The organism is Phocaeicola sp. GP0067, assembly GCF_031119655.1.
In the GTDB taxonomy this organism is placed as follows: Bacteria; Bacteroidota; Bacteroidia; order Bacteroidales; family Bacteroidaceae; genus Phocaeicola; species Phocaeicola vulgatus.
The window spans coordinates 1-41,285 of sequence record NZ_JAVHZY010000036.1; the positions used below are offsets into that span (position 1 = coordinate 1).

At 40.4% G+C, this 41,285-nt stretch carries 36 protein-coding genes and 2 pseudogenes; 29 read left to right on the plus strand and 9 right to left on the minus strand.

The features are described 5' to 3' along the window. Window positions 1-1,332: acyl-CoA carboxylase subunit beta (locus RE317_RS18860; protein ID WP_303266277.1), on the plus strand; the 1,332-nt coding region annotated here is incomplete at its 5' end. 130 nt (window positions 1,333-1,462) lie between these two features. Here RE317_RS18860 and RE317_RS18865 read toward each other — a convergent pair. Then, window positions 1,463-2,773 (minus strand): S28 family serine protease, encoded by a 1,311-nt coding sequence (locus RE317_RS18865; RefSeq protein ID WP_117873994.1) that lies wholly within the window; start codon window positions 2,771-2,773, stop codon window positions 1,463-1,465. 104 nt (window positions 2,774-2,877) lie between these two features. Between RE317_RS18865 and RE317_RS18870 the strand changes: the two genes are divergently transcribed. The 7 genes from RE317_RS18870 to RE317_RS18900 all read left to right on the plus strand — a co-directional run bounded on the left by RE317_RS18870 (window position 2,878) and on the right by RE317_RS18900 (window position 8,900). Further along, window positions 2,878-3,501, plus strand: coding sequence for a hypothetical protein (locus tag RE317_RS18870; protein WP_005849531.1), 624 nt, complete (start codon window positions 2,878-2,880; stop codon window positions 3,499-3,501). 8 nt (window positions 3,502-3,509) lie between these two features. Further along, window positions 3,510-4,073 (plus strand): cob(I)yrinic acid a,c-diamide adenosyltransferase, encoded by a 564-nt coding sequence (locus tag RE317_RS18875; protein ID WP_005845453.1) that lies wholly within the window; start codon window positions 3,510-3,512, stop codon window positions 4,071-4,073. Between the two features lie 71 nt (window positions 4,074-4,144). Further along, entirely contained in the window at window positions 4,145-4,366 is a 222-nt protein-coding gene (locus RE317_RS18880) for a DUF2795 domain-containing protein (protein WP_002558131.1), read from the plus strand. Window positions 4,367-4,529: 163 nt separating this feature from the next. After that, entirely contained in the window at window positions 4,530-5,129 is a 600-nt protein-coding gene (locus tag RE317_RS18885; protein ID WP_008668329.1) for a porin family protein, read from the plus strand. 72 nt (window positions 5,130-5,201) lie between these two features. After that, the gene (gene priA / locus RE317_RS18890; RefSeq protein ID WP_117873990.1) at window positions 5,202-7,664 is read left to right on the plus strand and encodes a primosomal protein N'; all 2,463 of its coding nucleotides are present in this window, start codon (window positions 5,202-5,204) and stop codon (window positions 7,662-7,664) included. 47 nt (window positions 7,665-7,711) lie between these two features. Beyond that, window positions 7,712-8,422, plus strand: a complete 711-nt coding sequence (locus tag RE317_RS18895; RefSeq protein WP_005845460.1) for a phosphatase — start codon at window positions 7,712-7,714, stop codon at window positions 8,420-8,422. A 7-nt stretch (window positions 8,423-8,429) separates the two neighbouring features. After that, on the plus strand, window positions 8,430-8,900 hold the full coding sequence (locus RE317_RS18900; protein ID WP_005845462.1) for a low molecular weight protein-tyrosine-phosphatase: 471 nt from the start codon (window positions 8,430-8,432) through the stop codon (window positions 8,898-8,900). Here the strand turns inward: RE317_RS18900 and RE317_RS18905 are convergent. Then, window positions 8,875-10,932, minus strand: a complete 2,058-nt coding sequence (locus RE317_RS18905) for an HD family phosphohydrolase (protein ID WP_005845464.1) — start codon at window positions 10,930-10,932, stop codon at window positions 8,875-8,877. The two genes, RE317_RS18900 and RE317_RS18905, sit on opposite strands and share 26 nt — an antisense overlap. An 81-nt stretch (window positions 10,933-11,013) precedes the next feature. Between RE317_RS18905 and gltX the strand changes: the two genes are divergently transcribed. The 8 genes from gltX to RE317_RS18945 all read left to right on the plus strand — a co-directional run bounded on the left by gltX (window position 11,014) and on the right by RE317_RS18945 (window position 21,187). Continuing rightward, window positions 11,014-12,531, plus strand: coding sequence for a glutamate--tRNA ligase (gene gltX / locus RE317_RS18910; RefSeq protein ID WP_005845466.1), 1,518 nt, complete (start codon window positions 11,014-11,016; stop codon window positions 12,529-12,531). 12 nt (window positions 12,532-12,543) lie between these two features. Beyond that, window positions 12,544-13,764 (plus strand): 3-deoxy-D-manno-octulosonic acid transferase, encoded by a 1,221-nt coding sequence (locus RE317_RS18915; RefSeq protein ID WP_011965199.1) that lies wholly within the window; start codon window positions 12,544-12,546, stop codon window positions 13,762-13,764. Between the two features lie 1,202 nt (window positions 13,765-14,966). Then, on the plus strand, window positions 14,967-15,455 hold the full coding sequence (locus tag RE317_RS18920; protein ID WP_005845470.1) for an AraC family transcriptional regulator: 489 nt from the start codon (window positions 14,967-14,969) through the stop codon (window positions 15,453-15,455). 77 nt (window positions 15,456-15,532) lie between these two features. Continuing rightward, on the plus strand, window positions 15,533-18,340 hold the full coding sequence (locus tag RE317_RS18925; RefSeq protein ID WP_117889654.1) for a PL29 family lyase N-terminal domain-containing protein: 2,808 nt from the start codon (window positions 15,533-15,535) through the stop codon (window positions 18,338-18,340). A 138-nt stretch (window positions 18,341-18,478) separates the two neighbouring features. Beyond that, window positions 18,479-19,135 carry a hypothetical protein gene (locus tag RE317_RS18930; protein ID WP_057098919.1) on the plus strand — a complete coding sequence of 219 codons (657 nt, stop codon included), beginning with the start codon at window positions 18,479-18,481 and terminating at the stop codon, window positions 19,133-19,135. Continuing rightward, entirely contained in the window at window positions 19,086-19,976 is an 891-nt protein-coding gene (locus RE317_RS18935) for an NUDIX domain-containing protein (RefSeq protein ID WP_032939066.1), read from the plus strand. The genes RE317_RS18930 and RE317_RS18935 overlap by 50 nt, the downstream gene beginning before the upstream one ends. Before the next feature lie 7 nt (window positions 19,977-19,983). Next, window positions 19,984-20,826, plus strand: coding sequence for a polysaccharide biosynthesis protein (locus RE317_RS18940; RefSeq protein ID WP_005845478.1), 843 nt, complete (start codon window positions 19,984-19,986; stop codon window positions 20,824-20,826). Window positions 20,827-20,932: 106 nt separating this feature from the next. Next, a complete protein-coding gene (locus tag RE317_RS18945; protein WP_008668323.1) occupies window positions 20,933-21,187 on the plus strand; it encodes a hypothetical protein in 255 nt (84 codons plus the stop codon). 79 nt (window positions 21,188-21,266) lie between these two features. On the opposite strand, the gene RE317_RS18950 is transcribed toward RE317_RS18945, so the two are convergent. Beyond that, window positions 21,267-22,331 carry a M20 family metallo-hydrolase gene (locus tag RE317_RS18950; RefSeq protein ID WP_005849513.1) on the minus strand — a complete coding sequence of 355 codons (1,065 nt, stop codon included), beginning with the start codon at window positions 22,329-22,331 and terminating at the stop codon, window positions 21,267-21,269. A 213-nt stretch (window positions 22,332-22,544) separates the two neighbouring features. On the opposite strand from RE317_RS18950, the gene RE317_RS18955 reads away from it, so the two are divergent. The 6 genes from RE317_RS18955 (at window position 22,545) to RE317_RS18980 (ending at window position 29,524) form a co-directional block, all read left to right on the plus strand. After that, window positions 22,545-24,350 carry a long-chain fatty acid--CoA ligase gene (locus tag RE317_RS18955; protein WP_008668322.1) on the plus strand — a complete coding sequence of 602 codons (1,806 nt, stop codon included), beginning with the start codon at window positions 22,545-22,547 and terminating at the stop codon, window positions 24,348-24,350. A 57-nt stretch (window positions 24,351-24,407) separates the two neighbouring features. Then, on the plus strand, window positions 24,408-25,523 hold the full coding sequence (gene prfB, locus RE317_RS18960) for a peptide chain release factor 2 (protein ID WP_005845487.1): 1,116 nt from the start codon (window positions 24,408-24,410) through the stop codon (window positions 25,521-25,523). A 92-nt stretch (window positions 25,524-25,615) separates the two neighbouring features. Continuing rightward, window positions 25,616-25,747, plus strand: a complete 132-nt coding sequence (locus RE317_RS18965; RefSeq protein WP_005845490.1) for a hypothetical protein — start codon at window positions 25,616-25,618, stop codon at window positions 25,745-25,747. Between the two features lie 70 nt (window positions 25,748-25,817). Continuing rightward, window positions 25,818-26,288, plus strand: a complete 471-nt coding sequence (locus RE317_RS18970; protein WP_005845492.1) for a CYTH domain-containing protein — start codon at window positions 25,818-25,820, stop codon at window positions 26,286-26,288. Between the two features lie 89 nt (window positions 26,289-26,377). Then, on the plus strand, window positions 26,378-28,852 hold the full coding sequence (locus RE317_RS18975; protein WP_008668321.1) for a TonB-dependent receptor: 2,475 nt from the start codon (window positions 26,378-26,380) through the stop codon (window positions 28,850-28,852). 168 nt (window positions 28,853-29,020) lie between these two features. Continuing rightward, on the plus strand, window positions 29,021-29,524 hold the full coding sequence (locus RE317_RS18980) for an RNA polymerase sigma factor (RefSeq protein WP_005845496.1): 504 nt from the start codon (window positions 29,021-29,023) through the stop codon (window positions 29,522-29,524). An 80-nt stretch (window positions 29,525-29,604) separates the two neighbouring features. Here RE317_RS18980 and RE317_RS18985 read toward each other — a convergent pair whose 3' ends face one another. Then, window positions 29,605-29,991, minus strand: a complete 387-nt coding sequence (locus RE317_RS18985; protein ID WP_005849507.1) for a VanZ family protein — start codon at window positions 29,989-29,991, stop codon at window positions 29,605-29,607. Window positions 29,992-30,086: 95 nt separating this feature from the next. On the opposite strand from RE317_RS18985, the gene RE317_RS18990 reads away from it, so the two are divergent. Both RE317_RS18990 and RE317_RS18995 read left to right on the plus strand, forming a co-directional pair. Continuing rightward, window positions 30,087-31,451, plus strand: coding sequence for a sodium-dependent transporter (locus tag RE317_RS18990; protein WP_008668319.1), 1,365 nt, complete (start codon window positions 30,087-30,089; stop codon window positions 31,449-31,451). A gap of 7 nt (window positions 31,452-31,458) precedes the next feature. Next, the gene (locus RE317_RS18995) at window positions 31,459-32,361 is read left to right on the plus strand and encodes a helix-hairpin-helix domain-containing protein (RefSeq protein ID WP_005849503.1); all 903 of its coding nucleotides are present in this window, start codon (window positions 31,459-31,461) and stop codon (window positions 32,359-32,361) included. On the opposite strand, the gene RE317_RS19000 is transcribed toward RE317_RS18995, so the two are convergent. Continuing rightward, window positions 32,358-33,776, minus strand: coding sequence for an alkaline phosphatase (locus RE317_RS19000; protein WP_005845506.1), 1,419 nt, complete (start codon window positions 33,774-33,776; stop codon window positions 32,358-32,360). The two genes, RE317_RS18995 and RE317_RS19000, sit on opposite strands and share 4 nt — an antisense overlap. Window positions 33,777-34,079: 303 nt before the next feature. On the opposite strand from RE317_RS19000, the gene RE317_RS19005 reads away from it, so the two are divergent. Further along, window positions 34,080-34,580 (plus strand): hypothetical protein, encoded by a 501-nt coding sequence (locus tag RE317_RS19005; RefSeq protein WP_005845508.1) that lies wholly within the window; start codon window positions 34,080-34,082, stop codon window positions 34,578-34,580. Window positions 34,581-35,321: 741 nt separating this feature from the next. Here the strand turns inward: RE317_RS19005 and RE317_RS19010 are convergent. The 4 genes from RE317_RS19010 to RE317_RS19025 all read right to left on the minus strand — a co-directional run bounded on the left by RE317_RS19010 (window position 35,322) and on the right by RE317_RS19025 (window position 39,213). Further along, the gene (locus RE317_RS19010) at window positions 35,322-36,518 is read right to left on the minus strand and encodes a hypothetical protein (RefSeq protein ID WP_005845033.1); all 1,197 of its coding nucleotides are present in this window, start codon (window positions 36,516-36,518) and stop codon (window positions 35,322-35,324) included. Between the two features lie 12 nt (window positions 36,519-36,530). Further along, a complete protein-coding gene (locus RE317_RS19015) occupies window positions 36,531-36,878 on the minus strand; it encodes a helix-turn-helix domain-containing protein (protein WP_008668313.1) in 348 nt (115 codons plus the stop codon). Window positions 36,879-36,922: 44 nt separating this feature from the next. Beyond that, window positions 36,923-38,296 carry a helix-turn-helix domain-containing protein gene (locus RE317_RS19020; protein WP_008668311.1) on the minus strand — a complete coding sequence of 458 codons (1,374 nt, stop codon included), beginning with the start codon at window positions 38,294-38,296 and terminating at the stop codon, window positions 36,923-36,925. 77 nt (window positions 38,297-38,373) lie between these two features. Then, complete coding sequence (locus tag RE317_RS19025) at window positions 38,374-39,213, minus strand: AraC family transcriptional regulator (protein ID WP_008656803.1); 840 nt, start codon at window positions 39,211-39,213, stop codon at window positions 38,374-38,376. A 110-nt stretch (window positions 39,214-39,323) separates the two neighbouring features. Here RE317_RS19025 and RE317_RS19030 point away from each other — a divergent pair, with 110 nt between their 5' ends. The 4 genes and pseudogenes from RE317_RS19030 to RE317_RS19045 form a co-directional block, all read left to right on the plus strand. Then, on the plus strand, window positions 39,324-39,920 hold the full coding sequence (locus tag RE317_RS19030; protein ID WP_005845040.1) for a sugar O-acetyltransferase: 597 nt from the start codon (window positions 39,324-39,326) through the stop codon (window positions 39,918-39,920). Between the two features lie 4 nt (window positions 39,921-39,924). Beyond that, window positions 39,925-40,563: an HAD family hydrolase gene (locus RE317_RS19035; RefSeq protein WP_005845042.1), complete on the plus strand. Its 639-nt coding sequence runs from the start codon at window positions 39,925-39,927 to the stop codon at window positions 40,561-40,563. Window positions 40,564-40,607: 44 nt separating this feature from the next. Then, window positions 40,608-40,848 (plus strand): annotated as a pseudogene (locus RE317_RS19040) (hypothetical protein). After that, a pseudogene (locus RE317_RS19045) lies at window positions 40,802-41,071 on the plus strand (hypothetical protein); the annotation flags it as partial. The pseudogenes RE317_RS19040 and RE317_RS19045, both read left to right, overlap by 47 nt. Window positions 41,072-41,285: the final 214 nt, after the last annotated feature.

Here is a 41,285-nt window from a genome sequence, read left to right on the forward strand (position 1 = left end):
AAGAAGCAGATTGCCGGAGATGGTATGGTCACCGGTTACGGAAAGATAGACGGCCGTCCGGTGTTTGTCTATGCATACGATTTCACCGCGCACGGCGGTTCGCTGAGCGAGACCAATGCGGCCAAGATTGTAAAGGTTCAGCAACTGGCTTTGAAGACGGGAGCTCCCGTTATCGCTTTGAACGATTCGGGGGGTGCACGCATACAGGAAGGGGTGAACAGCTTGGCCGGATATGCCTCCATCTTTTATCAGAATACCATTGCATCAGGTGTTATTCCCCAGATTTCCGCCATTTTGGGGCCTTGTGCCGGAGGCGCCTGCTATTCCCCGGCACTGACCGACTTTATCTTTATGGTGAAGGAGCAGAGCCACATGTTTATCACGGGTCCGGATGTGGTGAAGACCGTGACTAACGAGGAGGTGGGCAAGGAGGAACTGGGCGGTGCCCAGACTCACAGCGGCAAAAGCGGTGTGACCCATTTTATGTGCGATAATGAGGAGGAAACGCTGATGAGTATCCGCGAATTGCTGAGTTTCCTGCCTTCCAACAATATGGAGGATGCGCCGCTGGTTCCCTGCAACGATGACATCCATCGTCAGGTGGAGGCGTTGCAGACTGTCATTCCCGAAGATCCGAACATGCCTTATGATATAAAGGATATCATCGAACCGGTGCTGGATAACCAGTATTTCTTCGAGGTGATGCCTCACTTTGCTAAAAATGTGGTGGTGGGGTTTGGTCGCCTGGGAGGTCGTTCCGTAGGTATTGTTGCCAATCAGCCCGCCTGGCTGGCCGGCGTCCTTGACATTGACGCCAGCGACAAGGCTGCCCGTTTTATCCGTTTCTGTGACTGCTTTAATATTCCTCTGATCACTTTCGAGGATGTTCCCGGCTTCCTGCCCGGAACGGTACAGGAACACAACGGCATCATCCGCCACGGTGCGAAGATAGTCTATGCATACGCTGAAGCTACAGTGCCCAAGGTTACTTTAATTACCCGTAAAGCTTATGGAGATGCCTACATTGTCATGTCCAGCAAGCCGACGGGAGCCGATGTGAACCTGGCTTACCCACAGGCGGAAATAGCCGTCATGGGTGCAGAAGGGGCAGTGAATATCCTTTACCGCAAGTCTGCTCCGGAAGAGAAAGCTGAGATCATCAAGGAATACGAAGATAAATTCTCCAATCCTTATCGTGCGGCAGAACGTGGTCTGATTGATGAGGTGATTATGCCCCGTGACACTCGTTACAAACTTATTCAAGCTTTGGAAATGTGTCACAATAAAAACCAAAGCAATCCGCCTAAGAAACATGGCAATATGCCTTTATGATAAAATCAAGATTTCGTCACAGATTGCTCAGATTGACATCGGTCCAATTTAAACAGTGGGTCCTCAATGGAAATAACCGGTGACAATCTGCGTAACCTGTGGCGGAAAAGCTTTTTATCTCGTTTCTTTGCTATTCTTTATTCAGCCATGCATTGATTTGTGTCTTGATTTCTTCTTGTGTGTCGGTGTCAAAGCTGCCGATACGGGTGGTATGGCTGCCGCCGGGTAACACATAAACTTTTATGTTTTTCTTGTTCTTCAGCCAAGTGACACCCGAAGCTGTCCAAGGATCATCGCCGCCATAAATATAGATCATTTCGGGATCATTCTCTTTCAGGAATTTTACCACCTTATTATATAGTGTCTTGTCAAATTTGAGATTTGACAGTTCGGGCGGTAACATTACCTTATGAAGATAGTTACGGCTGCTCTTTATCGTCAGATACTTTTTGAAAGGTTTGATGTCATATCCGTAATACCCCAGTTCTTTGGCCGCTTGCACATTAAAGGAAGGGTAGGGAGATTGTTCGGAGAAATAATCCGGTTCACAAATAGCCATGAAATGCTTGAATAGCGTGTGGTCATCGGCATTTGTTTCCGGAATCTTATTTACAGGAGTTCCCCATTGCCATAGGGCAAATGAGTATTCCAATACATTGAAGTCGTATACTTCGGCTATAGGAATGCGGAAGGTATATCCTTTATCCGAGCAATATTTTTCGAACATCGGCAGCAGCCGGCTCTTGCGTTTAAGTACTTCCAGTTGAAAGTTTTCAACTCGTTTACGGTTTTCGGGAGTCGAAACTTTATTGGCAATGAACGGTTCGTGACGGCCGTCCTCCAATGATTGGTTGAGGGGGGCTACGTAAGGTACGGAGATATCCACATCATCGGGAAAGTAAGTGCGGTAGAACATCGTAGTCTGTCCGCCTTTGCTGATTCCGGTAGCTATCCATTTCTCATCGTATAGTTGTTTCAAGGTCGTGGTTACATGATGCAAATCATACAGTGAATTTTCAACCGTGAGATAATCCCAGTTACAGGGCTTCGGCATGGACTCACCAAAATAACGGTATTCCACGAATACCAGATTGGCGTTGAATAAGTTGGATAACTCTTCTTGATAACGCGGATGGGTGGCATAATGGGCGGCATAACCTTCGGTAACCAGTACGGTAGGGCGGTCAAAACCTACATGCGAGAGAATAACCCTTTGCTTGAAATTCCCTGCTTCGGGGTGATGCGGATCCAATAGTTGATTAATGAAGAATACATATTTCTCCGGATAGGCATCACTTTGCATTGGTCTAATGTCACTGATGTCCGGAAGATTTTGAAGTCTTTTCTGTAATTCAGTGGGAGGAGCTGCGGCCTGGGCCATTTGTAAAGGCAATAAGACAGCCAGTATTGCCCATACCATAAAAGAGAGTGTGTGTTTCATCGTTTATAAATGGTTTAATAACTAATGGGCAACAAAAATAGTATTTTATTTCGATATTGTCGGGTAATCTTTTATCTTTGTGTTACTTAATAAAGCTGAGAAATATGTTTTTTCTTCATCGTATATGGAATTGGTGCAGTCGCTTCCGTCACCGTTGTGGTTACGGAGTACACTCTCCGTCTGATTTTTTTCTGATTACTTCTGTTGTTTATGAAAAATATCACTACTATGCTTATCGGGTATTGAAGGAAAGGGGATTTCCTGCTTATTTGCCACATTATCGAAGGAAAGTGAACCGTTTGCTATTCCGGTTGGTTAATTATTTCAGACCAAAGTCGTTGATTGAAGTGGGGATTGGTAATGGGGCATCCATAGGATATATGCGGGCTGCGTGTCATACTATGGACTCCGTCACCTTGAAAGGCAGGGATTGGGCAAAGACTTCCCGGCAACTGGAGGAGAAACTGGCGGAGGTGCATACATTAGATTGTCTGCATATAGGGCATACTCCTTTTTATAAAGAAGTTTTTGAACTGGTACTTCCTTATGCCGGACCTCGTAGTTGCTTTATTGTCGGAGGAATTCATGAATCGAAGGAAAAACGGAAATGGTGGGAGCAAATTGTAGCCAGTGAGTCGACGGGTATCACTTTTGATTTGTATGACATAGGGTTGGTCTTTTTTGATAAAGCGAGATATAAACAGCATTATATTGTAAATTTTTTATAACCGGAACCATGAAGAAAAGCATGATATACACCAAAACAGGTGATAAGGGAACCACATCATTGGTAGGTGGTACCCGGGTGCCGAAAACGCATATACGGCTTGAAGCCTATGGCACAGTGGATGAATTGAACTCCTATTTGGGATTGTTGCAAACGTATTTGACGGATGAGGAGGATAAACAAATCATTTTTCGTATACAAAATAAATTATTCTCTGTCGGTTCGTATCTGGCAACGGATCAGACACAGACCAAGTTGCGTATGGAAAGTCGTATAGAGGATGAAGACATCCGGATGTTGGAGCAGGCAATTGACGTAATTGACAATGAACTTCCTCCTTTGAATGCTTTTATTCTGCCGGGGGGTGACCGTGGAGCAGCCGTTGGGCACATTTGCCGGACGGTGTGTCGCCGTGCCGAGCGACGTATTCTTGCATTGGCTGAAGAATGTGACATAGATGCCCGTGTAACAGCATTTGTCAACCGTTTATCTGATTATTTATTCATTTTGACCCGAAAGTTAAATCATTTAACTAAAACGGATGAAATTTTTTGGGATAAAAGTTGCAAATGAAATAATTTATTATACTTTTGCGGCTAATTAGAGAACGAAAGAAAAGTATTTACTTAAAAAATAAGAAAACTATGTACTGGACATTAGAATTGGCCTCGAAGTTAGAGGATGCTCCCTGGCCTGCTACAAAGGATGAGTTGATTGACTATGCAATGCGTTCGGGCGCTCCGTTGGAAGTAATCGAAAACTTGCAAGAGATGGAAGATGAAGGCGAAATCTATGAAAGTATAGAAGATATTTGGCCGGATTATCCGAGCAAAGAGGATTTCTTTTTTAATGAGGAAGAATATTAGAAAGAGAACATGGCGGACAGAATAAAAAATTCTGTCCGTTTTTTGTTTGATATTTCTTCTTGGAAGGGGGGATTGGAAAGCGTAATGTAACTTTCCTGGGAGATTGAACATTATACATGGAAAAAGTGTTTATCTTTGTGGCGTAAACTAAAAATAGACAAACATGAAAAAGATTATTAGTGTATTAATGGTAGCTGTATGTTTGATGATGGCTGCTCCTGCTCAGGCTCAGTTGCACTTTGGAGTAAAAGGTGGTTTGAATATTTCAAAATTGAGTTTTTCAAAGGATGCTTTTAAAGGGGATAATAAGACTGGTTTTTTTGTGGGTCCGATGGCTGAATTCACCCTGCCTATTATCGGGATAGGGGCAGATGTTGCCGCTTTATATTCTCAGACAGACTTAGGGGCTGATGGAGAGAAAACAATGAAGTTAAAGACATTTGCAGTTCCTGTGAATTTGAAATGGTCCTTTGGCCTTGGTAGCATGTTGGGTGCTTATATTGCTGCAGGTCCCCAGTTTGATTTTAATATTGGCAATAAAACATGGACGCGTGAATTGTCATTGAAAAAATCTACAACCAGTTTCAATGTAGGAGCAGGTCTTAAATTGATACGTCATTTACAGTTAGGGGTTAATTATAATTTTGCTCTGAGCAAGACTGGTACTTATGAATATTATACAGAGGGTGGATCGGGTGATGGACACCATTCTGTTAATATAAAGAACAACACTTGGCAAGTTTCTTTGGCATACTTGTTCTAGACAACCTTATTTAATAAAAGATAAAAAGGAGGCATTCTTCACTGAATGCCTCCTTTTTTGTAATTTTGCACCATGAAAAAATTCGTAGATGTCATAGTTCCATTACCTATTGCCAACCAATACACTTATTCCCTTCCTCAGGAGATGGAAGAGATGGTACAGATTGGTTGTCGGGTGGTTGTTCCGTTTGGAAAGAAAAAGTTCTATACGGCAATAGTGACAAATGTACATTATGCGGCCCCGGAGGGGTATGAAACGAAGGATATAGCTGAAGTGCTGGATTCATCTCCGGTACTGTTACCGAAACAATATGAGTTCTGGCAATGGCTGGCGGAATATTATCTTTGTACATTAGGAGATGTGTACAAGGCGGCTATCCCTTCGGGTATGAAACTGGAAAGCGAAACGTTGGTGGAATATAATCCTGATTTTGAAGCCACTGCACCCTTACCGGAGAAAGAGCAGAAAATTCTGGATTTGTTGAGCCGGGATACAGAACAGTGTGTAACCCAGTTGGAAAAAAACAGCGGACTGAAAAATGTGTTGACTGTCATCAAGTCTTTGTTGGACAAAGAGGCCATCTTTGTCAAGGAGGAACTGAAACGTAATTACAAACCGCGTACTGAGGCAAGGGTGAGGTTGGTGAACGGAGAAGCGGATGAGGCTTACTTACAACGGCTGTTCAATGAATTGTCACGTGCTCCTAAACAATTGATGATATTAATGAAGTATGTGGAATTGTCCGGTTGGGTAGCCAGAGGGTATGCTTTAAAGGAAGTAACAAAGAAAGAGCTGCTTGAAAAGTCTGGAGGGTCTGCGGCCGTTTTTAACGGATTGGTCGAAAAGAAAGTCTTTGAGGTCTATCATCAGGAGATAGGACGTTTGGATAAAGGAATTTCGGATACCGGTGATATTAATCCGCTGAATATTGCGCAGCAACAGGCTTATGGCAACATTCTTCAATGCTTCAGAGAGAAAAATGTGTGTCTTCTGCATGGCGTTACATCCAGTGGCAAGACGGAAATTTATATCCACCTCATTCAGGAGGTGCTGAAAACAGGAAAGCAGGTCTTATATTTGCTTCCGGAAATTGCACTGACCACTCAGATAACTGAGCGTTTGAAAAGGGTGTTCGGACATCGGCTGGGTATTTATCATTCCAAGTTTCCGGACGCTGAACGGGTGGAGATATGGCAGAAACAGTTGGGAGAGAAGAGCTATGACGTGATTCTCGGAGTCCGTTCCTCTATTTTTCTGCCTTTTCGTAACTTGGGGCTGGTCATCATAGATGAGGAACACGAGAATACGTATAAACAGCAAGACCCTGCCCCACGTTACCATGCCCGTAGCTCAGCCATCATGCTGGCCTCTATGTTCAAGGCGAAAGTGCTGCTGGGGACGGCTACTCCTGGTGTGGAAACTTACTTTAATGCTACCTCGGGAAAGTATGGCTTGGTAGAATTGAAAGAAAGATATAAAGATATCCGGCTTCCTCATATAGAACTGGTTGACATCAAGGAACTGGCGCATCAGAAGCGGATGCAGGGCCCTTTCTCACCGGCGCTGGTCAAGCAGATAAAAGAGGCATTGGAGTGTAAGGAGCAGGTTATCCTGTTTCAGAACCGTCGCGGTTTCGCTCCGATGATAGAATGTCATACCTGCGGCTGGGTTCCTAAATGCAAGAACTGTGATGTGAGTCTGACGTATCATAAGGGGCTGAACCAGCTGACTTGCCATTACTGCGGATATACCTATCAAGTTCCCCGTTCCTGCCCGGCGTGCGGCGGAGTGGAATTGATGCATCGCGGTTTCGGTACAGAGCGTATAGAAGATGATATAAAACTGATATTTCCCGAGGCGAAAGTCGCCCGGATGGATTTGGATACCACTCGTACCCGTACCGCATACGAGAAAATTATCGCGGATTTTGAACAGGGCAAGACGGACATCCTGATTGGTACGCAGATGGTGTCCAAAGGATTGGACTTTGATCATGTCAGTGTGGTGGGGATTCTGAATGCGGATACGATGTTGAACTTCCCGGATTTCCGGAGCTATGAGCGTGCTTTCCAACTGATGGCCCAAGTAGCAGGACGTGCCGGGCGTAAAAATAAGCAAGGACTGGTTATCCTTCAGACCAAATCGCCCGATTTACCCGTTATTCATCAAGTGATGCATAATAACTATGAGCAGTTATATTATGACCAATTGGCAGAACGGCAGATGTTCAAATATCCTCCTTATTATCGTTTGATTTATGTATATCTGAAACACCGCAAAGAGGATATTCTGGATTTGGCGGCGGATACCATGGCGGCACAGCTTCGTTCCGGATTGGGCGACAGGGTATTGGGCCCGGACAAACCGCCGGTGGCCCGTATCCAGACCTTATTTATAAAAAAAATGATTGTGAAAGTGGAGCAGAATGCTTCTATAAAGAAAGTGCGTGATTATCTGCTTGCCGTACAACGTGCCATATTGGAAGATGAACGTTTCCGTTCGTTGTTAGTTTATTATGATGTAGATCCACAGTAACCGGTCCATGCACTGGACGATAATAGAAAAGATAAACGAAAATAAAGATGAAGATAGAATTAGACGTACATACCCATACCATTGCCAGCGGGCATGCATTCAGTACTTTACAAGAAATGGCGCAAGCTGCCGCCGATAAGGGATTGAAGGTTTTAGGGATAACGGAACATTCGCCCGGTGTTCCCGGTACTTGCCATCCTATTTATTTTAGAAACTTGCATGTGGTTCCCCGCCGGATGTATGGGGTGGAGCTGTTGTTGGGGGCTGAGATTAATATTCTGGATGGTAAAGGAAACCTCGATTTGGACGAGGATTATATGAAGATGCTTGATATCCGTATTGCGGGTATCCACTCTTTATGTTATGAATATGGAACGATAGAAGAAAACACCCATGGAATGGTACAGGTTATCAGCAATCCTTTTATTCATATTATCAGTCACCCCGGAGACGGTACGGCGGCGTTACATTTTGAACCGATGGTATTGGCAGCCAAAGAACACCATACTTTATTGGAAATAAATAACAGTTCTTTAAAACCCACCCGTAACAAACCCAATGCCCGTGAGAACAACCTCACCATTCTCCGTTTATGCAAGAAATATGAAGTTCCGGTCATTTTGGGAAGTGACGCGCATATTTCGTTTGATATAGCCCGTTACGATAATTTGTATGAATTGTTGCAGCTTACCGGGTTTCCTGAAGAGCTGATCATGAACCGTGATGTGAAATCATTTAAAGAATACCTTCATTTGTAGATTATATATGAAAAGAATACTTTTTGTCTGCCTCGGTAACATTTGCAGGTCTTCTTCGGCAGAAGAAGTGATGCGTACTCTCATAAAGAAAAAAGGACTGGAACACGAGATAGAGGTGGATTCTGCCGGAATCCTGAGTTATCATAGAGGGGAATTGCCCGACAGCCGTATGCGGATGCATGCTTCCCGCCGCGGTTATAATCTGACCCATCGTTCCCGTCCTGTCTGTACGGAGGATTTCTATCATTTTGATATGATCATCGGCATGGACGACCGTAATATAGAGGACCTGATGGAGCGTGCTCCCGATCTGGAAACGGAAAAGAAAATCCATCGCATGACGGATTATTGCCGCACCAAAGTGGCAGACTATGTTCCCGACCCTTACTATGGCGGTGCGCAAGGGTTCGAGAACGTGCTTGATATACTGGAAGATGCTTGTGCAGGATTGCTTACTTCCTTAGTTCCGGGTAACTGATTCGGGTGTGATACATCGTTTTCAGCTTTTCTTTAAACAGTGCTTTGACTGTTGCTATATCCTTGAACGTAATAGGGCATTCTTTGAAATACCCCTCAGATACCTGTGTGTCAATAATCTTATCTACCAGTGTGCTGATGCTTTCTTCCGTGTACTCCGGCAGGCTGCGTGAAGCCGCTTCTACAGAGTCGGCCATCATCAGGACGGCCTGTTCCTTGGTGAACGGGTTCGGACCGGGGTAGCGGAACTTTTCCTGATCCACTTCTTCGTCAGGATGTTCGTTTTTATATGAAATGTAGAAATACTTCGTCAGTCCCCGTCCATGATGGGTACTGATAAAGTCTTTGATCACTTTGGGCAGATTATGCTTTTCCGCCAGTTTCAGTCCGTCGGTGATATGACTGATGATAACCTGGGCGCTTTGTTCATAACTTAAACTCTTGTGCGGGTTGACTCCCGACTGGTTTTCTGTGAAAAAAGCCGGATTCACCATTTTACCGATGTCATGATATAATGCTCCCGTACGCACCAGCTGGCTTTTACCTCCAATCTTGTTTGCCGCCGCCGCAGCCAGGTTTGCCATCTGCAATGAGTGTTGGAAAGTGCCCGGAGCTACTTCGGACATTTCCCGAAGTAAGCTATTGTTGATATTTGACAGTTCCACCAAAGTCACATCTGAAGTAAAACCGAATATTTTCTCCAAAAGGAACAGTAACGGATAAGCGAACAGCAGTAAGATACCGTTGATCATAAAATAGATGTACATGCGCGTATTCAGCTTGGTCAAATCATCTTCATGAATCAGCTCGAAAGCAAAATATAATAAAGCGTAACTGATAAATACAACCAAAGCCGTCCGTAACAATTGCGACCGTTGGGACAATTCTCTCAAACTATAGATCGCCACCATTCCTGCCACTACCTGTAACAAGATAAACTCATGTGGAAAACGTAAAGTGATGGAGCAAAGCAAAATGATAGTGACATGTGCCATGAATGCCGTTCTTGAGTCAAGGAAAACACGGACTATAATCGGAATCATGGCAAATGGAACCACGTAAATACTTGACAAGTTCTGTTCCACCATAATGGAAGACAGGACGGGGAAGAACACAATCAGCGCAAATAGCAGGGTAAGTGTTCCTTTCCGTTCATAATAATCTGCCCGGAACAACTCCAGATAGGCCATGAAGCAGAACAGGAAGATTCCTACATATAATATTTGTCCGGCCAATGTCAGTCTTTTCTCTTGTACCGAGTCGCTACGTTTTTCCCATTCCTTGCGTAAGGATTCCAATATGTTGTAAGTCTGCTCATCAACAATTTCTCCACGGTCAATAATCTTTTGTCCGTTCAGCACAAAGCCGTTTGCCCATGAAATATTAGAGAGCAGGTCTTTTTGCGCCGCCTCGGACTTTTCTTCATCATAAACCAGATTAGGTGTAATGTAATCATTCAGATTACATTGTTGTAATATCTTCTTTTTGTAGTGGGTGGTATCCGCATTCAGCAAATATTCATAGGCTTCCTTCACGGTGTACAATTGGTCGATAAAACGGCTTGTCGCTACATTCTTGTCTACCAGCCGTATGGCAATGATACTGTCTTCCTCCATACGCTTCAAGTCATTTCCGGCAATGATTCCGTCCTCATACAGTGCCTTTAATGTGCGTTCAATATAACGCACATAGTCCGTGCCCGGCAGTGAATGGCGTAAGGTCTTGTTGTAATCCTCCCTTAATTTGGAAAGGACATTTTTTTCGGCTTCCTTGTCTATCTGGAAATAAGGTTGATAGTCTGCCAGGATGCTGTCCTGTTCCTTTTGTACTTGTATGTCGTTTTTGTAAATCGGAAAATCAAATGATGCCTGTAACAGTCCGTATTTCCAAGGCTTGTTTATATCAAATTGATAGTTGAACTTTCCTTCATTGGGTAAAAAGTAGACTATCACTGATACTGTGGCAATGAAAATAAGGCTTTTATAAATCAAATTTTTATATGAAAACCGTTGGTTGGTCTTGAAACTTCTCATAATCGTATATTTTTGCGCGCAAAATACGAAAAAATCGGGAAATTTAGATTAATTTTGCGGCGTATTTTATATAAAACAACAATGTCAGAAAGAAAAGTAAGAGTTCGTTTTGCTCCGAGCCCGACGGGAGCGTTGCATATCGGCGGTGTGCGCACAGCCTTGTATAACTATCTGTTTGCTCGCCAGCATGGTGGAGATTTAATTTTCCGTATAGAAGATACCGACTCAAATCGCTTTGTTCCGGGTGCGGAAGAATATATCATTGAGTCGTTTAAGTGGTTGGGGATAAACTTTGACGAAGGAGTCAGCTTTGGTGGTAACTACGGCCCCTACCGTCAGTCTGAACGTCGTGATATTTATAAGAAATATGTACAGGTGTTGCTTGACAGCGGTAAGGCGTATATTGCTTTCGATACTCCGGCGGAGTTGGACGCCAAACGTCAGGAAATCTCTAATTTCCAGTACGATGCTTCTACCCGTATGTCTATGCGTAACTCTTTGACTCTGCCGAAAGAAGAAGTGGATGCACTGATTGCCGATGGGAAGCAATATGTGGTACGTTTCAAGATTGAACCGAATGAAGATGTACACGTACATGATATTATCCGTGGCGAGGTAGTGATCAATTCTTCCATTTTGGATGATAAAGTTTTATATAAATCGGCGGATGAACTGCCTACTTATCATTTGGCAAACATTGTGGACGACCATTTGATGGAAGTTTCCCATGTAATCCGTGGTGAGGAATGGTTGCCTTCCGCTCCGTTGCATGTCCTGCTGTACCGGGCTTTCGGCTGGGCGGATACCATGCCCGAGTTCGCACATCTTCCCTTGTTGTTGAAACCGGATGGTAACGGTAAACTGAGCAAGCGTGATGGTGACCGTCTTGGCTTCCCTGTTTTCCCGTTGGAATGGCACGACCCCAAGACCGGTGAGGTGTCTTCCGGTTATCGTGAGTCGGGTTACCTGCCCGAAGCTGTTATCAATTTCCTTGCCCTGTTGGGATGGAATCCGGGAAATGACCAGGAACTGATGTCCTTGGATGAACTGGTGAAGCTTTTTGACCTGCACCGTTGCAGCAAAGCCGGGGCAAAATTCGACTTTGAAAAAGGAAAATGGTTTAACCATGAATATATATTGAAGAAAAGCAATGAGGAAGTAGCCGGGCTTTTCATGCCGATCTTGAAAGAGCATGGCATTGAAGCTCCTATGGATAAAGTGGTGACCGTGGTAGGCTTGATGAAAGATCGTGTAAGTTTTATCAAGGATTTGTGGGAAACTTGCAAATTCTTCTTCGTCGCTCCTACGGAATATGATGAGAAGACCCGTAAAAAACGTTGGAAAGAGGACTCTCCCGAACGTATGCTGGAGTTGGCGGACGTATTGGAGGCCTTGGACGACTTCTCGCTGGAGAATCAGGAGGCTGTGGTCATGAAATGGATAGAAGATAAAGGTTATCACTTGGGTAATATAATGAATGCTTTCCGTTTAACCTTGGTAGGCGAAGGTAAAGGCCCGCATATGTTTGATATTTCAGCCGTTTTAGGGAAAGAAGAAACATTGCGACGCATTCGTCGGGCTGTGGAAGTGCTCAAGTAATAGCCGGTAGTTATGATTTATAACCTAGTCATCTATATTTATCTATTCGGGGTGAAGGTTGCCGGCCTGTTCAGCGCCAAGCCCGCCAAAATGGTGAAAGGACACCGGGAAGTATTTGATATCTTGCGTAACAAGATAGACAAAAATGCCCGTTATATTTGGTTTCATGCAGCTTCATTGGGGGAGTTCGAACAGGGACGCCCTTTGATAGAACGTATCCGTAAGGAGCATCCCGAATATAAAATATTGCAGACTTTCTTTTCTCCCTCAGGGTATGAAGTGAGAAAGAACTACCAGGGGGCAGACCTTGTCTGCTATCTGCCTTTCGACACTCCGCGTAATGTCCGTCGGTTTGTAGAATTGGCTAATCCCTGTATGGTGTTTTTTATCAAGTACGAATTTTGGCAGAATTACTTGAATGAGTTGCATAGGAGAGGTATTCCCACCTATAGCGTATCTTCCATTTTCCGTCCCAATCAGATTTTTTTCCGTTGGTATGGGAAGAGATATAGTGAGGTGCTGAGGACTTTTGCTCATTTGTTTGTACAGAACGAAGTTTCCAAAGAATTGCTGGCGACAATTGGCGTGACCGATGTGACAGTTGTGGGCGATACTCGTTTTGACCGCGTGCTGGATATCTGCCATCAAGCCAAGCAGCTTCCGCTGGTGGAGAAGTTCAAAGGTGATTCGTTGACTTTTGTTGCAGGCAGCTCATGGGGACCGGATGAGGATATTTTTATCAAGTATTTCAATGAGCATCCTGAGATGAAGCTGGTTATTGCTCCTCATGTGGTGAGCGACAGTCATTTGAAGGAGATTTTAGATAAGGTGAAACGTCCGTGCATCCGCTATACCGAGGCTACGGAAGAAAATGTGACACAGGCCGATTGTTTGATTATCGACTGTTACGGACTGCTGTCCTCCATTTACCGATATGGTGAGATTTCGTATATTGGGGGTGGCTTTGGAGTTGGAATTCATAATGTGCTGGAAGCGGCTGTATATGGTATTCCTGTGATATTCGGACCTAACAACAAGAAATTCCGCGAGGCGCAACATTTGTTGGAGCAGAAAGGCGGTTTTGAAGTAACCGGTTATGATGATTTTAAACGGTTGATGGACAAATTCCTGTCGGATGAGGCTTATTTGCAACAAGCAGGGAAAGCTGCCGGAAATTATGTGAACCATAATGCCGGAGCATTAGAAAAGATAATGAAAGATATCACTCTCTGAATGTTTCAAGGTGCTTTGAGTATATGCAGGTTATAGAGAAGATTTGGCTCTATAACCTGTTTTTTTTCCTTCAAATCCTTCATTTTAAGATAATTTATTGTTAATCAGTTGGTTATAATGAACCATTTTCACTTTATTTCCTTCATCCGGATATAAATCCTTCAGCCTGCTGAAATGAGGGCTTGTCCGGCTTTTGGGTCAGCAGAAATTTAGTGGGGATTTTATTTCATGCGATTGTTTGTGATACCCTGTACGAGCGTTCGTAATTTTATGTATGGTTTGTATGGCAGGCAAAAGTAAGGATGGGGATTGCATATATGCCCTCACTTTAGCATTTCGACTTGTTGCTATATACCATACATGTAGTCAGATGTATATCTTCCTGCCCATATGCTGTTTCGCTTTTTTTAAAAGAAGGCTGTCTGGGGATTTTTCCTCCCTACGTAAGGAATGCGTAGCCTTGTAGTCAGCTTCATCCTTAAAAGATCTTATCCATATCTCTAACCCTTTCCCGCCGTATGGCTAAGGGTTTTCTTCCTGCCTGTTTTATCTCCGCAAGCCTTTGGAGTTGACTCCATAGTCTTGGGAGATAACTCCAAAGCTTATGGAGATAACTCCAAAGGCTATGGAGATAGAATACATCCGTATAAAAAGGTTTAATCAGGAGATAGAAAAGGTTTATGCAACAGGGCCCGATCTATTGTTATTTCCACAATAATCCCAAATGCTCCCGGACTTTTATAGTAGAACTTTTTAAAAAAGCTGGTTGGCGGTTTTCTCTTTGATGAAATAAAAAAAGTTAAAAGGATGAACTTTTCTTCTTTTAAAGCTAACATGAACTCTTTATAAGAGGAAATCTTCTGTTTTTCAGTTTGTTATGCTTCGCTTTTACATGAACCGATTTATATATCTCTTGATAAGAGATATATATTTTCTGTGCAAAAATAAGCAAAGTTTTGAGAACTAATACATTTTTGGCAAAAAAAATAGGAATTTATATAAAAAAATAGTTCTCTCATTTATTTATATTCTTCTTTATTTCGTTTCAACAGCTCTGTAATATGTTGATATAATGTGTGTTAATACCTTTTGTAGATCTCTTATCAAGAGATCTACAAAAATGTCGTTTTTAAGACCTTTTTATATATGGAATATATCTGGTCTTTGAAGCGGTATAATTAAATGAAAACAACATAAAGCAGATGGAATATCTATTTCTGAGACGTAAACGCACGACCGCTACTTCCGAGCGACAGAAGACTTTGCTTTTCAAGGCTGCCGAGCGGCAATGGAAAGAGGAGTTTGCCGGAAAGGAAACAGACATTCGCAAGGTGGATTGTAATATATATAAAGGTATATTGTACCAGCTTGAGATACGTCAGGTATTTCTTGACACCTCGCTTTCTCTGAAGAAACTGAGTGCACTGCTTGAAACAAACCAGACCTATCTGAGCAATGTGGTGAACAAATACTTCGGTTGTAATTTGAAGGAACTTGTGAACACGTATCGTGTGGAATATGCCAAAGAACTTCTCTGTTCCCGACGTTGTGCGCTGACTGAGCTGCCTTGCAGTTGTGGCTTTGCTTCGAAAAGTGCTTTCTACTCTGCTTTCAGCCGTATTGTCGGGGTATCACCTTTGTCATATCAGACTCAAGAAAGAAGGAGGCATCATTTGCAGGCAGTAAACTAGCTAAGCTATTAATAATGAACCAAATATGTATAACCAATTTTAGTTTTTTAAATTTATAAATTTAAAGTTTTTCTATTATGAACAAAAAGTTTTTAAGTGCAATCCTGTTCGGAGCCTTAATGGTGACCTCGACAGGAACATTTGTGTCTTGTAAGGACTATGATGATGACATTGACCGCATCGACAAGGAATTGAGCGAAGTCAAGGAAACCATTGCAAGTCTTGACTCGGCAATTAAGGCAGGTAAATTCGTTCAGTCATGTAATGAGGTTACCGGTGGATATGAACTGGTTTTCACTGACGGTTCCAAAATTACTATCAAGAATGGTACGAATGGAACAGATGGAGCAGCCGGTACTACTGTTATCCCTGAATTCCGTGTGGAAGGCAATTACTGGCAGGTCAGCACAGATAAAGGTGCTACTTGGGTGGATGTGAAAGATACCGAAGGTAACAAAGTTCCGGCCAGAGGTCAGGATGGTGAAGCTGCCGGTTCAAACGTGTCTTGGGTGACAGTGGATGGTGTGGAATACATCAAGATCGGTGACAAAGTTACTGATTTGAAGCAGAACAATGAATTTCCTAACATTGCTGTAGATGCTGAAAGCAAGACTGTAATCGTGACTATCGACGGTCAGAACTATACTTTGCTGCAGGAAGGTTCTGCATTCAAAGGGTTACAGACTGTAGTTTACAGAAAACAGGCTGTTGATGATGCCAGTGATGTTTGTTATGCTTATAATGTATATAATACAGATAATGAATTGTTTGCAGCTGTTCCTGCTTATGCTTCTTTCAAGGTTTATCCAGGTGATTTCTCATTGGACAATGCTAAATTCTCGTTCGTTGATACATACAAATTGAGTCGTAGTGTAGAACCGGCTTTGGTATATATGGATGGTTCGGCTACTTTAGCAAACGGAGTATTGAAACTTGCCATGATACCTAATGAAGGAATAAGTGAAGGAACAGTAGTTGCAACTTCTTTAGATGTAACTATGTATGGTCAATACACTTCTGCTTCTGATTACTTTACAGTAGGAAGAACAAATGTTACTACTGATAATATCAAGAACGCATTCACTTCCACTACCGTAACAGGTAACAATTATCCGAAGATTATTACTGAAGGATGGAATGCTTATGATGGATATGATTTTGGTAAATTCAACTATCAAGGTACTTACAATGTAAATGATTCTATTGATGTTTATATTCAAAGTGCTAAGGTTTGGGTAAAAGAAACAGGTATTGTTTATGAAAAGGCTTTCAGACTGTTGGATCAGAATGAAGAATACACTTTTAAGGGTCAAACTATTAAGACTCATCAAGGTATCTTTGAACTGAAAGATAATGTCTTGTCTGTGAAATCAACTAACCAAGCTTCTGCTATTGATGAATATGCAGCTATTGAAGTAACTACTACTGTTAAGGCTCAAGAAGAAGGAATTAAAGATTATGAGATAAAGAATGTAGTATTTATCAAAGCAGTTCGTCCTGCTGTTAATCCTAACTTCTCAACTGTTGCTTTGAAACCGTTGAACGCTACAGACAACTTCACATTTACTTACAATAGTGCAAAATCTCAAGTTATCACTTTGGATGTTCGTGACTTTGAAAATGCTATCGAAGGACGTGATGTTGTTTCATATAACAATACGGTGTATTCTACTTTTGTTCAATTGTATATACCTGAATATGACACAGCCAACAAGTTGGTAGGTTATACTAACAAGTCTAGTCAATGTTTCAATTCCTTCTGGAATGTACGAAATCAAGATGTAACTGAAGTTGCTAAATATTTTGAAGATAATGCCATTGTAAATGAAGCTGTTCTCTACTATAAGAATGGTGGAAATAATGCAGATAAAGATTCTTTATTCTTAATTTTGACACCAGGTGCTGGTCAGAAACAAATCAAGAAGGCTAATTTGTTGATGGGGTCAATCTATTCATATAATAACTATGATTGGAACAGTGACTATGATATGGTGATGACCGATGGTATCAACACTCCTTACGGTGTTTACAACAAGTATGAGAATAAACTGTTCAAGGTTACAATCAACGACTTCTCTGTAACTTATACATTCGATTGTCCGATTAAGGATCAGTATAAGAACCGCATTATCATGGGTGAATGGGTTAAGAGTGGAGCAAATTACACAGACTTCATTATGCAATCTCAGGTATTTGACGAAATGTATGATGTTGTTCCTGAAGATGCTATAGTGAAATTTGATATGGCTTCAAAGAACCAGAACGCTTATGTTCAGGAAATGATGAAGAGTGGTGATATCAAGTGGGCTACTACTAACCAGATTGTATTTACTCCACGTGTAGATTTGGCTAAGGTTGGCAAACTGAAAGTTGATATTTACGATATTACAGCAGGTGATACTGATTCTAAACGTGTACTCTTCGATACAGAAGAATGGACTGTGCAAACACCGATCTTGGCATTCTCTGATGTTGTTGACTTGAAGTATAACAATCCTGCATTAGCAACTGGTGAACAAATTAATCTCTTTGATTTGATTAATGGCTTGAAAGTTGCTGCTGACAAGAAGAAATGGACAGATTTGACTTTGAAAGATGCTGTTGGTAATAAGTTGGTAGTATATGATGGAGCCAATGATCTTGCTAAAGCAGAACCTATTGCAGCTACATTGTATCAGAAGGACTCTGAATCTACAGGTGTTAAAGTTGATATCTCTGAAGCAGACAAGGCTGAATACAGCTATGCTAACGGTATCCTTACTTGGAATGGCGAACCTACAGGTACTGTTTATGAGCATGATGTTCAATTTATCATCACTTATACTCATGACTGGGGTGTTGTAACCAAGACATTCAAGGTAACTGTAACAAGAAAAGTACAGTAAACATTCGGGCTAAGATAGGAAGTATAGTTTAAATTTGATATGCTTTCTTCTTGATAACCTCAAGCGAGGAGGGGATATGAATCTGATAACAGAGGAATATCCTCTCCTTTTTTATTATAAAAATAGATTCTTGATATAATGACGAAATTAGTTCGATGCGGTATAAACTTTTATGCGGATGTAGATAATAAAAAAGCGGTAAATGATAGGGATGCCTTGCAGAACACTAAATTAATGGAACATTATACTCACCTTCTTGGTCAATTACAGTATGAAGGAGCTGGTATCTGGAGCCGTTTTAATATTATGTTCGGAATAAATGTTTCTTTATTCGGATTGGAAACCGTCTTGTTTAACTCTATATGTCAAACTTCTGAATATCTGACATTTATTATTGCATTTGGCGGATTGTCATTTTCAATATGGTCTATTTACGTAATGCAGAGATTATGGAGTTATCATGAGCACTGGAAGAATATGTTATGTGAAGCGGAAAAGGCTTTTCCGGATGAGTATGTGAAACTTTTCACAAAGATTCCTTCTAATTTGAAAAGAGAGAAAAAGTCTTGGGAGTTATGGCTGAAATCATACACCCAACCTTTTTTTGCCATATTGTCTCTTATTTGGTTGCTTATTATGGTGTTAAACCATGCTATTTATACTGATATGCTGAATAAGGAAAATATTATTCATCACGTGGGTGTGGTGAAAATACAACAGAATGAAAATTTAAACAATAATGAAGATGAAAAAGATGATGGATTCGACTACTGTGATTATTACTACAACAGATAATAGAGTATTGTTGCAAAAAAGAGATGAGAACCCGGATATAGAGTACTCCGGATATTATTCTCTTGTTTCTGGCTACCTTGAGGAGGAGGAAACCCCTCTAGATGGCATTATCAGAGAACTGAAGGAAGAATTTGAACACAAGAAATCCCAAAAGGTGCATTTTAGTTCTATAACCTATTTGGGGTCTGAGTATAGAGCAGACTATGATAGATGGGAATATATTCATCATACTTATTTGATGGACGATGCAGCGGATATCCGTATTTTGGAAGGTGAATCTTTTGTCTTGCTGGATATGGATGAGTGTTTGAGATTGGAGAACCTTGCTCCTCATCATAAGTTGTTTTTATTAAAATATCGTGCCGGATTATGTAAAATTGACGTGCGTGAGCAATCAAAAAAAATGTTTGATGAAATAACTGTCAGGGATTTGATAAGAGTGGAATCCGTAGGAGATGTGAAAAATTATAGCTTGCTGGAGGCGGGGACTGGTTTTGTAATTGGCGAGGATACTACTTTGAGTGCTTCAATTCCAGCGGTGGAAGCCGCTAAATATATAGGATTCTTGCAATTCGTCCCAAAGGTTCTTAGAGGCAATCATTATCATTTTAGAAAGGTGGAATATATGCTTATTTTACAGGGGCGTATGCATGCCACTTTTCAGAAATATGATGATAGTGAGGCTGTAATAGAAGAGATTTGGGAAAAGGGGGATTTGGTACGGACTTTACCGGGGTGCGTCCATACATTAACAGCTTTAGGAGAGTCGAATGTGTTGACTATTGAGTTTTCTCCACAGCCTTATGTTGCGAGGGATGTGTTGATGAATGATAAAAAATAGCTTGAGTATGGGAACCATTGCAGTAACGGGGGCTACCGGTTATTTGGCTGAGAAATTGATAGAACGGTTGATTACCCAAGGACATACTATTCATGCGATAGCCAGGAATGAAGGAAAACTGATTGCTCTGAGGGAGAAATTTAAAAGCGTTCAAATCTTTCCATGCCCCGTTGAAGATTATCTTTTATTGAAAAAGGCATTGAATGGTTGTGATGGGATATTTCATTTGGCTGCGTTTAAAGATGTCATTTTGGCAAAAGAACATCCTCTGAAAGCTGTTCAGACTAATATTCTTGGTACGTTGAATCTTCTTAAAATAACTGTTGAGGAACAGAACATAAAATTTATTCTGGCAACAAGCACTGATAAAGCTGTTCAAGTTTCAGGAACGTATGGGGCTACTAAATTGCTTATGGAGAATCTTTTTGGGGATTTTGAGCAAATAAACGGATCGAATTGCGCTTATAGGATAGTTCGTTATGGAAATGTATTGCATTCTACAGGGTCTGTTTTGGTAAAATGGAAGTATGCATTAGAAAATAGGAAGGAGCTTATATTGACAGATCCTGAAGCTACCCGGTTTTTTATTACGTGGGAACAGGCAATAGATGTTATTTTTTCCTGTTTAAATGACGCTCAAAGTGCGGAACCGTTTTATCCGCCTGATATGAAATCGATAAGCTTAGGAATTTTATTGGAACTCACAATAAGAAAGTATGCTAAAACTGTTCCTGACATCAGAGTTATCGGTTTACAAAAAGGGGAAAATAAGCACGAATGTATCACGGCAGACTTAAGCAGTGAATATGCTGAAAGATGGAATAATGAGGAATTATTAAACCTTATCTAGAAAATACTATGAATGATAGATAGTTAAATCTTTCTTTTAAGACGGGGAATTGCAGTATATTGATTACTTTTGTCCTGTATCATAACTTATTAAACCTCGGATAGATATGGGAACAGAAGGCATACAGGATAAATACATCAACCCTTATGCCGATTTCGGCTTCAAGTTGCTTTTCGGCACGGCAATGAACAAGGAACTTTTCGAGGCTGCCGAGATAGCTAAGTTCAATCCTAAGGAATTAGGCGAGTATTGGGAAAGTTTGAAGAATTTCCGTGATTGGTACAGTGTGATGTCCACCCAGTTGAAGAAGGTCTTGAGCAAGGTCGTAAGGAAGAATGCTTCAAGAATGCAAAAAAAATGAAACAGGCCGGTATTGCATTTGATGTAATTGCACAGGTTACCGGTCTGTCTATAGGGGAAATAGCGTCTTTGTAAGTCGTTTACAGCACCAGTCCGTCCAGCATCTCGATATAAAGCCTTATTGCTTCCTCAATTTCCGAAACCATGATATATTCATCAGCCGTATGTGAACGGGAGGACTTTCCCGGACCGATTTTGACAGACGGGAACTTCATCAACGCCTGATCGGACAAAGTAGGAGAGCCGAAAGGTACACGTCCTAGTTTTACCGCGCGTTTCACAAAGGGATGCTCGGCACTGATATGAGATGAGTTCAAGCGGAAAGAACGGGCTTTCGCCTCGCTTTTTAGACGGGCGCTTATTTCTTTGAATAGTTCTTCGTTAGAGTAACATTCATTACTGCGGATATCCACAACGAAAGTACAAGTATCGGGGATGACATTATGCTGCGTGCCGGCATTTATTTGTGTCACGCTCATTTTGACGGGGCCTAGCAGGGAGGATTCCTTCGGGAATTTATAATCACGGAACCACTGAATGTCTTCCAGTACTTTGTAAATAGCATTCACTCCTTCATTGCGTGCGGCATGTCCGGCTTTTCCGTATGCGGTAACATCCAGCACCATCAATCCCTTTTCGGCAATGGCAGGCTGCATTTCTGTCGGTTCACCCACTATGCCCAAGGTGATGGGAGGTAGTTGGGGCAATACGCTTTCTATTCCGTTTTTTCCGGAAACTTCTTCTTCACATGAGGCAAGAAAGATCAGATTGTATGCCTGCTCGGTTGTAGAGAGATGGCGGTACACCTGAAATAAGGATACTACACTGGCGCCGGCGTCATTACTTCCCAAACCGTAAATCTTTCCGTTTTCGGCTTTCGGAGTGAAAGGATGTTTCCGCCATCCGTTTACCGGTTTTACGGTATCGATGTGGGAATTTAGTAAAATAGTCGGTTTGTTGAGGTCGAACATCGGACTGATACACCAAATGTTGTTGCCCGAACGACCGGTCATGATACCTGTTTCTTCAATATAGTTCTGCAGAAAGTCGGCGGCAGCTTCTTCTTCCCGGCTCAATGAGGGGATACCGATTAACGAATTCAGCAATGTGGTTGCTTCGGAAGTGTAATATTCTATATCAATCATCTTGATTTTAATAATTTAATGTGTTGCAAAGATACTATTTTTGCGTGGTAAACGGTGATGAAAAAAGTAGGTAATTAAGTTAGATATGCAACTAAAACTTTCGGCTGATTTCTTCTAACTCTTTGACTGGTTGGGAAAATTAATGCCTGTTTATAGAGGATAATTCCAAATTAAACGATAACTTTGCCGATGAATTAAAAATAAATCTTTGGAATGAGTAGTTCTTTCTTATCTGTCCTGATACAACGTCAGGCAGGGAAATATGGTGATCGTGTAGCGTTGCGTTACCGCGATTATAAAACAGAAACATGGATTCCGGTTTCTTGGAACCAGTTTGCCGCAACTGTAAAAACAGTTTCGAATGCATTGATAGAATTAGGTATAGGCATACAGGAAAATATAGCAGTTTTTTCTCAAAATAAACCGGAATGTCTGTATGTGGACTTTGGAGCTTTTGGGGTACGGGCTGTTACTGTACCATTTTATGCTACCAGTTCCGAGGCGCAGGTACATTATATGGTAGGTGATGCCGAAATACGTTATATCTTTGTAGGTGAACAGTTGCAATATGATGTGGCGTTCCGGGTTATGCAACTGGGAAGCCAACTGAAACAGATTATAATTTTCGACAAGGATGTAAAACGTGATGAGCGGGACCAGACTTCCATTTATTTTGATGACTTTCTGAAATTGGGCGAGGCGCATCCGCATCAAGCTGAGGTAGACAAGCGTACTTCAGAGTCGGGTAATGGTGATCTTGCCAATATTCTTTATACCAGTGGAACAACCGGAGACAGCAAGGGGGTGATGTTGCATCATTCTTGCTATGAGGCGGCCATTCCGGCACACGATGAACGTTTCCCTCAATTGGGTGATCAGGATGTGATTATGAATTTCCTTCCTTTTACTCATGTGTTTGAGCGTGCATGGACTTGCTGGTGTCTTTCGATGGGGTGTACTTTGTCTATCAACTTGCGTCCTGCTGATATCCAGAAGACAATAAAGGAGATCCGTCCTACGGCTATGTGCAGTGTTCCCCGTTTCTGGGAGAAAGTGTATGCCGGCGTGCAAGAAAAAATCAATGAGACAACCGGATTGAAAAAGAAGTTGATGCTGGATGCTATTAAAGTGGGACGTGAACATAATTTGGAATATGTGTACAAAGGGCTGACTCCTCCGCCTGTATTGCACATGAAATATAAATTTTATGAGAAAACGATCTATAGCTTGTTGAAAAAGACTATTGGCATTGAAAACGGGCGTTTCTTCCCTACTGCCGGTGCGGCTATTCCGCCGGCTGTACAGGAGTTTGTTTTGTCGGTGGGAATTAATATGGTAGCCGGTTATGGATTGACGGAATCTACTGCAACGGTTGCTTGTGAGAATGATAATGACCATGTGGTTGGTTCGGTGGGGCGTATCATGCCTCATGTGCAGGTCAGAATAGGGGAGAATAACGAAATAATGCTACGTGGTGAGGGAATCACTCATGGCTATTATAAAAAGGAAGCTGCTACGAAAGCAGCGTTTACTGAAGACGGATGGTTCCATACCGGTGATGCGGGTTATATAAAAGATGGGCATTTGTTCCTTACAGAGCGTATCAAGGACTTGTTTAAAACTTCAAACGGGAAGTATATCGCTCCTCAAGCCATTGAAGCCAAATTGGTGGTAGACCGTTATATCGATCAGATTTCTATTATTGCCGATGAACGTAAATTTGTTTCTGCTTTGATAATTCCTGAATATAAACTGGTGAAAGAGTATGCCGCAAAAAAAGGTATTCGCTATGAAAGTATGGAGGAACTGTTGCAGAAACCGGAAATTATCGATTTGTTTAAAGAGCGGATTGATACACTGCAGCAGCAGTTTGCACATTATGAACAGATCAAGAGGTTTACCTTGTTGCCCCATCCTTTCAGTATGGAACGTGGTGAACTGACCAATACGTTGAAAATAAAACGTAATGTGCTGAACAAGAACTATGCTGCCGAAATAGAAAAGATGTACGAAGAATAATGGGAAAATGAATAGATTTCCACTATCTTTGCACCCTAAAATGCAAAAATTCTCAAGATGATAACAATAGAGCAACTGAAAGACGTAAAAGAACGTACTGCGGCACTTGAAAGATATCTGGACATAGAAAATAAACTGGTTCAGGTGGAAGAAGAACAACTGCGTACGCAGGCGCCCGGTTTTTGGGATGATGCCAAGAAAGCAGAAGCACAAATGAGGAAGGTGAAAGATCTGCAAAAATGGATCGACGGTTACCGTGAGGTAAAGACGATGGCAGATGAACTGGAATTGGCTTTTGACTTTTGTAAAGATGATTTGGTTACCGAAGAAGAAGTGGATGCAGCGTATCAAAAGGCTGTCACTGCGGTGGAGGCATTGGAACTGAAGAATATGCTTCGCCAGGAGGCCGACCAAATGGATTGTGTATTGAAAATTAATTGCGGTGCCGGTGGTACTGAAAGTCAGGATTGGGCTTCCATGCTGATGCGTATGTATATGCGTTGGGCGGAGACCAATGGCTATAAAGTGAGCGTGGCTAACCTTCAGGATGGGGATGAGGCCGGAATCAAGACGGTGACTATGAATATTGAGGGCAGTTTTGCATATGGTTATCTGAAAGGTGAGAATGGAGTCCACCGCTTGGTGCGCGTGTCTCCTTATAATGCTCAGGGGAAACGGATGACTTCTTTTGCTTCTGTGTTTGTAACGCCGTTGGTGGATGATAGTATTGAAGTGACAATTGAACCTGCCCGTATGTCTTGGGATACTTTCCGTTCGGGAGGGGCCGGCGGACAGAATGTGAACAAGGTGGAATCAGGAGTACGTCTGCGTTATCAATATAAAGATCCGTATACCGGTGAGGAAGAGGAAATCTTGATTGAGAATACTGAAACCCGTGACCAGCCGAAGAATAAGGAAAATGCGATGAGACAGTTGCGTTCAATTTTATATGATAAGGAATTGCAGCACCGCATGGAAGAACAGGCCAAGGTGGAGGCAGGCAAGAAGAAGATTGAATGGGGATCACAGATACGCAGTTATGTCTTTGATGACCGTCGTGTGAAGGATCATCGTACTAATTTTCAAACTTCGGATGTGAACGGAGTGATGGATGGAAAGATTGATGGCTTTATCAAGGCATACTTGATGGAGTTTTCCGGTTCGGAGAATTAGTAAATTCTTCGTAATTTATTTGTTTTCTTCTAGAAACTTTGTACTTTTGGGATATTCAAAAGAGATGGTTTAATCTTAAAAATGAAATACTTATGGGAAAGAATAAGAAAGCTGCTTATAGTAAGCGGGAAGAAGAGAAAGCAAATAGGATTGTAAAAGGTCTGTTCATCGGATTAATTGTATTAGCCCTTGTTATTATGGTAGGCTATGCCATGTATGGATAAAAACGGAAAATAAATAGTGAAGTCCTGCTGAGGTTATTCTCTGCGGGGCTTTTTTATATATTAAAACGCTATGGGACAAGAAATAGAACGAAAATTTTTAGTAAAGGACGACAGTTATAAACTAGAGGCTTATGCACATAGTCATATTGTGCAAGGTTATATCTGTAGTGCTCGTGGAAGAACTGTCCGGGTGCGTATTCGGGATAATAAAGGGTATCTTACTATCAAAGGGGCTTCCAATGACTCCGGTACAAGTCGTTATGAGTGGGAGAAGGAGATCAGTTTGCAAGAGGCCGAAGAGTTGATGAAACTGTGTGAGCCTGGGGTGATTGATAAAATCCGGTATTTGGTGAAAAGTGGAGAGCATATCTTTGAAGTGGATGAGTTTTATGGTGAGAATGAAGGCTTGACTGTAGCGGAAGTGGAATTGAATAGTGAGGACGAATTGTTCAAAAAGCCCCATTTCATCGAAAAAGAGGTAACGGGAGATATTCGTTATTATAATTCTTTTTTAATGAAGAATCCTTATACTCGCTGGTAGATAATATATAGGCTTCTTTAACGTCTGAAAATAAACTACTTGCTATCGTTTACCTACCTTTGCAACAAACATAAACTCATTATTGATATATGAAACACAACATTTTATGGGGCATTATCTTGCTTGTGGCAAGTTTGTCATTTACGGCGAAGGCGCAAAAGGCTGTCCAAGGCCAGTTCTCAGTCAAGGGAGTCTTATTAGATTCTTTGTCTAATGAAGGGGAACCGTATTCTACAATCCGTATTTCATTGAAGAACAATCCTGCAAAGCCGGTGAAACTGGCTGTGACAGGAGCGGACGGCAGGTTTGACGAACGGCTTGCCGTGCCGGGGACTTATCTCATTCATTTTACTTCTGTAGGAAAGTCTCCTGTACAGAAGGAGTTCTCGATATCGGCAAATCGTAGGAATGTTGATTTGGGTAAGATTCTGATAGCAGAAGCGACTGAAATGTTGAAAGGAGTGGAGGTGGTAGCGCAGAAACCTTTGGTAAAGGCGGAAATAGACAAAGTGACGTATAGTATAGAGGATGATCCGGATTCTAAAACCAATACGACTCTTGAAATGCTCCGTAAAGTTCCGCTGGTGACTGTAGATGGAGAGGATAAAATTCAAGTAAACGGTAGCAGTAAGTTTAAAGTGCATGTTAATGGCAAGCCGAATAACATGATGAGCAATAATCCTACCGAGGTATTGCGGAGTATGCCGGCCAATTCCATTAAATCTATAGAGGTTATCACCGAGCCTGGGGCTAAATATGACGCGGAAGGGGTGGCGGGCATCTTGAATATTATCACTATAGGAGCTGGAATGGAAGGATATACGGTGACATTGAATGGTGGTGCAAGCAATATGCGTGTGTATGGTGGCGGTTATGGTACGGTTCAGTCGGGCAAGTTCACTGTTACCGGTAATTATTCTTATAACTACCAGGGATCTCAAAAGGGATTTGAAGATTCATATCGTGAGGATTTCACGTCTCAGGAAAATAAATTTTTGGAGTCGCATCGAAGAAGCAAGAGCTATGGCAATTTTCAATTTGGCAGTCTGGAAGGAAGTTATGAGATTGACACTTTGAATCTGATTAGTTTTTCTATGAATCTGATGACTGGCAATTTTACGAATAAGAGGATTGGAAATACCCAGATGACGAATCATGCCGGTAATCCGGTTTACGGTTACGGTTCTTTGGGGAATAATGAATCGGGCTTTGGCGAAGTGGGAGGCAACATGGATTATCAGCATTCGTTTAAAAAGAAAGGGGAACTTCTTACTTTCTCTTATCGTTTTAGCCATTCCCCCAATAACAGTGAAGCGAATACGGATTATGAGGATACGTTGAATGTTCCTTATCTTTTGCAAAACCAATATTTTAAAAATGATGCCAGCACACAAGAGCATACGGCTCAATTGGACTATACCAATCCGATAAATTCGATACACAGCATTGAAACTGGTATAAAGTATATTTTTCGTAGAAGTAAAAGTGATGGTAAATATTATCTGGCCGATAAAACCGGAGAATATAAGTATGATCAGGATATGAGTACGCAATATGATCATAAGCAGGATATTCTGGCTGCTTATTTGGGCTATCAGCTGAAGTACAAAAAACTCGGTGGAAAGGCGGGAATTCGCTATGAGCATACATTTATGGATGCGGATTATAAAAATAAGGATGAGAAGTTTGATGCTCAGTTTGATGATTTGGTTCCATCCTTGATGTTCTCTTACCAATTGGCTCCTACTCAAAGTTTGAGGGCATCTTATAATATGCGTATCAGCCGGCCGGGTATTTGGTTTTTGAATCCGTTTACTGATACCAGCAACCCTACTGCGATCAGTTACGGTAATCCTGATTTGGAAAGTGAAAAGGCCCATTCGCTTAGTGTTACTTTCGGTAGTTTCTCGCAGAAATTTAATGTAAATGTCAGTGCTAATTATTCTTTTGTCAATAATGGTATAGAGCAATACTCTTTTATAAAAGATGGTGTGATGAATTCTACCTATGATAATATAGGAAAAAGTAAGAATATTAATTTGTCTTTGTTCTTGAACTGGAATATGTCTCCTAAAACCCGCTTTAATATCAATGGACGGGGAGCTTATGTGGATTATAGAAGTTCAGGGCTTGATTTAAAGAATCATGGCTGGGAAGGAAATGTCTTCGGAAGCTTCCAGCAGACTCTGCCTTGGGATCTGCGTCTGAGTCTGAACGGAGGGGGTGGTACTCCGCATATCTCTTTGCAAGGTAAAAGTTCCTCTTTCTATTATTATGCGATAGGGCTCAGTCGTTCTTTCTTGAAGGAAAAGAGGCTGACTATATCTCTTAACTCGTCCAATTTATTTAATAAATATATTACTTTTAAGAATAACATCAATACTCCTACTTTCTGCTCTTCTACTGCTACCAGAATTCCGATGCGTTATTATGGATTTAATATCAGTTGGCGTTTTGGGGAGTTGAAGGCTCAGGTAAAAAAAGCTGCGCGAAGCATTAATAATGATGATTTGAAAAGTGGAGGAGGTAATGCTGGAACCGGTGGAGGGATACCGGCTAATTAAAAGTTAAAACGAAACCACCTGTTAACTGTTAATTTAGGGGGTAAAAACTGTTATTTGATAGTTTATACCCCCTTTGTTGTTAGTTTTTCTGTCGTGACTTTTGCGAGAAGTCGTTAATATTGCAGCAGAAAGCAAAAACAGAAAATAACAATTTAAAAATAGATTAATATGAAGACAGTCGACTTTACACAGCATTTACTAAGTATACAAACCGAATTATTTCGCTTTGCATTTAAATTGACAGCTGACAGAGAAGAGGCTAATGATTTGTTGCAGGAAACTTCACTTAAAGCTTTGGACAACGAAGAGAAGTTTACTCCAGATACGAATTTTAAAGGATGGATGTACACCATCATGCGTAATATATTTATAAATAATTATCGTAAAACAGTGCGTGATCAGACTTTCGTCGATCAGACAGATAACTTGTTCCATTTGAATCTTCCACAGGACTCAGGATTCGATTCTACAGAAGGTGCTTATGATTTGAAAGAGATACATCGTATCGTGAATGCGTTGCCTAAAGATTACCGTGTGCCGTTTGCTATGTATGTATCAGGATTTAAATATAGGGAAATTGCCGAAAAACTGGGACTTCCGTTGGGAACAGTGAAAAGCCGTATCTTTTTCACTCGTCAGAGGTTGCAGAATGATCTGAAAGATTTCCGTTAAGTTGACTCTCTATCTTTATTATATAACTTTGACTTTTATCATCACGCCGACTGTTCGCGAAGAATCGTCGGCGTTTCTTTTTAGGATTTACGCCATATAAGGGGGCGAAGTAAGTAATATCCTATTAAGGCGGCTAGTCCGACTCCAATGCTGTTTGCCAGAAAATCCAGCCAGTCACCGCTGCGGGTATCTGTGCAATAAGCTTGCATCAGTTCGATACACCCGCTCATAGCTACAGGAGCTATGATGCCTCCCCATATTACATGATTCCAATTGATGGCCTTATGATTCCTCAGGTATTCTATCCATAAAATGAAACAGAGTCCTCCATACATGCATATATGCACTACTTTGTCTATGTAGGGGATTTCTTCCACATCTGTTTTAGGAGGAGTGAAAAAGGAAAGATAAAAGATGATAGCTACAATGATCAAGGATACCGGATATTTTCTAAAATAATATAGCATACTTTAATTTTTTTGTGATTCGTCGCAAAAGTACGATTAATTTTATACTTTTGCAGGCTAACCAGTGTTGATTTATAATAATTTGATAGTTTTTTATGCAAAAAAGCGAAAGAGTAAATTTCGGAAGTAAGATTGGGGCTGTTCTGGCGGCGGCAGGTTCGGCTGTAGGACTTGGTAATATATGGAGGTTTCCCTATGAAACGGGAAATCATGGAGGTGCGGCATTTATCTTAGTATACTTGGCGTGTGTTTTTATGTTGGGAATGCCTATTATGATTGCCGAATTCACAGTAGGTCGTCATTCAAAAGCAAGTACGGGACGTGCTTATAAGGTTTTGGCACCCGGAACTCATTGGAAGTGGTTGGGATATTTGGGGGTTTTGGCCGGTTTTCTTATTCTAGGATATTATTCGGTAGTGGCAGGATGGACTTTGGAATATATATTGGAAGCGGGAATGAATGGTTTTGCAGATAAGAAGCCGGAAGATTTTGTGGTTGCTTTCCAGAGTTTTTCGAAGGACCCTGTTCGTCCGCTTATCTGGCTGGTCATCTTTTTATTGGCCACCCATTTTGTTATAGTAAAGGGAGTGAAAGATGGAATAGAGAAATCTTCGAAGGTGCTGATGCCTGTTTTGTTTGTACTGATAGTAGTTTTGGTGGGGTGCTCATTGTCGCTTCCCAATGCGGAAAAAGGTTTGGAGTTTCTGCTGAAGCCTGATTTCAGTAAAGTGAACGGAGATGTTTTCTTAGGGGCTATGGGGCAGGCGTTCTTTTCCTTGAGTTTGGGAATGGGATGTCTTTCAACCTATGCTTCTTATTTTGGGAAAGAAACCAAACTGGGAAATACGGCTCTGAGTGTCGGTGTGATTGATACTTTTGTGGCTGTCTTGGCCGGATTGATTATTTTTCCGGCGGCCTTTTCTGTAGGTATCCAGCCGGATGCGGGACCATCATTAATTTTTATTACATTGCCTAATGTTTTTCAGCAAGCTTTTAGCGGTGTGCCGATATTAGCTTATATTTTCTCGGTGATGTTCTATGTCTTGTTGGCTTTGGCTGCATTGACTTCTACTATTTCTCTACATGAAGTGGTGACGGCTTTTCTGCACGAGGAATTCAATTTAACTCGTGGCCGTGCTGCTAGATTGGTCACTTTCGGGTGCATTATAATTGGAGTCATTTCTTCCTTGTCATTGGGAGTTATGCAGAAATATACGCTGTTTGATAAGGGATTCTTTGACTTACTTGATTTTGTCACTGCAAAAATAATGCTTCCTTTGGGTGGCTTGCTGGTATGTATCTTTGTAGGATGGTATTTGAAACGTTCCGTTTCTTATGAAGAATTGACCAATGGGGGAAAACTGAAAGCAGGTCTTTTCAATCTGTATATCTTCTTGTTGAGATACGTGGCACCTGTGGCTATCATTTTGATTTTTATCAATGAATTAGGGCTAATTTAGAATTGTAATGTGGAAAGACTTCTTCTATTTTTCGAAAAGCGAACGCAGAGCTATACTTTTTTTGTTGACTTTGCTTTTCATATTTATGTGTATATGGGTTCTGTTTCCAGTAAAGGAAGAGTCTTTGGAACAGGATCAAGAGGGGATAGAAGAAATAAAAAACTTTCTGGCCGGAGTACATGAGATGGAGGAGAAGGAATCTCTGCGATATTCCTATGATAAGCCTAAAAGAAGAGAGGTGGTATTGGCTGCTTTTGATCCAAATTCAGCCGATTCCATCGAATTTTTGCAACGTGGATTGCCTCCTTTTATTGCACATACTATTTTGCAATACCGGAGAGCCGGCGGTAAATTCAGGACAGCGGATGATTTCTCTCGTGTTTATGGCTTGTCGTCCGAGAAATTTAATATGTTAAAACCTTATATCCAGATATCAGAGGCTTTTCGGCGGAAACAGGATACATTGCACTTTATCAAAAAGGCGGAGAAAGATACGTTGGCGGTTTATAAATATCCGGAAGGAACTTTAGTCGATTTGAATGAAGCGGACACTACCGAGTTGAAAAAGATTCCGGGAATAGGCAGTGGCATTGCACGCATGATTGTGGCTTACCGGAAACGTTTGGGAGGTTTTTATGATATGGCTCAGTTGAAGGAAGTGAACTATGTAGATGAGGATATGTTGAGATGGTTTAAACTCGGAAATGCACCAATTCATCGGATAAATGCCAATAAGGCCGGGCTTGACAAACTTCGCTCTCATCCTTATATGAATTTTTATCAGGCAAAGGTAATTATAGAATATAGGAGGAAAAAGGGAAAATTAAAAAGTCTTTCCCAGTTATCCTTGTATGAGGAATTCACTGAGAAAGACTTGGAACGTTTGTCGCACTATCTTGCTTTTGATTAATTGTTGGGATAACCAGCAGCTTCTGCTATTTTTACCGGAATTTCGGTATTGTCAATGCGACCTTGGAATAGTTGGGCGCCGGCTCCGATAGCGAATACGGGTACATAACCTCCAGAGTGCCCACCACTGGTCCAACCTACCAGAGCGATGTCATCCAGAATTCTTTTGGCCTCAGCTGCCAAAGGTTCGTCTTGTTGATATTCACTTTTGGTCAAATCTATCTCTTTACCGCTAAATGATTCATCATATACTTTCTTCAGGGATGCTTCTTGCTTTTCATTCAATTGAATACTATCCCAAAATCCGAAATTATCCTTCAATGATTGCTTGATAACTTCCCAAGGTACTTGATTCTTGTATTTTTTTCTTAATTCGTTTACAATTTTAGTATATCCGCTTTCACTTACTTTTTGTGATTTTAAAGCTTGCAGGTTCAAAGTATACGGACCTTTTCCTAAAACGATTCCTCCGGTTTCGTGGTCGGCTGTTACTACAATCAGGGTTTCATCAGGATGTTGTTCATAGAATTCGTAAGCAACTTTTATGGCATTGTCCATATCCATTACTTCGTGGAATACGGTAGCGGCGTCGTTGCTGTGGCAAGCCCAGTCTATTTTACCTCCTTCAACCATCAGGAAGAACCCTTTTGATAGATCTTTAGACAGGAAATTGATTCCGGCACGGGTGATTTCAGTTAAAGTCATATCGCCTTTTTTTCGATCGATAGCATAGGGGATAGCACTATTGTCTGTTGCTGTCGCAGGTTGTAAGAGAATCAGTTTGTCCGATTTTTTTGCTTTTTTCTGATAGTCCTTGTAGCCACGGGCTATGGTATATCCGGCTTTGTCCACCAGTGTGTACAGACTTTCTGAATTTGAACCGGCGGCTTTTTTGTTGGTGGGATCTAAAAAGTCTGATCCTGCATAGAAATCGAAGTTGGCATCAATCAAATCCAGACCCACGTTGTAATAGCTGCTTCTTTGTCCTTGGTGTGCGTAAAAAGCAGCCGGTGTGGCATGGTCTACGCTGACACTGGTACTGATACCTACACGGCAACCTTTATTTTTTGCCCAAGAAGCAACACTGTTAACTTTGGTTTCCAGATCCTTTTTCACACCTAATGCGCCATTTTTTGTTTTGTTTCCCGTAGCAAGTGCTGTTCCTGCAGCGGCCGAATCTGTCACTCCGTTGGTTGCCGAGAAAGTAGTGGCTATGGTTGCATAAGGAAATTGGGTGAATAATAACGGAGTCACACCAATTTTGCCTTCCAACTCTCCACGATACATCTCTGTTCCTAAAACTTGGTTAACACCCATTCCATCTCCGATGAAATAAAATACATACTTTGCTTGCTGTGCCTGTACAAAAAGAATGGACAGGAATACAAATACAATAATAAACGATAGTTTTTTCATATTAATTGAGTTAATGACATTTTTTTCAGCCTAGCAAATATAGGGAAAAAAGACTTTTTATCGGTACTTCTTTCTTGAATAATTGAGATTTAATGGCCAAATACTTTTTTTGCAATAAGTTTGTAAATGAAATGTTTTTGGGGTGTAATATAAAAAATCTGTTTGGGAGTAGGGAAGCCCGTATTTTATACTATGCATCTGTTTGCTTTCGACATGGATATTGCATACAGATAATTGCTTCAATATTAGTGATTATTAATTATAAATCTTATATTTGTCTAATCTAGAGTCAGTAAATAAAGTATGGGAGAATTTATAAATGTATTAGTGTCAAAAGGGAAAAGCAATTTGATACCGGAAAAAGATAACCTGTATGGACAGTTTGTCGGTGAATGGGATTTTGAATGGGTTGATAACCAAGGTACAACAGGCGAAAGACATGTTCAGGGAGAGTGGATATTCGCTTGGGTGCTGGAAGGGACTGCAATTCAAGATGTGTTTATTTGCCCTTCGCGTAAGGCACGGATTAAAGATTATCAACCGGATGCAGCTTATGCGACTGCGGTACGTATGTATAATCCTAATACAGAGGCATGGGATATTTTATATACGGAATTAGGAGGGGCTACACAACTGGAAGGAAAAAGAGAAGGAAACAGGATTGTTCAGACGGAAATTAATGAGAAGAATATACAGTGGGTGTTTTCAGAAATTACAACGACTTCATTCCGTTGGCAACGTATGGTAAAACGTCCGGATGGTACTTGGGAAACTGAAGCTGAACTTTTTGCCGTTCGTCGATGATTAAGATGTATATTATATAAGTTTGAGAATATTGCAGCCTAAAATAGACTTGTTGTAGTAGAAGCTTAGAGGTGATTTGACGAGTTTATAAAGAATGTGTGAATGATAAACAACTTCAGAACCGCTTTCTTGCATTTAGCGGAGAAAATATATTCAAACTAAATCCTGCTAGCTATACGCAGGAAAAGATGTGGGCAGGTATATGGAATCTTTGCGTAAGAATCTTTTTGCTTATACTCTTGATGATGCTCCCGAAGATGTTCGGGAACTCTATAAAGATGAATTCATCCAGCTTTATGCTTCAAGTATAAAGTGTTTTTTTAATATGCATCAAATTGGGATTTATATCGGGAAGGAGTAGTTTTGCTCCAAGACTTAATCAAATATGGAGGCAGGTCAGAAGTGGATAAAGTTATAATCGAGCGGAAAGCTCGTATACCTCGTCATCCAGTCTATATTGCCGTATTTTGTGTTTTGTGAGAAAATAAAAATCCTGATTCCGGGAATCAGGATTTTACTGTCTTTTTTTCTTCAAGGTGGTGCTACCAGCAACCGAAAACGGGTTGTTATGACACTATCTTTCAGTAAGTTGTATCTTTGCTACGATGTAAGTCCCTTGAATAAGGTTTTCACAGCTTTGCACCGTTCAACACAAGTTTGTATCTTGGGTACGATTTCTGAATGCAAAGATAAGTATTATTATATGAAAGCAATATTTTGCTCTTCATAATTTGAATACGGTTATCGTTTTTTCTTCCAATAAGGTTTAGTCCAAAAAGAGTACCCTGAATTGCGATAGCTTCGTTCTGGAACAGCAGCCTGTAATATTCGATCCATATCATAAGAATTGAGATAATTGTCCTTTTTAGCTATGAAAGGATCAAGCCAATCAGCTTTCTCTCTAGCCCATTGTATCTTTGCTAGCAGTTCATCATCAGTTTCACCATCTTCAATTGCATGGTTCTCAAATGCATTAATATATTCTCTTAAAATATTAGTTTTTCGAAAACGTTCAGCAGAGTATAATAGGTCTTTAAAGTCTTCTAGCTCTTTTCTTTTCTCTTCTTCGAATTCTTCTCTTTTTCGTTCTTCTTCTTTACGTCGCTTTTCTCTCTCTTCTGCTTCAATACGTTCTGTCTTTCTATTATCTGCTTCAATCTCTAGGTATGCTACTATACTAATTATTTTATCTTCGATTTTAGTATAAGCCGTATCATGAACTAGTGTTGGGCTATGAAAGCTCGAACTATGATAAATATAAAACTGTAATTCGCCAGAAAAGATATTATTATTGTTATCACAGCGATTACTGCTATTAGGATTTTGCTTTTTTCTTTCAGTTAATCTTATTTGAATTTCCTCACCATCAACAATGGCATAGGTCTGATTGTCTTTGCATTTAATACTATGTCCTCTAAAAATTAAGCCTTTTATAATTGTATCAAAAATAGATAGTGCTCTATCTAGCATATTCTCAGAAACATAGAGGTCTAACGTTTCTCTTATTTTACTTTTATAGGGATTTTTCTTTAAATATTGATTTTCTGATCGCTGTCTGAATTTTTCTTTTGTGTCGATTATTAGAGGATTTTTAGCATATAAGACTTCTGGAACCTTAAAGCATGAAATATCACCACTGCAAATTTCCAGTTCACGTTGCTTGTATGGATTTACGGATTTCTCCATTTCTACTTTAGGTTCTTTGGCTTCTTGAAGTGTTGTTGATTGAGTTGCGTTTGTTTCCTCTTGTTGGAACGGTAGAGGTGTGACTTGCTTACCATATTTCAGTTTTGCCCAATACCCCAAAGGTGGTGTGGGTATATTCATCGATTTACAGCGTTTTCTTAAACCATTATCTGAAAGACCAAAACGTTTACATATGGTTGTCATTGGCTCAGACCATACTAAGTCATATAATTCTTTGCGTGTCAGTTCCATACTGATTGAGTATTAGTAGTTTCTCTTTGATGTATATTTTTCTTGTAGAGTAGCAACACGTTCCTTCTCAACCCATTTAATTAATTCGTCCTCAAAGAAATAAACTTTGTTTCCTTGTATATAATGAGGTATGGTTCGGTTTCTGACCATTTTATTGATGCCATTTTTAGTTTGATTTAGAATTTGACATGCTTTTTCAATATTTATAGGTCTGTGCTTATCAACCCCTAAACCTAATTGTGACTCTATATGTTCAAGTAAAACTCTCATTTCAGCAATTTCATTTATAAGATAATTTACTGCTTTAGGAGTGTTTTGCAAAGTCAACTCCTCTTTATTGATTGTTTCATCAGTATTCATATGCCAAACAGTTATATTGATTAATAATGCTATGATAATGTAGCTTACTGTTGATTTATAATATAATACCCCCCCGTTTTTTGTGCCCCCCTAAACTCAATTAAACCTGATTTAACTAAAGAATTTAAGTGGCGTTTTGCTGTTGGAATACTTTTCTTTATTAATTCTGCAATCTTGGACGAATTGAGTCCAGGATATTTCTGGATTATCTTTAAAACTTCTTTCTCCTTGCTATTTACAGTATCATTTACAGTATCATTTACAGTATCATTCTTGATACTGATACCTCTTTTGAATATAACCGTAAACATCCCGTCCGTATGAAAATCAGGCTCAGGAAGATTGGCTTCTTTCATAGCTTCTTGCATACGGGGAATGCCGGATGCCACCCTTTCAACCAAATGCATACGGGTAAACAATCCAAAGATTAATGGGTTGCGTGTCATGCTCTTGTGTCCGAAATCTTTAGCTACGATAGGCAAAAGCCCTCCGGGATTAGAAACCTCTACTCGGTCATCAAACATTTCTATTGTAATGGTTGCTCCCTGTTCGTAATAATCACGATGTGAGAGAGCGTTAATAATGGCTTCTTTAAACACAGTAAGAGGAATTTCCCAAATTTCTTCTCTTGGTCCTGCTCCCTCAATTTTATAAGCTACTTGCAGTTTACTTTCTAGCCATGCCATAGCCTGCAAATATTGTTGGTATAGTGGACCGCCAAAGGTTTTATCATCAATGATATATACTTTGGTTGTTCCTTTGAAAAGGACACATCTTGTTACTGCGTGTGGAAACTTTCGTTCAGGTTGTTTCCCAAAGAACATGGCTGCTCCATTCTTGGCTACTCCGTTATCCGTAAACAGTTCCAAATTCTCAAATATCTGTTTGTTGGCAGTCGATGGACTTAGCTTTGCTTCCGTGCGAAAGTCTTTTATCGCTTGTTCATCTGCATCTGTGTAAATGTTGAACCACGAACAAGGGATAGCATCAAAAAATATTTTGTTGCATTCCTGAAAGAAACTGCGCATTTCTTCGACAGTACGAAGTTTCTGTGAGTTTGCTCCCTCACGCACAAAGATAGAACCGGAAAATATATAAGGTTTATCTTTCCCTGATGGAACATCAATTACCCAAACTGTCTTATCCTCGATATTTACCGCATACATATCACAATGGAGAGCTGGAGATATTTCACTGATAGAGCCTTGAATGGCTGAACGTTTGTCATTTTCCAAACCTGTACCAATAATCTGTCCGTTATCATCTACGCCGATAAGCAAATATCCTCCGTCAGCATTAGCGAAAGCGCAAATTTCCTCTGTTAGTTCACGAACTTTTAAAGGTACACGAACTTTAAACTCTACATTATAGCCTTCTCCGCTATCGATAAGTGATTGTATGGTTTCTGTATTTGTCATAGACATCTATAAATATAATGCAAAAATAGTCATTTCTATTGTTTTAATAACTCTAAAAACAAGGATATATATATGGTTTACTTCAAATTGTTCTTTCTGAAATTAGAGGGGCTGCATCCTCTATACTTTTTGAAAAACTTATTAAGATGGCTTTCATCGGTAAATCCCAATTCTTCAACGATTTCACAAATTCTCATTTGACTATGTAATAATCTATTTTCTACTAACTTTAGTTTGTAGTTTAAAATGTATTGCTGCATAGTTTCATTAGTATGTTTTTTGATATATCGTCCTAAATAATTCTCCGAAATGCCAAAATGTTGGCTTATATCTTTTGCTCTGATTTTACCTGTTTTATAGATGTTTGCTTGAATATACTGCAATATGTCAAGCGATTTGTCCTCAGAGCATTCATCCACCTGTTCAGGCAAGAACATTGCGATATTGCGTGCTACCACAATAATAATCGTATTAATTATTTGTGTTATAATCTCCTTGCTGTATAAATTTCGGTTAATATATTCCCTGATAATCGCTTCAATCATGGGTTTCACCAATAGCTTATCTACTTTATTTCTTAGTATACAACCGGGTTGATGATTAGCATGTTGAAGAATAAACTCCAGTCTTTGGATATTTTCAGCACCGAAAACAGAAGAATGTATATATATGTCGTTAAACTTGATGTCGACAAACTTAGTTGTTGTATGGATTTCGAAAGAATGCGTATCTCCGGGAGTAATCATAAACAAATGTCCGTCATGATAAGGAAACATATTGTTGTTAATCCATTGGATGCCTGTTCCTGAAAGAATATATACTAATTCAAAAAAGGTATGTTCATGCTCTTTTAGCAAGGATTCGTCAAGCTCGCTAAAACTAATTTCGAATGGTTGATGTAGGTTTTCTCTTTTCATGCCATAAATATAGCCCTAAAAAACGGATTAATACCAAAATAACGAAAAATAATACCTAAAATTAGCCGAAAAATCGGTATAACTTTGCAATATATTTAAAATTATAGCTTATGAAAACTGAAATGGAAAAATGTTTGGCAGGTGAATGGTATGATTGCCACGACCCGTTTTTTATGGATTTGAAAAGTAAAGCTCATCACTTGTTGATGAAATATAATTCTTTGCCGTATGAACAAAAGACTGAAAAATATGCCGTACTAAAGGAAATGTTTGGAAGTATAGGCGCAAATGTTTCTGTCGGTCATTCGTTTATATGTGATTATGGATGCAATATACATATCGGTGATAATGTCACCGTAAATACTGGTTGTACATTTGTCGATTGCAATAAGATTACCATAGGGAACAATGTGCTGGTAGCACCTAATGTACAAATCTATACGGCAACTCACCCGGTAGAGTTTAATGAACGACTTGTATTGACAGAAACCCCGGATGGCTGTAAGTATGTCCGTCGAACTTTTGCCCTCCCTGTCATGATAGAGGATGGCTGCTGGATTGGCGGTGGAGTAATTATTTTACCGGGAGTGACAATAGGGCAAAAATGTGTGATTGGTGCAGGAAGTGTTGTAACCAAAGATATTCCGGCAAATAGCTTGGCGGTAGGAAATCCTTGCCGGGTGATACGGAAAATCAATCAAATGTAAGGTTATGATTAAATTAGTAGCCTTTGACTTAGACGGTACAATCGGAGATACAATTCCCATGTGCCTCAAAGCCTTAAAAAAGGCAGTAACTCCCTATGTTACTCTTAATGATGTATCCGAAAATGATATTTTAGAAACTTTTGGACTAAATGAAAAAGGGATGATAAAAAAACTTGTTGGTTATAATTGGGAAAATGCTTTGGATGACTTCTACGTGATATACGAACAAATGCATATAATGTGCCCTCGTCCTTTCGACGGTATAACAGAACTGATTGAGAAGTTAAAAAAGAAATCTATTCTTATTGCTTTGGTTACAGGAAAAGGAGAAAAGAGCTGTGCGATAACATTACGTCAATTTAATATGGACACGTGTTTTGATAAAGTAAAAACTGGAAATCCTTTCAAAAATAATAAAGCAGAGAATTTTAGGGAACTGCTCGCAGATTATAAATTACAACCGGATGAAATGATATATATAGGTGATACAGTTTCAGATATTGTGTCTTGTAGGGAAGTTGGAATACGATGTTTATCTGCTTCATGGATAACTTCTTGCTTAGATGCACAAAAATTAGAAGCTCACAATGCTGGGAATGTTTTTTATTCAATAGCTTCACTTGAATGCTATTTAATGGGATGACAAATATATGTGCTTAATAAAAAAACATTTAGTATTTCTATTGTATGAACAAAATATCAGATTTGAGTTTCTTTCGATTATTATCGGAATGCTCACAACGTAAAGTTTTCGGTATCAGAGTTTATGGAAGCTATTGAGGAATTGGCTATTCATTTGGCTGATTTCAGTATCAGCGAACAGGATAATAGCGTTTTATTACGCTATTTTTCATTCGGATTACATAGACTTAAATCGTATCATGTACGGTTTGAGCAAGAAAAAAATGCCTTATTTGTATCCCATTGATGAAGCGATTGGGCTACTGAACAATGAAATACGCCTTGTGGAATGGCGTATCAAGTACCCGGAGCAATTCAAATCACACTTTAACAAACAACCTTTTTCCCCTCTTTATTTGGCAGACAAAACAAATCTGATTGATATAATGGAAATTATCAGCGGTTTATTCCTTTCCAAACATATCGTCTATAAAAATGATAAACCTACTTTCTTGTCCGACTTGTCTAAAGTTACAGGCGCATAATCTATGTTTACTGCCTTTTTCATTTTTTCTATTTCTTCGTTCATTGTACCGAGCAGGGTACGCATTTCCGTCTCTTTTCCGAATACCCGTTTCAGGAGAAGTTTTGTCTTCAGAATGAAGAACGGGTCAGCGGATTTTCCGGGTTGGCAAGCTTTCTTTTAAGCGTATAGCCTAGCCAGTCTGAACATGAAGAACTTCA

Bases quoted from the DNA above. Each gene is read 5' to 3' on its own strand.
- RE317_RS18925 (WP_117889654.1), top strand. From the start codon at position 15,533: ATGAACAAAAAGTTTTTAAGTGCAATCCTGTTCGGAGCCTTAATGGTG.
- priA (WP_117873990.1), top strand. From the start codon at position 5,202: ATGAAAAAATTCGTAGATGTCATAGTTCCATTACCTATTGCCAACCAA.
- RE317_RS18940 (WP_005845478.1), top strand. From the start codon at position 19,984: ATGGGAACCATTGCAGTAACGGGGGCTACCGGTTATTTGGCTGAGAAA.
- RE317_RS18930 (WP_057098919.1), top strand. From the start codon at position 18,479: ATGACGAAATTAGTTCGATGCGGTATAAACTTTTATGCGGATGTAGAT.
- RE317_RS18955 (WP_008668322.1), top strand. From the start codon at position 22,545: ATGAGTAGTTCTTTCTTATCTGTCCTGATACAACGTCAGGCAGGGAAA.
- RE317_RS18980 (WP_005845496.1), top strand. From the start codon at position 29,021: ATGAAGACAGTCGACTTTACACAGCATTTACTAAGTATACAAACCGAA.
- prfB (WP_005845487.1), top strand. From the start codon at position 24,408: ATGATAACAATAGAGCAACTGAAAGACGTAAAAGAACGTACTGCGGCA.
- RE317_RS18880 (WP_002558131.1), top strand. From the start codon at position 4,145: ATGTACTGGACATTAGAATTGGCCTCGAAGTTAGAGGATGCTCCCTGG.
- RE317_RS19020 (WP_008668311.1), bottom strand. From the start codon at position 38,296: ATGACAAATACAGAAACCATACAATCACTTATCGATAGCGGAGAAGGC.
- RE317_RS18870 (WP_005849531.1), top strand. From the start codon at position 2,878: ATGTTTTTTCTTCATCGTATATGGAATTGGTGCAGTCGCTTCCGTCAC.
- RE317_RS19010 (WP_005845033.1), bottom strand. From the start codon at position 36,518: ATGGAACTGACACGCAAAGAATTATATGACTTAGTATGGTCTGAGCCA.
- RE317_RS18970 (WP_005845492.1), top strand. From the start codon at position 25,818: ATGGGACAAGAAATAGAACGAAAATTTTTAGTAAAGGACGACAGTTAT.
- RE317_RS19005 (WP_005845508.1), top strand. From the start codon at position 34,080: ATGGGAGAATTTATAAATGTATTAGTGTCAAAAGGGAAAAGCAATTTG.
- RE317_RS18990 (WP_008668319.1), top strand. From the start codon at position 30,087: ATGCAAAAAAGCGAAAGAGTAAATTTCGGAAGTAAGATTGGGGCTGTT.
- RE317_RS18995 (WP_005849503.1), top strand. From the start codon at position 31,459: ATGTGGAAAGACTTCTTCTATTTTTCGAAAAGCGAACGCAGAGCTATA.
- RE317_RS18935 (WP_032939066.1), top strand. From the start codon at position 19,086: ATGAAAAAGATGATGGATTCGACTACTGTGATTATTACTACAACAGAT.
- RE317_RS18950 (WP_005849513.1), bottom strand. From the start codon at position 22,331: ATGATTGATATAGAATATTACACTTCCGAAGCAACCACATTGCTGAAT.
- RE317_RS19025 (WP_008656803.1), bottom strand. From the start codon at position 39,213: ATGAAAAGAGAAAACCTACATCAACCATTCGAAATTAGTTTTAGCGAG.
- RE317_RS18875 (WP_005845453.1), top strand. From the start codon at position 3,510: ATGAAGAAAAGCATGATATACACCAAAACAGGTGATAAGGGAACCACA.
- RE317_RS19015 (WP_008668313.1), bottom strand. From the start codon at position 36,878: ATGAATACTGATGAAACAATCAATAAAGAGGAGTTGACTTTGCAAAAC.
- RE317_RS18920 (WP_005845470.1), top strand. From the start codon at position 14,967: ATGGAATATCTATTTCTGAGACGTAAACGCACGACCGCTACTTCCGAG.
- RE317_RS18865 (WP_117873994.1), bottom strand. From the start codon at position 2,773: ATGAAACACACACTCTCTTTTATGGTATGGGCAATACTGGCTGTCTTA.
- RE317_RS18965 (WP_005845490.1), top strand. From the start codon at position 25,616: ATGGGAAAGAATAAGAAAGCTGCTTATAGTAAGCGGGAAGAAGAGAAA.
- RE317_RS19000 (WP_005845506.1), bottom strand. From the start codon at position 33,776: ATGAAAAAACTATCGTTTATTATTGTATTTGTATTCCTGTCCATTCTT.
- RE317_RS18905 (WP_005845464.1), bottom strand. From the start codon at position 10,932: ATGAGAAGTTTCAAGACCAACCAACGGTTTTCATATAAAAATTTGATT.
- RE317_RS18900 (WP_005845462.1), top strand. From the start codon at position 8,430: ATGAAAAGAATACTTTTTGTCTGCCTCGGTAACATTTGCAGGTCTTCT.
- RE317_RS18985 (WP_005849507.1), bottom strand. From the start codon at position 29,991: ATGCTATATTATTTTAGAAAATATCCGGTATCCTTGATCATTGTAGCT.
- RE317_RS19030 (WP_005845040.1), top strand. From the start codon at position 39,324: ATGAAAACTGAAATGGAAAAATGTTTGGCAGGTGAATGGTATGATTGC.
- RE317_RS18945 (WP_008668323.1), top strand. From the start codon at position 20,933: ATGGGAACAGAAGGCATACAGGATAAATACATCAACCCTTATGCCGAT.
- RE317_RS18885 (WP_008668329.1), top strand. From the start codon at position 4,530: ATGAAAAAGATTATTAGTGTATTAATGGTAGCTGTATGTTTGATGATG.
- RE317_RS18915 (WP_011965199.1), top strand. From the start codon at position 12,544: ATGATTTATAACCTAGTCATCTATATTTATCTATTCGGGGTGAAGGTT.
- gltX (WP_005845466.1), top strand. From the start codon at position 11,014: ATGTCAGAAAGAAAAGTAAGAGTTCGTTTTGCTCCGAGCCCGACGGGA.
- RE317_RS19035 (WP_005845042.1), top strand. From the start codon at position 39,925: ATGATTAAATTAGTAGCCTTTGACTTAGACGGTACAATCGGAGATACA.
- RE317_RS18975 (WP_008668321.1), top strand. From the start codon at position 26,378: ATGAAACACAACATTTTATGGGGCATTATCTTGCTTGTGGCAAGTTTG.
- RE317_RS18895 (WP_005845460.1), top strand. From the start codon at position 7,712: ATGAAGATAGAATTAGACGTACATACCCATACCATTGCCAGCGGGCAT.